The sequence below is a fragment of the Amycolatopsis sp. NPDC004747 genome, from assembly GCF_053601335.1.
The window spans coordinates 220,175-276,307 of the sequence record NZ_JBSGBQ010000003.1 but is presented as its reverse complement, the minus strand read 5'-3'; the positions used below and the strand labels follow the sequence as shown (position 1 = coordinate 276,307).

Sequence of the window (56,133 nt, the reverse complement as noted above, 5' to 3'; positions counted from 1 at the left end):
GGGCCCGCGTCCGCCGGTGCGGCGAACAGGACCGCGGCCGCGAGTGCCGCCAGGAAGAGTCGCACGAAAGAGCTCCTCGGGTAGTTCACCCACTGTCCTACGACTGTAAGACAACTCGGTCAGGATTCAAGGCGGCGAGAGGCTTGTCAAGGCCGCGTCAGTGGCGGAACGCCTCCGCCAGCCACCACGATCCGCCGTCGTCGGCGATCTTGGCGTCGATCACCAAGGGGGCCGACCGGGGGCCGGCGAGCCAGTCGCGCACCGCCGCCAGGTCCGAGGCCGAGCGCACCGTGACACCCGTGCAGCCGAAGCCGCGGGCGATCGACGCCAGGTCGGTGTCGGGGAACCGGACCGTGGTCATGTCCGCGTCGCCGAAGTGGTGGATCTCCGCCCCGTACGCCGCGTCGTTGTAGACGATCACCACCAGGGGCAGGCCCAGCCGGACCGCTGTGTCCAGTTCGGACAGTGCCATGTGGAACCCGCCGTCGCCCGTGCCCAGCACCGGCAGGCGGTCCGGGCGGGCCAGTGCCGCCCCGATCGCCGTGCCCAGGCCCAGGCCGATGCTCTGGAACGCCTGCGTGAAGCAGAACCCCCGCTCGTCGGGCACCGACAGGTACGCGCTCGGGTAGCCCATGAAATTGCCCGAGTCGATCGAGACGATCCGCTCGGACGGCAGCATTTCGTCCAGGAGCCCGCTCAGCGTCCGCGGGTCGATCCGGCCGTTGCCGGACAGGTCCTCGTGCGAGACGTCGTTCCAGCGGCCCGTCGCGATCCGGGCCGCCGTCTCGTCCGTGCGGTAGCCCCGGTGCGACGGCGTCAGCGCGAGCACGTCCGATGCCGTGCACGTGACGTCGCCGACCACGCCCAGGTCGATCGGGCGGTGGGCGCCGAGTGCCGCCTGCTCGACGTCGACCTGGACCAGCTTCGCGTGCGGGCTCAGCAGCCTGCCGTGGCGGGTGGTCCACCTGTTCAGCGCGCAGCCCCAGCCGACGACCAGGTCGGCGCCCACGATGAGCTCGGCCGCCGCCGGCGACGCGAAGCCGCCCGAGATGCCCAGTGCGAACGGGTCGTCGTGGAACAGGCCGTGCGCCACCGCGGACGTCGCCAGCAGCGCGCCGCACCGGGCAGCCAGCTCCCGCAACGGCTCGCGGCTCGAACGGGCGCCGCGGCCGGCGATGAACACCGGCCGCTCGGCCGCCGCCAGGAGGTCCGCCAACGCGGCCACCGAGGCGGCGTCCGGCCGCACCGGTGCGGGTCCGGCGAGCACGGGCAGCGAAGGCGCCTCGGGCGCCGGCTGGGCCTGGACGTCGAGCGGCAGGTTCAGCACCACGGTCCGGCGCTGCTGCAGTGCCGTCCGGAACGCCCGGACCGTGTCGGCGACCGCGCTTCCTGGTGAGTGCACGCGCTCGGGCACCGCGCCGACCGCCGCGGCCAGGCCGTCCTGGTCGATGCGGAAGTTCGACAGCACCGACGCGCCCGCCGAATCGGCCGTCAGCACCAGCATCGGCGTCCGGCTCTTGGCCGCCTCGGTGATCCCGGTGACGGCGTTGGTCAGCCCGCAGCCTTGGTGCAGCGACAGCACCGACACCCGGCCGCTCATCCGGGCGTACGCGTCGGCCATGCTCGCCGCGCCGCCCTCGTGGCGGGCGGCGACGAACCGGACGCCGCCCGCGCGCAGCGCGTTCGTCACCTCGAAGTTGCCGCTGCCCACCACGCCGAACGCGGTGCCCACGCCGAGGCCGGCCAGCGTCCGGCCGACCAGTTCGGCGACGTTCACCGCTCCACCAGGGCCAGCACCCGGGCCGGGCTGCCCGAGCCGCCGACGATCGGCAACGGCGAGACCAGCAGCAGCACGCCGGTGGCCGGCAGCGTCGCGAGGTTCTGCAGCTGCGTCAGGCCGTGCTTGCCGGCACCCAGCAGCAGTTCGTGGCAGGGGAACATCGGCTCGAGGCCGGGTGCCTGGCCCGCGTCGGTGCCGACCGTCTCGACGCCGAGCCCGGTGATCGGCGTTTCCTCGGCGAGCCACCGCGCGCACTCGGGTGAGACGCCCGGGGTGTGCGAGCCGGCTTCGTCGGCGTTGAGGAACTCCTCCTGGTCACCGCTGCGCGTGTCCCAGCCGGTGCGGTAGAGCAGCCAGCCGCCGTCGGGCAGCGGTCCGTGCTCGGCCGTCCAGGCGCGGACGTCGTCGATCGAGAGCAGGAAGTCCGGGTCCTCGGCCGCCCGCGCGGAGAAGTCGAGCACGACCGCGGGCGCCACCAGCGTCTTCAACGGCACCTGCGAAACGTCGTGACCGTCCTTCCCGGACACCCAGTGCACCGGGACGTCCAGGTGGGTGCCGGTGTGCTCGCCGGTGTGGATGTCGTTCCAGTACCACCGCGGGCCACGCTCGTCGTAGCGGCTGATCTCCTCCAGCCGGAACGGGATCGTGTTGGCGAACGGCTCGGGCAGCCGCAGGATCGGCGTGCTCGAGCTCAGGGGAGCGGTCAGGTCGACGATCTCGACCGCCCCGCCCGCGATCGCCTTGCCGAGCTCGTCCAACAACGACATGCCTGCCTCCCGGTGCCGGTGTGCGCGTCCGATCAAGACCCTAAGCCTTGACAGCCGCGCGCCGGGAGGTGTTGTCTTAATGTCGTAAGACAATAGGAGGGGTGGGCAGGGTGATCGAGTTCGTGCTCGACGGCCGTTCCCGGGTCGCCACGTACATGCAGCTCGTCGTCCAGGTGAAGCAGGCGCTGCGGGTCGGCCTGCTGCGGCCCGGCGACCAGCTGCCGAAGGTGCGGGACGTGGCCGAGGCGCTGGCGATCAACCCGAACACCGTGCTCAAGGCCTATCGCGAACTGGTGCTCGAGGGGCTGGCCGAAGGCCGCCCGGGGGTGGGCACGTTCGTCACCGGCAGCCTGGCCGGGCCCTCGCTGGGCCACCAGGCGCAGCTGCGCGACGAGCTGGTGGCCTGGCTGGAGCGCGCCGAAACCGCGGGGATGTCGCCCGACGACATCGCCGCCCTCATCGAAACCACGATCCGCGGCACCCGGGTGCCGCACGACCTGTCGTAGGGAGCCCGGAATGGAACTGGCGGTGGAAGCCGAGGCGCTGGGCAAGCGCTACGGCCGCACCTGGGCGTTGCGCGACTGCGCGCTGGAGGTGCCTGCCGGGCGGATCGCCGCGCTGGTCGGCCCGAACGGCGCGGGCAAGACGACGCTGCTGCACCTGGTCGTCGGCCTGCTGAAACCCGACGCGGGGGAGGTGCGCGTCTTCGGGCGGGCACCGCGCGCCGCACTGGCGGACGTCGGGTTCGTCGCGCAGGACACCCCGCTCTACCGCGACTTCACCGCGGCGGAGCTGGTCACCATGGGCGGCAAGCTCAACCGCCACCACTGGGACGCCGCGCTGGCCCGCGACCGGCTCGCGATGCTCGGCATCCCGCCGGACAGGGCGGTGGGCAAGCTCTCCGGCGGCCAGCGCGCCCAGGTCGCGCTGGCACTGGCGCTGGCGAAGCGGCCTCGCCTGCTGTTGCTCGACGAGCCCATCGCCAGCCTCGACCCGCTCGCGCGCCGCGAGTTCATGCAGACGCTGATGGGTGCGGTGGCCGAGAGCGAGACGACCGTGCTGCTGTCCTCGCACCTGCTCGCCGACCTCGAACGCAGCTGCGACCACCTGATCGTCCTGCAGCGGTCCCAGGTCCGGCTGGCGGGCTCGGTCGACGAGCTGATCGGCACCCACCGCACGCTCACCGGGCCGCGGGCAGGCAGCGAATCCATCGCCGGGGTGGCGGAGGTCGTCCGCGCGAGCCACACCGAACGCCAGTCGACGCTGCTGGTCCGCCGCGGCGACGGCCCGATCGATCCACTGTGGACGGAGCACGGCGTGACCCTGGAAGACGTGGTGCTGGCGCACCTCGCCGAAGCCGAGACCCGCGTCCCGGCGTCCGCGTGGGAGGCGCCGGCATGATCTGGCTGACCTGGCGCCAGCACCGCAAGCAGGCGGTGTTCACGCTCGTGGCCCTCGGCGTGCTGGCCGCGATCATGGTCCCGACTGGCCTGGCGATGCACGCGAAGTACGACAGCCTCGGCCTCGGCGCCTGCAGGGCCTCGCTCGGCAGCGCGTCGATGATCGCGCAAACCGCGGCGGTGGCGCGGTGCGACAGCCTGGGCCACCAGTTCCAGCAGCAGTTCAGCGGCATGGTGTTCGTCGCCGTGCTGTTCGTGGTCCTGCCGGTGCTCGTGGGGGTGTTCTTCGGCGCGCCGCTGGTCGCCCGCGAGGTCGAGCAGGGCACCCACCGGCTGGTGTGGACCCAGGGCGTGAGCCGGCTGCACTGGGCGCTGGTCAAGTTCGGCCTGGTCGGGGCGATCACCGCGGTGCTGGCGGTCGGTTATGCGCTGGGCGTGTCGTGGTGGTTCCGGCCGCTGGTCTCGGCGAGCACCGGCCGGCTGACGTACCTCTCGTTCGACGTCCAGGGCGTCGTCCCGGTCGCGTACACGCTGTTCGCGCTCGCGCTCGGCGTCTTCGCGGGAACGTACTGGCGCAAGGTGTTGCCCGCCATGGGGATCGCCCTCGTCGGGTACGCGGCGGTCCGCGCCGCGATCGAGGTTTTCGCCCGGCCGCGGTACCTGCCGGCGCAGAGCCTCACCTTCGCACCGACGAGCAGCATGACGCCGAACCCGGCCTCGGGCGACTGGGTGATGGCGCAAGGGGTCCGCAACGCGGCGGGGGAGCTGGTGCTGCCCGACGCCCAGATCGGGCCGTGCCCGCCCGGCGGCTGCGGCGACGCCGTGGCCGGCCCCGGCGCGACCAACTGGCTGCAGTACCAGCCGGGGGATCGCTTCTGGCTCTTCCAGTGCATCGAAACCGGCGTTTTCGCGCTGCTGACGGCCGCGCTCGTGTTCTTCGCGATCCGGCGGCTGCGCACGATCGCCTGACCCCGCCCGCCGTTTTCGTGAATTCCCCACGGTGGCGCGGGGTGCAGCGGCCGATCGGGTGATCTGCGGGGGTAAGCGGGCGAACCCGCCCCGGACTGTCGTGGTGGGGTCGTAAGGTCGCACCCGGTGAGGGAGCACAACGGTTCTGCCGAGGGGCGCGCGGGGGATCCGGAACCGTGGCGAGTGTGCTTGGTGCACTCGTCGGGCCGGGCACTGGGCGCCGGGATGCTGCTGGGCGAGTCCACGGTGCTCACCTGTGCGCACGTGGTGCAGGCCGCGGGGGAGGAAGCGCTTTCGGGGGCGCACGTGCTGGTGCGCTTCGTCGGCCTGGACGGCATGCCGGAGACGCTCGCCACCGTGCGGCCCGGCTGCTGGGTGCCGCCGACGGAAGACGGCCGGGGCGACATCGCGCTGCTCGACCTCGCCGAAGCGTTCCCGCACGTGCGCGGCGCCCCCTTGGTGCGGCTCGGCGCGGTCCGCGACCGGGTGGTCCACACCTACGGCTTCCCGGCGCCGCACCGCTACGGCGTCTGGGTGAACAACGCCGAGCTGGCCGGCCCGGCCGGGGCGGCGGGGGAATGGATCCAGCTCAACTCGCCGCTGCCCGGCGAGCGGGTGCGGCGCGGGTTCAGCGGCGCCGGCGTGATCGACAAGGCGACCGGCGCGGTGCTCGGCATGGTGGTCACCGAGTACACCGACGAACGCGCCGGGCTCGCCTACCTGATCCCGGTCGAGGTGATCGTCCGGCACGTGCCGGACGTCGCCCGGTGGGTCGGCGAGCCGCCGCGGCCGTCGGCCGGCCCGCTGATCGTCGTGATCGGCGACCGCGACTCGGCCGTCCGGGACGGTTTCCTGGCGCAGGTGCGGCGCGAACGCCGGGGATCCCGGGTCACCGGCGAGCGGCTCGCCGCGATCGTGGACGCGACCGGCAAGACCACCGGCGAGGTGGCCGAGCACGTCAGCGCCGGCATCAGCACCGGCGAGGTGCTCACCGTGCTGGAGACCAACCCCGAAGACGTCGCCGTGGCGGTGACCGGCGTCGAAGACGCCCGCGCGCCGGAAGAAGTGCTCACCGACGTGGTGCGGCCGCTGGTGGACAAGGGCGCCACCGTGCTGGTCCAGTTCAGCGGGCCCGACTCGCCCGGCGTGCGCCTGGCCCGGCGCTGGGAGAACGAGCGGAACGCGCGGCGCCTGGATCGGCTGGCACTGCTGGTCGAGATGGTGGAGCACGAGGAGGACCGCACGCGGGAGCGGGCCGCGCGGCTCGGTGCGCGCCCGGCCGTGCCCGGCAGCTCCGCGGATCTGCGCCTGCGGCTGGCCGCGCTGCGCTCGGCGGGCGAGCGGATCGAGCCGGGCCGCGTGCGGCGCGCTCTGGCGGCGACCGAGCGGGACGCGGAAGCGGCCCGGTGGGAGCTGGTCCGGCGGTACGCCGAGCTCGACGCGCTGGCCGCCCGCCACGACGAACTGCACGGGCGGCTGCGCGGCTACAACGCGAAAGCCACCGACGCGGGCTTGATGGAGGACGAGGAGCTGGCCGAGCTGTACCGCCCGGCCATGGCGGCGCTGAGCACGCGGCCGGACGAACCGGAGGCCGCGGCCGGGCTGGTCGAACGGTACGTGCGGGCGGTCCGCCGCCGGCTGGAGGGCGCGTGACGACGCAACCGGTGTGGTGCCACGGACAACCGGTCGGGCCGATCGGGTTCTGCCTGGTGTGCGGCCGCCGCCGGACGCCGGCCGAGTCGGCGACCGCGGCCGGGCCCGCCCCCGAAAGCACCCGGCGCAGCGCCGAACTCGGGCGCAGTGTCGAGCTCTGGAGCGGCGAGGCAGATTTCCAGTCGCTGCCCGCGATCGAGGTGCCGGACCCGGAGAAGCTCGTCCTCGCCGACCCCGACTACCCCGAGCAGCACCGGTTCTGCGGCCACTGCGGGGAACCCGTCGGCCGCGCCTACGCCGGCGAACCGGCGTTCGCCGAGGGGTTCTGCGAATACTGCGGTGAGCGCTTTTCCTTCCTGCCCAAGCTGAACCGCGGCGAACGGGTCGGCGACCGCTACGACGTCCTCGGCTGCTTCGCCCGGGGTGGCCTCGGCTGGGTGTACCTGGCCACTGACACCGCGCTCGCCGGCCAGCACGTCGCGCTCAAGGGCGTGATCAACAGCGGCAACGCCGTGCTGCGCGCGATGGCGCGGGTCGAACGGGACGTGCTGGTCCGGCTCGACCACCCGAACATCGTGCGCATCAGCGACTTCGTCGAGCACCCGGCGCCCGGCGGCGGCGAGCCGGACACCTACCTGGTGATGGAGTACGTCGGCGGGCGGTCGCTGCGGGACCTGCTCAAGCAGGGGCCGCCGCCGCGGGTGGAGCACGTGATCGTCTACGGCCGGGCGATCCTGGGCGCGCTGGACTACCTCCACGGCGAAGGCCTGCTCTACTGCGACATGAAGCCGGAGAACGTGATCCACGGCGACAAGCGGGTCAAGGTCATCGACCTCGGCGCGGCCCGCTCGCGCGAGGACCCGGCCGGGCCGAGCGTCGGCACCGAAGGGTTCCAGGCACCGGCGCACGAGCTGGCCCGGTACGGCCTGACCGTGCGCTCGGACCTGCACACCGTCGGCCGGACGCTGCAGGTGCTGCTCGAAGCCGCGGGGGAAGACGCCGACCCCGATCGGGTCGCCGGTGGCCTCGAGTCGCTGCACCGGGTGCTCGAGCGCGCCGTCGCGCCGTTCGAGCGGCGGTTCGCCACGGCGTCCGAAATGGCCGAGCAGCTCGACGGCGTGCGCCGCGAAATCCTTTCCCTGCGCGACGAACGGCCGCGGCCGGTGCCCTCGGCGCTGTTCGAGGACACCGCGGAACTGCTCGACGACGGTCTCGGCGCGGTCCCCGGCCTCGGCCACTGGACCGGCGGCGAACCCACCGGGCCGCTGGACCTCGGGCTGCCGGGTGCCGCCGACGGCGCCGGCCGGCTGCCGATCCCGCGCGTCGCCCCCGAAGACGCCGCGGCCGGGTTCATCGCCGCCGCGGGCGCGCCCGGGCCGCACCGCTGGCTGGGCAAGCTGGCGATGTTCGGCGAGCCCTCGGTCGAGATCGAGTTCGCCCGGACGCGGGCGCGGGTCGCGCTGGGCGAGGCCGAGGCCGCGGCCGCGGCACTGGCGAAGGCCGAAGAACAGCTCGGGACCGAGGCGGCCCGCGACTGGCGGGCGGCGTGGCACCACGGGCTGCTGGCGCTGGCCCGCGACGACGCCGAGCAGGCCGCGGCCGCGTTCGACCGGGTGCACCGCAGCTGGCCCGGCGAGATCGCACCGAAGCTGGCGCTCGGGTTCTGCGCCGAACTGCGCGGGCGGACCGAGCTGGCCGAACGCTGCTACCGCTCGGTGTGGCACCGCGACCACGGCCAGGTCAGCGCCGCCTTCGGCCTGGCCCGCTGCGCGCTGCGGGCAACCGGCCGCGACAGCGCGGTCGCCCTGCTCGACGCCGTGCCGCCCATTTCCCGCCACTACGACGCCGCGCGGATCGCCGCCGTGCGGATCCGGGCCGGGCGGCTGCCGTCCGGGCCGCCGGGCCGGGACGACTTCGCCGACGCCGCCCGGCGGCTGCCCGAGCTGTACCTCGACCCGGAAGCCCGGGACCGGCTGGAGGCGTTGGTCCGCGGGGCCGCGCTGACCGGGCTCGACGGCGGCGAAGGCTGGGACGGCGGCGCGCTCCTCGGCGAGCGCGTCACCGAACGGGGCCTGCGGTCGCTGCTGGAGCAGTCCCTGCGCCGCCTCGCCGAGCGGGCGCGCGACCGGAACGAACACGGCGTGCTGGTCGACCTCGCGAACTCCGTCCGGCCGAAGACGAGAAGGTGATCGGATGCCCGACCCGTCGTTCACCCTCCAGCTGAGCCAGAACAAGTACCTGGCGCCGAGCGACGACCGGATGGACGTCGTTCTCACCGTGCGGGTGGGCGAAGCCGGTGCTCCCGCGGCCGGGCCGCCGCCGACCGCCGAGCTGTTGCTGGTGGACTGCTCCAGCTCGATGGACTGGCCGCCGACGAAGATCGAGGCCGCACGGCACGCCTGCCGGGCGGCCATCGGCTCGCTGCGGGACGGCGTGCTGTTCGGGGTGGTCGAATGCACGAGCCGGGCCCGGCTCGTGTACCCGGCCGAACCGCCGCTGGCGGTGGCCGGCGAGCGCACCCGCCACGAGGCGAAGGCCGCGGCCGCCGGGCTGATCGCCGGGGGCGGGACGGCGATGAGCACGTGGCTGGAGCTGGCCCGCGACCTGTTCGGGAAGACCCCCGCGGCCATCCGGCACGCGGTGCTGCTCACCGACGGCAAGAACGAGTCCGATCGCACGGGGGCGCTGGAAGCCGCGCTCGACCGCTGCCGGGGCCGGTTCGCCTGTGACGCCCGGGGCATCGGCGACGACTGGGAGCCGCGGGACCTGCAGCGCATCGCCTCGGTTCTGCGCGGCAGCGCCGACGCCGTCCTGGAGGACGCCGAGCTCGCCGGGGACTTCCGGCGCCTGGTCGAGCGGGCGATGGGCCGGACCGTGCCGGACGTCCGGCTGCGGATGACCACGATGCCCTACAGCCGGCTGCGGTTCGTCAAGCAGGTCTTCCCGACCGAGGTCGAACTCACCGCACAGTGTCGTGCGCACGAGGGCAACGCGATCGAGCTGCCGACGGGCGCGTGGGGTGACGAACTGCGCGAGTACCACCTCTGCCTCGACGTCGACACCGAGGAGCTGACCCGGTACGAGGACCGGTTGCTGGGCACGGTCACGCTGGTCGCCGGCGAGCCGGTCGCCGAGCCACGGGCCGTGGTCGGCTACCTGACCGACGACCTGGCGCTCTCCAGCGTCCCGGACGACAACGTCGCCCGCGTCACCGGGCAGGCCGAGCTGGGCCGCGCGGTCCGGGCGGGCTGGGACGCCTTCGAGCGCGACGACCGGGTGGCCGCGGCGCGGGACTGGGGCACCGCGGTCCGGCTGGCGACCGAGCTGGGCAACGCGGAGATCCTCAAGCGCCTGGGCCGGTTGATCGACGTCCGCGAAGACGGCTCCGTCACGATCAAGGACGGCGTGCGCCCGCGCGACGGCTTCTCCCTGGTGCTCGGTTCGACCATCTCCGCCTACACCGGTGCGGCGGAACCCGCTCCGGCCGCCGTCCCGCCCGAAGCCGACGGCGCCCCGCGCGAGTGCGTCCACTGTGGACACAAGGCCCGGCCGTCGGCGAAGCGGTGCGGGCGCTGCGGCGAGCCCTTCGAGGCGGGAGCGCCGTCGTGACCGCGACCAGCACCACCCGGCAGACCCTCTGGTGGCTGCGGCTCGGGCTGGTGGCAGGCAGCGTGCTGGTGCTGGGGACCGCGCTGGCGACGTTCCTCGGCGTGCGGGTCAGCATCGCCGAGGTGCGGGAGCGGACCGCGCCCGCGGTGCTCGAGGTGTCGCTGGCCAAGGAGGCGATCGTGGCCGCGCACCGCGCCGCGGTGGCCGCCTTCGAAGGCGGTCAGGCGCGCCTGACCGGCCCCAGCGAGCAGTACGAGGACCAGATCGCCCGGACGAGCCAGCAGCTCGCCGAGGTCGCCGAACACAACGCCGCGGGCGAGGCGGGCAGCCAGACGCTGCGGCTGATCGAAGGGCTGCTGCCGTCGTACAACGGCTTCATCGGGAAGGCCGACGCCCACTTCCGGCAGGACGGGGGCGGGCCGCTCGCCGCGAGCGACCTGCAGTCCGCGTCGGACCTGCTGTCCGCGCCGGTGAACGGGATCCTCGCGCAGCTCGACGCGCTCGAAGCCGCCCAGCGCGCCGCCCTCGACCGGCAGCTGGCGGCGAACTGGCTGGATCCCGCGATCACGGCGCTGTGGGCGGTGCCGCTGGTCCTGCTGGTCGCCACGCTCGTGTGGGCCCAGCGGTTCCTCGCCCGGCGGTTCCGCCGCACGGTGAACACCGCGCTGCTGGCCGCCACGGTGGCCTGCGTGCTGCTGGGCGCGGGAACGGCGTTGCTGCTCGGCATCCAGTCCGACGCGCGGGACGGCGGTGCCGCGCTGGAACGCACCGTCGACGCGCGGTCGGCCGCGACCTCGGCCGCCACCGCCCAGGCCCGGTGGACGCTCGCCCACGTGCTGACCGCCCAGTGCGGGATCGAAGGAGCGGCCGCGTGCGGCCACACGGTGACCGCGTTCGCCGCCGGGACGCCCGTCCCGCCCGCCGTCGCGGACGCACCGCCGGGCGCCGTCGACGAATCGGTGCTGCTGGGCCCGGGCCTCACCGAACCGGGCTGGAACGGTGCCCTCGGGTACGGGATCCCGGTGCTGGCCGCGGGGATCGGCGTCCTCGCGGCCGGTGGCCTGCAACCCCGTCTCGACGAATACCGGTTCCGCGCGAGGAGGGAGCCGTGATGAAGCGCTGTGCCGGTTCGCTGCTGGCCCTCGTGCTCCTGGTCGCCGGGTGTTCCGCCGTGACCGGCGCGGAGCCGGTGACCGTGCTGGGTTCGTGGACCGGCGACGAGCAGACGGCTTTCCTGCGCGTCCTCGACGGGTTCACCCGGGAGACCGGGATTCCCACGCGCTACCAGGGCACGCGCGCGCAGAACCAGGTGCTGCGCGGTGACCTGCAGCAGGGCACGCCGCCCGACGTGGCGGTGCTGTCCAACCCGGCCGAGCTGGCGGGCTACGCGCGTTCCGGGCAGCTGAAACCCCTCGACGACGTCCTCGGCGCGGACGCGACCGCCGCGTACAGCTCGAAGTGGCGGAAACTGCAGCAGCTCGGCGGGAAGACGACTTACACGGTCGTGGTGAAGGCGGATCTGAAGAGCATCGTCTGGTACAACCCGAAGAGCTTCCGGGAGGCCCCGCCGGCCACCTGGGAAGAGCTCGTGGCGACTTCGGGGCGGCTTTCCGCCGCCGGGCAGCAGCCGTGGTGCCTCGGCATGGGGGCGCCGCCGAACTCCGGGTTCCCGGGCACCGACTGGCTCGAGGACATCCTGCTGCACCAGGCTCCGGACGAATACGGCAAGTGGGCGGCGGGCAAGCTGGCCTGGACCGACGAAGTCGTGCGCACCGCGTGGCAGAGCTGGGGCGCGCTGGTCCTCGCGCCGGGCGCGGTCCGCGGCGGCAGCACGGCGGCCCTGCTCACCTCGTTCGCCGACGCCGGCCGGGGCCTGTTCGCCGACCCACCCGGCTGCCTGCTGGAGCACCTCGGCTCCTTCGCGATCGGCGGCTACCTGGCGATCCCGCGGCCGGCCGGGCCGCCCGTGCCCGAGCGGGACTTCCGGTTCTTCCCGTTCCCGGGCACCGGGAAGCCCGCACGCGCGGAAGTCTCGGCCGACCTCGCCGGCATGTTCCACGACACCCCGGCCGCGCGCCGGCTCATGGTCTACCTGGCCGGGGAGCAGGGGCAGCGGATCTGGCCGTCCGGCGGGACGACCTTCTCGGTGCACCAGCGGCTCGTCGACCAGGACGTCTACCGCAGCGACGTGACCCGGCGGATCGCGACGACCCTGGCCAGGGGCACCGAGCTGTGCTTCGACGCGTCCGACCTGATGCCCTCGGCGATGACCAGCGCGTTCTACCAGGCGGTGCTGGAGTACCTGGCCCACCCCGACCGGCTGGACACCGTGCTCGGGCAGCTGGAGCAGGTGCGCCGGGGCATCGGCGGGGAGCAGTGGCTCGACCTGCCGTGCTAGCCCCGACGCAGAAGGCCCTACCGAGGAGGAGATCCGGTGCAGGAGTTCGTGCGTTTCCCGCTGGCCGACGGCGGTTCGGTGGTCGTCGAGGTCGAGGGGGAACCGGGCCTGGAACAGGCGTCGGCGCCGTCGGGGGTGCTCCGCAAGGCGACCACGACCTTCGAGCACGCCCTGAGCGAGGTCCGCGCGGCCGCGTCCGCCGCACTGGCGCAGTTCCGCGACCTCGGGCCGGACGAGGTCGAGCTCAAGTTCGGCGTCAAGCTCGACGCCCAGGCCGGGGCGGTGATCGCGCGCACCGGGCTGCAGGGCCAGTTCGAGGTCAAGCTGAAGTGGCTGCGCGACGGGGTGACCCCGGCCGCCGAGGAAGCGGCCGAAGAGCCCGAGGCGTGAGGCCTTACGGCTTGTAGCCGACGATCCCGGCGACGCACTTGGCCGAGCCGCTCAGCGGGGTGAGCCGGGGGCCGTCCGGCCACCACTCGTCGCAGACCGCCATGCCCGGCTCCGAGGTCGCGTTCGGCTGGATGATCTCGAGGCCGGTCATCATCGCTTCGATCTCCGCACGGGTCCGGAAGCGGCCCGCGCCCAGCGGTCCCTGGACGAGGATCTGCTCGATCCGCTTGGCGATCTCGGTCAGCTCCGGCACCTCGGGGTCGAAGAAGTGCGAAAGCACGACGTACGAGCCGGACGGCAGCGCGTCGATGTACTCGCGCATGATGTCGAAGACTCCGTCGCCCTCGTAGTGGTGCATCGTGCCCACCTGCAGCAACGCGACCGGCTGGGAGAAGTCCACGTGCGCCAGGACTTCCTTGTGGTCCAGGACCTCCCGCGGCCGGAAGATGTCCGCCTCGACCATGTGCGTGAAGTCGTTCTCGACGAGCAGTGCGCGGCCGTGGGCCAGCACCACCGGGTCGTTGTCGACGTAGACGACCGTGTTGTCCTTGTCGATGCGCTGCACGATCTGGTGGGTGTTCTCGGCCGTCGGCAGCCCGGACCCGCAGTCGAGGTACTGGTGGATCTTCGTCTGGCCGGCCAGCATCCGCAGCGCGCGGTTGTGGAAGCCGCGGTTGCCGCGGGCGATGTCGACCGCTTCCGGGACCGCCGTGCGGATCTTCTCCATCACCACGCGGTCGACTTCGTAGAAGTTGTTGCCGCCGAGGAACCCGTCGTAGATCCGCGCGATGCTCGGCCGGGCGGGGTCGACCCCCACCGGCGTCTGGCTCGGGGACAGCGCGGACGGGGTGTCGGACATGGCGACCTCGCAGGACTTCGGCGGGCGGCGTTGGGCCACCGAGCGTAGTAGGTCGCGTCCGCGCGGTGAAGGCGAGGTCGGCTGATCAGCCGCTGGGCCGCAGCCGCTGGTCGGGGATGTCGGCGGCGCGCCGGTCGCGTTCCCGGCGCAACCGGGCGAGGTGCTGGTCGATCCGCCGGTCGAGGTCGCGCGCGGCCTCGGACAGGTCCGTCGGGTCGCGACGGGTCGCCGGGCGCCCGGCGGCGGCCGCGGTGTCCCTTTCGTCTCCTGCCCTGTCCACTTGCCGGCACCTCCCGGATCGGCTCTGGCCCCCTGCTCTTGGCGTTACTGCCCCATCGGGCGCTTGCCAAAACCCCGGCCGGCGTGAGCCGGGGCACGCGGGCCGCCTGCCGCCGTCCGGTTGACCTTCCGGAAAAGCTCTTGGTGACAATTTTGACCAGGTGGTAGAAATTGGGGGAGCCGCGGCGGACGGCCGCCACGGGGAAGTGGAGGAGCCGGTGATGAGCGTGCCTTCCGTTCAGCTGTATTCGGTCCGCGAAGCGTTCGCGGCCGACCCCGCCGACACGCTGCGGCGGCTCGCCGCGATCGGCTTCACCCAGGTCGAGCCGTACGGCGTGCTCGAGAACGCCGAGGCACTGCGGGCCGGGCTGCCCGCCAACGGCCTGACCGCCCCGACCGCGCACGCGCAGCTGCTCGGCGCCGACCAGCACGCCGTCTTGGCCGCCGCGGCCGAGCTGGGCATCGGGCTGGTGATCGACCCGTACGTCCCGCCCGAGCGCTGGCAGGAGCCCGCCGACATCGCGGCCACCGCGGAGGGGCTCAACGCCGCCGCGAAGCTCGCGGCCGAGCACGGCGTCGCCGTCGGCTACCACAACCACTGGTGGGAACTGCAGTCCCGGATCGACGGCCGCAGCGCCTTCGAGGTGTTCGCCGGGCAGCTCGACCCGGCGGTCGCCCTGGAGGTCGACACCTACTGGGCCACCGCGGGCGGCGAAGACGCGCCGGCCCTGCTGCGCCGGCTCGGCGACCGGGTGCGGGCCATCCACGTCAAGGACGGCGGGCTCGCCACCGACGCCACCGGCCAGGTCCCGGCCGGCCAGGGCCGGGTGCCGGTCGCCGAAGTGCTCGCCGCCGCGCCGGACGCGCTGCGCGTGGTCGAGTTCGACGCCTTCGACGGCGACCTCTTCGAGGCCCTCGCCGCCAGCCACGCCTTCCTGACCGGCGCGGACCGGTGACCGGCGGGCCGGTCGGGGTCGGCATCATCGGCACCGGCGTCATCAGCGGCACCTACCTCGAAAACCTCACCGCCTTCCCGGACGTCCGCGTGGTGCGGGTGGCCGACCTCGACACCGCCCGCGCGGCGGCGCGCGCGGCCGAGTACGGCGTGCCCCGCTCGGGCACCGTGGCCGAGCTGCTGGCCGACCCGGACGTCGAGCTGGTGGTCAACCTGACCATCCCGGTCGCGCACGTCGAAGTCGGGCTCGCCGCGCTCGAAGCGGGCAAGCACGTGTGGACGGAGAAGCCGCTGGCGCTGGACCGCCAGACCGGCCGCAAGCTCCTCGACCGCGCGCGGGAGAAGAACCTGCGCGTGGCGAGCGCGCCCGACACCGTGCTCGGCGCCGCGCTGCAGACCGCGCGCCGGGCCGTCGACGCGGGCCGGATCGGCCGTCCCATGACCGCGCTGGCCCTGTTCCAGGTGCCGGGGCCGGAACTGTGGCACCCGGCACCGGAGTTCTACTTCCAGCCCGGCGGCGGCCCGCTGCTCGACATGGGGCCGTACTACCTGACGGCGCTGGTGCACCTGCTCGGCCCGATCCGGCGCGTCACCGGGGCCGGCGGGCGGGCCCGCGACACCCGGGTCGTCGGCTCCGGGCCGCGGGCGGGCACCGAGTTCCCGGTGTCGGTGACGACGACGGTCACCGCGCTCGTCGAGTTCGAGAGCGCTTCCGCGCAGCTGGTCCTGAGCTTCGACTCGGCGCTCAAGCGCCCCGCGCTGGCCGAGCTGACCGGCACGCTCGGCACCGCCGTGCTGCCGGACCCCAACCGCTTCGACGAGCCGACCCGGCTGCACCTGCTCGGCCACGACGAGCCGGAAGTGCTGGCGCCACAGGGACATGCGGCCTCCCGCGGCACCGGTGCGCTGGAGCTGGCGCGGGCGATCCGGGCCGGGGTGCCGGAACGCGCGTCCGGCGAGCTGGCCTACCACGTGCTCGACGCGATGCTGGCCATCGACGAATCCATGACCCGCGGGCAGAGCGTGGAGGTCACGAGCACCATCGACGTCCCCCCGCTGCTCCCGGCGGGCTGGGACCCGTACGCGAAGACCCTCTAGAGCGGGACGGTGAGCAGGTTCTGCAGGTAGAAGCGCAGCGAGCCGACCAGGTCGACGTCGCCGGGAACGGTCAGCCACTGCACCTGCAGGCCGTCCATCAGCGCGATGAACGTCCACGCCGCGAGTGCCGGTTCGACGCCCTCGCGCAGCTCGCCGCGGGCCGCGAGGGCGCGGAACGACTCGTGCACGCCGTCGCGCGCGGCCCGGTAGTGGCGCACGAAGTACTCGTGCGCCGGGTGGTCCGGGGCGACCGCTTCGGCGGCGAGCCGGGAGTAGAGGTCGACGATCCCGGGGTGGCGGACGTTGTGCTCGGCGAGCGCGACGAAGTGGCGGAGGACTTCGAGCCCGGGTGGCACGGTGAGCCGCTCGCGTTCGGAGTCCTCGGCGTCCCGGCGTTCGAGCACCGCGGCGAGCAGGGCTTCCTTGGTGGGGAAGTAGTAGAGGAGGCCGGCGTGGGAAATCCCGACGCGCTTGGCGATCTCGCGCAGCGACGAGCCGTGATAGCCGAGTTCGCCGTACGCCGCGGCCGCCGCCGTGATGATGTCTTCGCGGCGGATCCGGCCCTTCAGGTAGCCCCCGGTCACGGGGCTGCGGTGGTCTCGGCGGCGTGCACGGGCCCATCATGCCGCAATGGTGGTTCGCACATCGAACGTGAGCGAACGAACAAATCGATTGTGCGAGCGTGTCCGGATTGCGAAGCTCACGGGGTGAAGAGCGCGGAGCGGCAACGGGTGATCGTGGAACGGCTGCGCGACGCCGACCAGGTGGGCGTCGCCGAGCTGGCCGAAGCGACCGGCGCGTCGGAGATGACCGTCCGCCGCGACCTCGACCACCTGGCGGCCCGGGGCGTCCTGCGGCGGGTGCACGGTGGCGCGGTCCCGGCCACGCCGTCCGGCGTCGAACCGCCGTTCGAGGCCCGGGCGACGGCCGGGATCACGGCGAAGCGGGCCATCGCCGCCGCGGCGGCCGAACTGATCCGCGACGGCGAGACGGTCGTCCTCGACAGCGGCACCACGGCGCTCGAGCTGGCGCGGCTGCTGCGCGGACGCGCGATCACCGTGATGCCGCTGTCGCTGCACGCGGCCCGTGAGCTGGCCGAGGTGCCCGGCGTCCGGCTGCTGCTGCCCGGCGGCGAAGCGCGGCCGGGGGAGCAGGCCCTGGTCGGCCCGCTGACGCTGGCTTCGCTGCGCGCCCTGCGGTTCGACGTCGCCGTGCTGAGCCCCTGCGCGCTCGGCGTCGATTCCGGGCTCACCGCCTTCGACCTGGCCGACGCCGAGGTCAAGCGGACCGCCCTCGACGTCGCGGCCCGGACGGTCGTGCTGGCCGACGGCGCCAAGTGGGGCCGGTCCGCGCTCGCCTGCATCTGTCCCGCCGACCGCGCCGACGTGGTGATCACCGATCCCGGCGCCCCCGAAGACCAGCGTGCCGCGCTGACCGAGCGCGGCGTGCTCGTGCACGTCGCCGTCCCCGCACTGGAGAGCCGATGACCGTCTCGCCCCGCCCGCGTGCCGCCCGGTTCGCGACCTTCATGTTCTTCGGCCTCAACGGGTTCGCGATGGGGATGTGGGTGGTGCACATCCCGAACGTCGAGCGCGCGACCGGCATCTCGCACAGCACGCTGGGCGCGCTGCTGCTGGTGCTCGGCGGCGCCGCGTTCGCCGGCATGCAGGTGGCCGGGCCACTCGTCGACCGGCTCGGGCACCGGCGGCTGGTGCCGGCCGCCGGGATCCTGATGGGCCTCGCGGTGTGCGCGCCCGGGTTCGCGAACTCGTGGTGGACACTGGGCCTGTCGCTGATCTTCTTCGGCTTCGGCAACGGCGCGATCGACGTCGGGATGAACTCGCACGCGGTCGTCGTGGAGCGGGCCTACCCGCGCCCGATCATGGCGGCCTTCCACGCCATGTGGTCGATCGGCGGCGCGATCGCCGCGGTCATCGGCGCGGCCACGCTCGGCGCGGGCGTGCCCACCGGCGGCACGCTCACCGCCACCGGCCTGTTCTGCGTGCTGCTTTCCCTGGTGTCGGCGCGGTTCCTGATGGAGCCGGCCGACGCACCCGCCGCCTCTGCCGAGGCTCCCGAGCCGGTCGTCGCGCGCCGTCCGCCGGGGCGCACGGTCTGGCTGCTCGGCCTGCTGGCGCTCGCGCTGATGCTGTCGGAGGGCGTCGCGAACGACTGGGCCGCGCTGCACATGGAGAAGGTGCTGGGCACCACGGCGTCGACGGCAGCGCTGGCGTACGGCGCGTTCGCGGTGGCGATGACGACCGGCCGCTTCCTGACCGACCGCGTCGCGGCCTGGGCCGGTCCGGTGGCGATCGTCCGGTACGGCGCGACGCTGGCAGCGGTGGGCCTGACCACGGCCGCGGCGGCGCCGTGGGTGCCGGTGTCACTGGTGGGCTGGGCGCTGTTCGGCCTGGGCCTCTCGGGCGGCGTCCCGCAGCTGTTCACGGCGGCGGGCAACCTGGACACCCGGGCATCGGGTGCGCTGATGGCGCGCGTGGTCGGTCTCGGGTACGTCGGCCTGCTGGCCGGCCCGGCGCTGATCGGCGGGCTGACGCGCTGGATGCCGCTGAACGTCACGTTCGCGGTGCCGGCGCTGCTGTGCGTGCTGGCGGCGGTGTTCGCCGGGGTGCTGAGCCCCGACCCCGAACCGGTGGAGCAGCAGTCCGTCGGCTGACCTGGCCGGCGGCGCTCAGCCGATCGGCTCCTGCAGCTCGGTCACCCAGCCCGCCGGGTCTTCCGGGCAGTCCAGGTAAACCTCCCGCTGCGGCCCGGCCGACCGGTGGCCGTGGTCGTCGATCCAGCGCACCACCGCCTGCCAGCCGGGCAGGACGCCGTCGATCGGGCCGCGGTGGACGAGCGTGGCCGCGCGGGTGGCCGGGAGGTCCGCCACCGTCAGGCCGCCGAGGTCGCCGGTGCCGACCGACGCCGGCAGTGCGGCGTGCACGACGACCTCGTCCTCCGCGCGCTGCTCGTAGTAGCAGGTCAGCCGTCCGGCCGGCGTCACGTCCGCCTGCGGGAGGCGGCGGCCGAGCTCCGCGCACAACGGGTGGACGACCGGTCCGATCGCCTCCGGCGCGAACCCCGCCGCGACGCCGGTCAGCTCCACCACGCGCAGGGCGGGCAGCTCCTTGACGACGACGTCGTGCGCGGGCGACCGGCCTTCCGCTTCGATCGTCCGCAGCCGCGCCTCGACCTGCGCCAGCCGGGCCGCGCCTTCGGCCAGTGCCGCCTCCAGCTCCGCGCGCCGCAGCGCCAGCATGCCGCGCACCTGCTCGACCGTGACCTCGTCCGCCAGCAGCGTGGCCACCTGGTCCAGGGTGAACCCGAGGTCCTTCAGCGCGACGATCCGGTTGAGCCGGGCCAGCTGGCCCGCGGTGTAGCTGCGGTAGCCGGTCGCGGGGTCGACGCGCGCCGGGCGCAGCAGCCCGAGCGCGTCGTAGTGCCGCAGCATCCGCACCGAAACCCGGCCGTGGCGGGCGAAGTCACCGATCGAGAACACGGCCCGATCCTGCCCCAGGCGGGACGAACCCGCCGATGACGTCCGCGGCGAGGTCCGCGAACGTGATCGCCGTGTCGTCCTCGTGCGCGGGCCCGACGACCTGCAGCCCGGCCGGCCCCGCCGGGGCGGTGACCGCCGGCAGCCCGGGCAGCGACGCCTGCGCGATCCAGAACACCTGGTCGTCGTAGCGGTGCCGGTCGTCGTGGGCCGGCGCGGTGGTGAACACCGTGGGGCAGAGGAAGACGTCGGCGTCGGCGAAGTACCGGGCCCAGGCCGATCCCAATGCCGCGCGCCGCCGTTCCTGGCTCGCGGTTCCGGCCGGCTCGCGGCCTTCTCGGCGCGCGAAGAACAGCTCCACCTGGAAGCCGAACGCCTCGGCCTGGGCGACCGGGTCGACGTCCGCCGGCCAGCCCTCGCGGATCCGCACCCCGGCGCGGGCCAGCGCGTCGACGGCGTCCGACAGCGCCGCGCCGACTTCGCCGGTCACCGGGCAGGCCGGATCGTCGAGCACGACGCCGACGCGGAAGTCCTCGAGCCGGGAGCGCCGTGAGGGCCGCAGCGATCCGCTGGTGACCTCCAGCGCGACGCGCAGATCGGCCGCCGACCGGGCCAGCGGACCGGCCGCCGAGGGGAATTCCCGGGCGAGCGGTGCGGGCGGCCCCGGCGGCTGGAACCCGCGCAGCGGCACGGTGCCCGGGGTGGGCTTGAGGCCGTGGACACCGCAGTAGGCGGCCGGGATCCGGATCGACCCGGCCAGGTCGGAGCCGTATTCGAGGTACGTCAGGCCGTCGGCGAGCGCGGCCGCCGCACCGCCGCTCGAGCCACCCGGCGTCCGGCGGTGGTCTCTCGGGTTGAGCGTCCGCCCGTGGAGCGGGTTGTCGGTCCGGCCGAAGTCCGCGAGCAGGTGGTGGACGTTCGACTTGCCCACGACGATCGCCCCCGCGGCCCGCAGCCGTTCGACGACCGCCGCGTCCTCGCCGGCGACGCAGCCGGCGAACGCCGGCTCGCCCCAGGTCGTGGGCAGGCCCCGCACGGCGAAGGCGTCCTTGATCGTCATCGGGACGCCGTGCAGCGGCCCGACGTCCTCGCCGCGGGCCACCGCTCGGTCGGCCTCCGCGGCGGCTTCCAGGGCGGCGTCGGGGCAGGTCGCGATGACGGCGTTGACGGTGGAAGCGCCGATGCGGGCGAAGAGCTCTTCGGTCAGGTCGCGCGCCGAGAGCGTGCCGCGGCGGATCCCGGCGGCCACCTCGGTCGCGGTGCGGAAAGGCGTCATGGGTCCGGGATAGGACCTGACACGGTGTCAGAGTCAACCGCGGCGGGTAACCCGCGAGTGATCGCCACCCGAACCGCGGGTGGCGCAAGCGGTGGAGGGAAGCCCGATGTCGACCGCACCCCCGTTACCGCCCGAACCCGTCGTCCCGGAAGCGGACCCGCCGCCGGACCGGCCGCTCCCGGAGCCCGGCGGGGTCCCCGTGCCGGACCCGGTGCCGCCGGAGCCGGAGCCCGGGCCCGAACGCAAGTAGATACGAAACTCAGAATATATGAGTTTCGTATGACTTCGTGTACCTTCGGGATATGACAACAGCGCAGAGCTACCGCCGGATGGTCAACGCCGGCAACAAGATCGTCGTGGGGCTGCAGCGGCTCGGTGTCGCGTTCGGCCCGATGCAGCTGCTCACCGTGCCCGGGCGGCGCACCGGCGTCCCGCGCACGTTCCCCATCGCCGTCAACCCCATCGACGGGCAGCACTACATCGTCCAGGCCTATCCGACGGCGGCCTGGGTGGCGAACGTGCGGGCCGCGGGCGAGGTGACGCTCACCCGCGGCCGCCGCGCGTCGGCCGCGCGGCTGGCCGAGCTGCCGGTGGAGGCGCGGCGGCCGGTGCTGCGCCGGCTCGTCGAAACGAGCCCGCCGAGCGTGGGCAAGCGGTTCGTGACGACCGGCCTGGCGGACGCGCCGACCCCGGACGCCGTCGCGGCGGCCGCCGAGCGGATCGCGGTCTTCCGCGTCGAACGGTCCTGAGCCGGCGGCGGGGTTTCTCCAGTGCGCAGCACCCGCCGGGCCGCGCGGCCGAGGCCAGTCCGTGGTGAAGCCGGGGTGGTGTGCCGGCAGGCCGCTCAGCGTCGGCGACGGCCGGCGGTCGTCGGCGTCGTCGACTCTGGTGGCAACACGCGGAGGTGTTCTAGCATGTCGTCAAAACGATGACAAGATGAGAGTCGTCGAAAGGATGACGTGATGGACGGAACCGATCCCGCCGGCGCGCTGCGCCGGATCCAGGAGGTGGTCGCGGCCGCCCGGGCCGGGGCGGGCGACCGGGCCGGGGTGCTCGACGCGCTGTCCGGGCTGCGGCTGCTGCGGGAGGAGCTCGCGAGCTGGGAGCCGGAGCTGATCGCCGCGGCCAGGGCGGCCGGCGCGAGCTGGGTGGCGCTCGCCCCCGCGCTGGGCGTCGCGAGCCGCCAGGCCGCGGAACGGCGCTACCTGCGGCTGCAGCCGTCGCTCACCGGCGAAAAGACCGGCGAGGCGCGGGTCGACGCGGAACGCGACCGGCGCGCGGGCGACCGGGCCGTCGCCGACTGGGCCCGTCGCAACTCCGCGATCCTGCGCCAGCTCGCCGGCCGCGTCAGCGCCCTCGACGGGCTCGGGCCCGCGGCGCAGGAGAGCGCCGACCGCCTCGGCGCGGCCCTGGGTGACGACGACCCGGCGACGCTGCTTCCACCGCTGGACGCCGCGCGCCGGCACGTGACCGGCGCGCTGGCCGAGCAGCTCGGCGAGATCTCCGCGCACACCGACCGGCTCCGCCGCGACGCGGCGGGCAACCGCCGCTCCCGCGACTGAAGGCGTTTGCCCGGTCGCGCGCCGGGCACCCGCCACGGGAGCGACGGAAGGACGGTGCCGCCATGACCGCCGAACCCCCGGATCCGGATCCCCGCCGGACCCCGGACCTGGAGCCAGGGGGCGGCGTGCCCCCGGGCAGCACGCCGCCCGACTCCGCCCAGACGTCGGGCCTCTCGCACCCCCAGCCGATGCCGTCCAAGGCGATGCCGGTGCTGTGGCTGGTCTTCACCGGCGTGCTGGTGCTGATGGTGGCCGCGCTGATCCTCTCGCTGGCCGTCGGCTGGTTGCGGGTGTGAGCCACCGGGTACCCGCAAGCCATGGACGACACCCCTGACCGGACCGAAACCCGCGCCGAACTGCTGCCCGAAGAGCAGGCCGTCGACAGCGCGGACCCCGAGGGCCAGGCCCGCGAGGTCCTGCGCGAATCCGACCGCCGCACCGAGCACCCCGAGGCGACCCTGGGGCGCCGCAAGCCCGAGGACACGGTCTAGCGGGGCGGACACCGTCGCCGCGCCTACTCGGCGCGCTGTTCTCGACCTCGACGTTCGACTCCGGCCATCCGTCCAAGGGATGGGATTGCGCCGTAGTTGAACCCAAAGTTCGTCATTCCTAAAATCTGGTTTAGGATATCCGCACGTGCGGCGGCGACGGATGACAGAGGACCCCGATGGTGGACTGGAGCCAGTTCCTTGTGCCGGTGACGAGCGGCATGATCGTCACTGTCATCGTGGCGTTCGTCGGGTTCCTGTGGCGGCGCACCAGGTTGCCGACCGGGCTCTCCCAGCGGATGACCCGGCGGAAATACCTCGCGGAGATGCTCGTCATCTCCAAGAAGGACCACGTCGAGCGCCTCGAGGCGCTGGTCCCGAACCTGACGCCGGCGGAAGGCTCTCCCGTGGTGGCCCAGATTCAGGAATCGTGGTCGCAGATCAACGGCCGCCGCGGGGTCCGGGTGATCACCCGTGCCGAGCGGTCCTCCCTCATCGCCGGAGCGGAGCTGCTCGGGATGGGGATCGAGGTTCGGGTGTCCCGGGCGCTGACCTCGGATCACCTGTCGTACCACGTGTTCTCCGGCGCGGAGCACCACACGGTGCTCAACCAGCGCACCGGCGGGAAGGACCGGCCCGAACGACTGGACGACATCTCGGCCGCCAAGGTGTTCCGCAGCCACTTCGACCAGGTCTGGAGTGAGTCCGAACCCATCGAATCGGTGCTGGCCGGGGAAATCCTGGCCGGGGAAGTCCTGCCCGGTGGCAAGCCGGGCGACGTGGTGTCCCGCCTTGCCGACCCGATCCGGGAACAGCGTGCGGCGTACCAGCTGCCCGCCAAGGCGGAAGACGCGGTCCTGCGGCACCTGGCGTTCCGCCACCGTGCGCCGGTCATCTTCGTCACCGGTCTGCCGGGTGCCGGCAAGTCACTGGTCCGGCGGGCACTCGCCGAGGAGCTCCGGCGGTGGCGGCTGCAGGTCGAGGAACTGAACGACTACGTCTACGCCTTCGAAGAATTCCTCCACGCCTTGATGCTCTTCGGCGATGGCCGAGGTGCGGGCTTCAGCGCCCAGCAGGGCGGCGCGTTCCAGGTGGAGCGGGAGGAGGACCTCAGCCCGGCGCTGCAGCGGCTCGGCCGCCGCGTGTGGGAGAACCGCCGGAGCAACCCGATCACGATCGTCGAGTTCGCCAGGGCCGACACGGTCGGAGCACTCCAGGTGTTCGGCGAAGAGGTCCTGGCGGCGTCGCAGATCGTCCACGTCCGCGCTTCCGACGCGGTGCGTGCCGCCCGGCTGGCCAGGCGGGGCGAGCCACCGAAGATCTCGGTGGCGGGTCAGTCGATCAGCCTCGAGGTCTCCGACGAACACCGGCTGCCCAGCAACGCCGCCGACACCCTCTACAGCAGGGAAGACTTCGCGCTGCTGAAGAACCAGAAGAGCCTCGTCGGCCGGCTGCACCTCGTCGAGAACGACTCCGAGGGGACGGCGCACGTCGACGAGCAAGTCGCGGCGTTCGTCGAAACCGTCGTGCGCCCTTATCGCGCACTCGCGTCGTAGCCGGCGGACACCGGCGCCAACCGCTCCTCGGAGCCGGTCCCGCCGCGCAGCAGCAGGACCGCGACCAGCCCCAGCGCGGCCACGACGGCGAAGAACCAGAAGCCCCACGGGTAGGCGACCCCGGCGGTGACCAGCGCCCCGGTGACGAACGGCCCGAGGATCGAGCCCAGCCGTCCGACCGCCGACGTCAGCCCGAGCGCGGTGCCCCGGGCCGATGCCGGGAACGCCTGGGCGACGTAGCCGTAGATCAGCACCTGCGCCGAGAACACGAAGACGCCGGTCAGCAGCACGACCGCGTTGAGCAGGAACGCATTGCCGATCTTGACGCTCAGCGCCGCCAGCAGCACCGCGCCGGTGCCGAACCAGATCCGCACGATCGGCCGGATGCCGAACCGGTCGGCGATCGTGCCGGCCAGCACCAGCCCGAGCACCGCGCCGATGTTGAGCACCAGCAGCAGCGTGATCGACGTCGAGATCGGGTAGCCCGCCGTGCGCATCAGCTGCGGCAGCCAGGTGTTGAGCCCGTAGACCAGCAGCAGGCCCATGAACGAACCGGTCCACACGGCGATGCTGATCCGCCGGAACCGGGCGCCCAGCAGGTCTTTGAGGCCGACGCGTTCGGACGTTTCGCGCGCCGCGAGGTAGGCCGCGGACTCCGGCAGCTTCCCCCACATCAGCGGCACGACCAGCAGGCCGGCGATCCCGCCGCCGTAGAACAGCACGTGCCAGTCCTCCTTGGCGTACAGCGCGAGGACCGACGTCAGCACCGCGCCGACGTGGTAGCCGGTCATGGTGAACGTGCTCGCGCTGGCGCGCCGCCGGGCGGGCAGGTTCTCCGACATCACCGTCAGCGCCACCGGCATGCACGCGCCGAGGCCCAGCCCGGCGGCGAACCGGAACACCCCGAACGTCGCGACGTTCGGCGCGAGCGGCGTCAGCAGGGTGAACAGCGAGAACAGCAGGACCGAGCCGATGAGCAGCACCCGGCGGCCGAACCGGTCGGTGAGCGGGCCGAGACCGGCGGCGCCGACGGCCACGCCGATCAATGACACCGTCGCGACCGCCGTCGCGCCGGCCGCGGTGAAGCCGAGGTAGCCGCTCTTGAGCAGGGTCGGGATGGTGGCGCCGAGCGCGACCAGGTCGTAGCCCTCGAGCAGGACGGTCAGCCAGCAGAGGACCGCCGTCCACGTGCCACGAGACGTCGTTGTCATCGTCGTCCTCCTCAGAACGGGTACTGCGCGATGTCCGCGCGGACGGTGAGCCACTGGGTCTCGGTGAAGGCCTCGATGTTGGCCTTCGCCCCGCCGAAGCGGGAGCCGTTGCCGGAGTCGCCGACGCCGCCGAAGGGCGCGGTCGGCTCGTCGCCGACGGTCTGCTCGTTGATGTGCACCTTGCCCGAGCGGACCTCCTCGGCCAGCTTCATCGCGGTGCCGACGTCGCCGAGGATGCCGACCGACAGGCCGTACTCGGAGTCGTTGACCAGCCGTGCGGCCTCGTCGAGGTCGCGGTAGGCGCGCACCGGCGCCACCGGGCCGAAGATCTCCTCGCGCCAGGCCGGGCTCGCGTCGTCGAGTCCGAAGAGGACGGTCGGCGGGTAGTACGGCGCGTCCGGCTTGCCGCCGGCGAGCACCCGCGCGCCCGCCGCTACGCTCCGGTCGACGACGTCGGTGACGTGCGCGAGCTGGCGGTCGTCGATGATCGGGCCGAGCGCGACGTCGCCCTCGGCCGGGTTCCCCACCGGAAGCCGCCGTGCCTTCTCGGCGAGGGCTTCGACGTATTCGTCCACCTGGGACTCGTGCACCAGGTGACGGCCGGTGGTCATGCAGATCTGGCCCTGGTGCAGGAACGAGCCGAACGCGCCTGCCGAGGCCGCCTTGGCGACGTCGGCGCCCGGCAGCACCACGAGCGCGTTGTTCCCGCCCAGCTCCAGGTGCACGCGCTTGAGCGAGCGCGCGGCGGCTTCGCCGACCTTCCGCCCGGCCGCGGTCGAGCCGGTGAACGACACCACCGACACCTCGGGCGCGTCGACCACCGCGGCGCCGACTCCCGCGTCCCCGGGCAGCAGGTGCAGCAGGCCTTCGGGCAGCCCGGCTTCCTCGAAGACGCGCAGGATGCTCACCCCGCCGCACACCGCCGTCCGCAGGTCCGGCTTGAGCAGCACGGCGTTGCCGAGCGCGAGCGCCGGCGCGACCGAGCGGATGGCCAGGATCAGCGGGAAGTTGAACGGCGCGATCACTGAAACCACGCCGGCCGGCACCCGCCGGGCCAGCGACCAGCGGGGTTCGCCGGTGCTCAGCACCTCGCCGAGCGGGTGGGTGGGCAGTGCCGCGGCTTCGAAGCAGATCCCCGCCGCCATTTCGGTCTCGATCCCGGCCTTGGGCCGCGTCGACCCGGCCTCGCGGACGATCCACTCCTGCACGTCGGCGGCGTGCGTCTCCCACAGCTCACCGGCGCGGCGCAGCACCGCGGCGCGTTCGGCGGGCGTGCGCCGGGCCCAGTCCCGCTGCGCCTTCGCGGCGGCCGCGGCAGCTTCCGCGACGTCGTCCGGCGTCGCGATGCCCACGCGGCCCAGCACATCCCCGGTCGCCGGCTCGACGACCTGGTGGGTCCCGCCGCTGCCGCCGTCGAATTCCGTTCCGAGCAGGGTCATGATCACTCCGGTGTGGTCGGTTCGGTGTCGACCTGGATCAGCCGCGGGCCGTCCGGGGTCGCCTTGAGCTGGGCGCGCAAGTCGTCTTCGTCGCGGGCGGTGGTGGCTTCGACGCCGTAGCCCGCCGCGATGGCCGTGAAATCGAGCCCGGGGATCTGCGTGCCGGGCACGTCCGGCGTGCCGAGCAGCTCGCCGAACCACCGCAGGGCGCCGTAGACGCCGTTGCGCAGGATCACGAAGGTGACCGGCACGCGGTAGTGCGCGGCGGACCACAACGCCGTGATGCCGTAGTTGGCCGAGCCGTCGCCGATGACGCCGACGACCGGGCGGTCCGGGCTGCCCATCGCGACGCCGACCGCGGCGGGCAGGCCGAACCCGAGCCCGCCGGCGGCCGGGAAGAAGTACGAGCCCTCGTGGCGCAGGTCCATCTGGCGCCACCAGGCCGAGTTCGTCGACGTCGACTCGACGACGTAGCGCGTGCCGCCGGGCTGGGTGTCGCGCAGGGCGGCGAACACCTGCTCCGGGTGCAGCGCCTTCTCGCCGGTCCGGGGCTCCGGGCTTTCGACGTATGCGCTTGCCGTTGGCTTCGCGGGCACCTTGGCCAGCAGCGCTTCGATCACCGGCGCGGGGTCGGCGACGAGCGCCTCGCCCATCGGGGCGCGGGCGGCGGCGCCGAAGTCGTCGGTGACCTGGATCAGCCGGGTGCCCTCGGGCAGGTACGCGCCCGGAACGTGCTGGTGGTAGCGGAAAACCGGCGCGCCGAGCACCAGCACGAGGTCGTGTCCGGTCAGCGCGGCCGAAACCGGCGCGATGCCCGCGGGCAGCACGCCGCGGAAGAGCCGGTGCCGGTTCGGGAAGGGCAGCCGGTGCGGTGACGGCGCCACCCAGGTCGGCAGGCCGAGGTGCTCGGCCAGGGCGACGGCCCGGTCGAAGAGCCCGGTGGCGTCGATGTCCCCGCCGAGGACCAGCGCCGGGTTTTCCGCCGCGGCGAGGCTCGTGGCGAGGGCGTCGAGCTGGGCTTCGCTCGGTGCCATGCCCCGCTGGACCTGCCGGTCGAGCGTCGCGTCCTCGGGCAGCTCGGCGGCCCAGTCGTCGTAGGGCACCGAGAGGTAGGTCGGACGCCGGTGCAGCTCGGCCTCGAACACCGCCTGCGCGAGCGACCGCGGGACGTCCGCGGCGCAGCTCGGCTCGCCGGCCCAGCCGACCAGGGGCCGCATCAGCTGGGTCGCGTCGACGTTGGCGAGCATGGCCTCCAGCCCGATCGCCGTCCGGACCTGCTGGCCCGCGGTGAGCACGAGCGGAGAGCGCGAGTAGACGGCGTTGGTGAGCGCGCCCATCGCGTTGCCCGAGCCGGCGGCGGCGTGCAGGTTGACCAGCACCGGGCGGCCGGTCACCTGGGCGTAGCCGTCGGCCATCCCGACGACGGCGCCTTCGTGCAGGCCGAGGACGTAGCGGAAGTGGGCCGGCAGCTCGGCGAGGAACGGCAGCTCGTTGGACCCGGGGTTGCCGAAGACGGTCGTCAGGCCACGGCGGTCCAGGAACTCGTGGGCGAGCCGGCGGGCGGTGGGCATCGGTGCCTCCTTGAAGTCGGACCGACCCTATGGAGCCGCGCGGATGTGTTCCAATAAATGTTGGCTCGCCGTCTCATCGATGGGATCGATATGCCGGATTTCGACCTGAACCTGGTGCGCACGTTCGTGCTGCTGTACGAGACCCGCAGCGTGACCGCCACGGCCGAGTCGCTGCACGTCACGCAGCCGACGATCAGCTACAGCCTGCAGAAGCTGCGGCGCCGGTTCGCCGACGAGCTGTTCCGCCGCACCGGCGCCGGCCTGGTCCCGACGACGACGGCCCGCGCGCTGTACGAACCCCTGCACAGCGCGCTGTCGGAGATCGAGACGGCGGTGAGCGGGGCGAAGTCGTTCTCGCCGTCGACAGCCCGGGCGGCGTTCACGCTGTCCCTGTCGGACCTGGGGGAGATGTCGCTGCTGCCCCGCCTGATGGCCGCGCTGCCGGCACGGGCGCCGGGGGTGACGCTGACCGTCCGGCCGCTGGACGTCGACCGCGCGGCCGACCAGCTCGGCCGCGGCGAGGTCGACGCGTTCATCGCGTCCTCGCTGATCAGCTCGCAGCGCGTCGCCCGGATCCCGCTGTTCTCCGAGGGCTACCTGGGCATGGTGGCTGCGGACCACCCGCGTCTTCCGGAGGCCGTCTCGGTCGAGCAGCTGGCGGCGGAGCGCCACGTGACGGTGGTCGGCCCGACCGGCCACGACGGCCCGCGCCGCGCGCTGGAGGCGTGCGGCCTGCTCGACCGGGTGGTGCTCGAGGTGACCCGCTTCGCGGCGCTGCCGTACCTGGTGCAGGACGGCGAGCTGGTGGCGATGGTCCCGCGGCTGGTGGCGGAGATGTTCAAGGCCGAGCACCGGGTCCGGCTGTTCGAGCTGCCGCTCGAGGTCGAGCCGGCCCAGGTGTCGGTGTACGCGCGGCACACGCACGCCCGCAGCCCGGCCCAGCACTGGCTGGTGGGCTTCATGCGCGAGGTGCTCGGTTAGCGGGTGTTGCAGGAGGATCCGTTGAGGGTGAACTGGCCGGGCGAGGGGTTCGCCCAGTCGAAGGCGCCGTTGAAGCCGATGTCGACGCTGGCGCCGGGGTTCAGGGTCAGGTTGTAGGAAACCGCTTTCATGGTGACCCGCGAGCCGCTCTGGGAGTAGTCGCCGTTCCAGCTCTGGGTGACCCGCTGCCCACCGCTGAAGGTCCAGCCGGCGGTCCACGGCGAGAGCGTCCGGTTGCTGGTATTGGTGACGGTGACACTGGCGGTGAAGCCGTTGTTCCACTGGTTGGTGACGACGTAGTGCACCGAGCAGGCCGGAGGAGGAGGCGGCGGGGCAGCGGCCGGGGAGGACCGGGTGACGGACGGAGCGGCCGAAGAGACAGGCGCCGACGCGGATCCCGTGCCCGGCGCCGTGCCGGTCCCGGGCGCCGATCCAGGCCCACCCCCCTGCCCGGCCTTGGCGGCCGCCGAGGTCGAGGCCGCCGTAGAGGTCTGCTGCAGAACGGTGGGCATCGGAGCGGCGGCGGTAACGCCGGCGAGCCCGGACGTACGGGTGGCGGGAGCAAGCGGATCGGACCCCAAGGATTCCGTCCGGACGGGCGGGCTTTCCGAGGTCACGGCAATGACGACAAGGCTCCCGAGAACGACAACGCCCCCGCAGAAGGCGGAAACCCACCGAAGCCGCTTCCCGGCCCGCTGCTGAGCGGTGGCGGCGTCCCGGGCGCGTTGTTCGAGCCGTTCCCGGTACCCGTCACCGGTGCCGTCATCCCGCACCCGGGCGGCAGGAGCGGAGGCGTGGAGTGACCGAGGCATGGCCCCGGTTTCCCGCAGGAGCTGATCAACGGAAATCTCATCATCAGGCCGCCAGGCGCGCGCCATGACGGAACCTCCAGATCCTGAGGGCGCTAGATCGCGCTGGCTTGCCCGGCGAATCCTAGGAAGCCCAGACGGTCTTGTAAACCGCCACGAGCAAGCAACTTCCCCAGGTCGGTGACCACTTCACGGCCCCACGCACGGAGAGGTTTCCCGGTGACGTTCCTGCTGCTTGCGGGCACCTGGATCGATGCAGCGGCGGCGAAGCTCTCGATCATGTCAGAGGGGGCGGGGGAGCGGATCGGCACCCCCCTGAACGAGGGGGCCGGGTGGCCGTATACTCTTTCTTCAGCAGGTCCGAGTGGCGGAATGGCAGACGCGCTAGCTTGAGGTGCTAGTGCCCTTAACGGGCGTGGGGGTTCAAGTCCCCCCTCGGACACACGCACTATCTACACCCGGGCTGGTCGTCGCATAGACGGCCAGCTCTTTTGGTTCGTAGCGTAGCTCCAGGTTCAGGGCGCGGTACAGGCGGCTCATGCCTGCCGCGGTCGCGTCAGCCAGCGTCCCGCAGACGTCGCCGAGTGCATCCATCCTCGCGTAGATCTCGGCTCGGCTTACCGTCGAGTCGGCTGGAACGCTCTCGATCTGGGCTTTCGCGGCGGCTCGTTCCGCCTGTGCTTGATTGATCGGGTCGACGAGTGCTTCGGGCTCGACGCCGGCCGCGATGGCGGCCTGATACCGCTGAAGCCTCGCCTCCGCGTCCGCCAGCCGGTTTCTCACCGCGTCCAACGCGCCGCCGCCGGCCTTGTTCCCGTCCGATCCGAGAAGCACGGCCGCCGTCTGGTCGCGGTTGTCCGGGTGGAACAGCTCGTGAAGCCATCCGTTGATCGCCTCGACGACCACGCCTTCGCGCAGGTTGACCGTCTTCGGATGATCCGCCAGCGTCAGTGAGCCGGGCGCCATGGTCCGCGAAGTACAGCGGTAGTAGGCGCCCTTCCGGATCGTGGCGCCTTGCATCTTCCGGCCGCAGATTCCACATCGGACCAGTCCACGGAGGAGGTAGGACCGGGCGGTCTTCCGCGCGCCCCGTTCGGCCTTGCGCGCCGTCTTCAGCCCGCCCGCCGACTTCGACCGGCGCAGTAGTTGAGCCTGAGTGAACGTTTCCACCGACACGATCGCCGGGTGTGCCTGTTCGCGTGACCTGACGATCCGGTCGGGCGCAGCGCGCTTGAATCGCACCACGTGGCCTGCGGCGACATCCTCGGGGTCCAGCAACGTCTCGTGCTTCGTCCAGCGCCCGAAGATGGCGTAGCCGGTGTACCGCGGGTTATCGAGGATCGCTCGTACGGAGCTTCCTTGCCAGCCGTCGGCAAGCCGGTGCCGATTCTGGTCCGGCCGATGCGCGGACGGGCAGGGAATGCCGTCCCGGTTGAGCAGGTTGGCGATCGCTCGATCGCCGTTGCCGTCCAGGTACTCGGCGAAAATCCGGCGCACAACGTCCACCGTCGTCTCGTCGAGCGCCAGCACCCGCAGCTTGAACCCTTCCGCAGCTTTCCGCGGGTTCGGATGCGGACCGCTATCGACGACGACGTACCCGTAGGGCGCCCGGCCGCCCTGATGTCGTCCTTCGTTGATCACCTGCGCGTCCATCGCGGCCCGGACGCGCGCCTGAACGTGCTGCCGCTCGGACTCGCTCATTCCGCCGAGCACGCTCATAAGCATCTTGTGCGACGGGTTCCGCGGGTCGTACTTCCCGCCCAACTCCGGCACCCACAGATCAACCCCGTAGGCGGCGAACTTCGGCGCGATGAGCGAGAACTGGTTACCGAACCAGCACCGCGTGCCCTCACCGACGACGATCGCGTCCCATCCGCGACGCGGATCCTTGAGGGCCGCGAGTAGCCGCGCTCCCTCCGTCCTGCGCTCCCAAGGGACGGACCGTGACTGCCCGACGTCGAAGAACTCCGCCACGATCTGTCCGCCGAGCGGCTCGACGAACTTGCGCGCGTTGCCGAACTGCCAGCCGCGGGAGGTCTCCGGGTCCTGGTTGTCCTCGGTCGAGCACCGGCCGTAGGCCGCCAACGTCCCGATCCCGTCGTCCGCGATGTCGGCGACCTCAAGCCCTAGAAGGTCATCCAGCGTTGCCCACGGGTCTCTGATGATTTCAGCTGTCACCGTTCACCTCCTCCACCGGCACGTCCAGCACCGGCACCTCAGTAACCTCGATCAGAACGGCCAGCAGTGCACGCGCGACCGCAGGCGTCAGCTCAGGCAATCCCGCAGGTAGGATAACCCGGATCTGCGGCTCTTCGGAACGGGCGGCGCTCATGGTCGGCCGTCCTCGTCCGCGATGCTGGCGCCAGCGGTCGCCTGGCTGATCGCGCTTCTGATTTCAGCCGTTCGGTACCCGCGGACCTGCCGCGTCTCGCCGTCCTCGCCGATCACGCGGTCGCGCGTCGGCCGGCACCCCACCTCGGCCATCTGCTGCGCGAACGTCCGGGAGTCGATTTCCAGAACGTCCAGCAGCTCGGCTGTTGGCACGAAGTCCCTACCGTCCGGTCCGAGATCGTCTCTCAAGTACTCAACGAGCGATGCGAGCACCTCGGGCACTTCGCCGGTCGACTGAGCCGCGTGACCTGCACCGATTGCCCTAACCGCGGCGGCGTGGTCGAGCACCGGCATGGTGTCCTGTCCGGCCGCGTGCCCGGTGAGCGTCCCGGCCGCCTCGCGGAGCGTCCGGCCCTGCTCGCAGATGGTCCGCCAGTCCTCGTTCGGCATGTAGTAGGTCCGAACCGTCATAGCCAGCACATCGGCGCCGGCTGACGTGTCGCCGTCCGGTCGGAGGATGCCCACGCCCTTGTGCGAGGGCAGCAGCCGGCTGGAGTCGAACCCACGCGTGTTCATTTGCTCGCCGAGCACGATGTTCGAGTCGCGCCAATCCATCACCCGCAGCGCGAACCGCGACCCAAGCACCGCCCGCAGCCCGGACGGGATCGTCTTCGAGTCCGGTCGCTGAGTGGCGAGCACGAGCACGATCCCGGCGGCCGGTCCCTTCTTCGCCAGCCACGTCAGCAGCTCGCCGACGTACTCGCCCGAGGTGAGCTTCTTCCCTTGCACGTCAACGGGCGTGCGGTCCTCCAGTGGAACCTGTACCTCATCGATGAAAATGGCTGTGATCGGCATGTTCAGCGCCTTGTCGCGAGACATCTCCGGCGTGACCTTCGATTCGGGACACGTCAGGTCGTCCAGGTCACGCATCCGCCGGAACCGCGTCTGAACCTCGCCGACCAGCTCGATCAGCCAGTCCACGAGCGCCAGAACGTGTTCGGGCTCGTCGCCGGACATAAACCGGTGTGCCACCAGGCCGGCCGCGTCCCAGTCCTTCCCGGCCTTGAAGTCCGCGACGTACAGCCGCACCCACGCGTCCAGGATGAGCCCGGCCGCCGCGAGCCGGGCGGCGAAGGTCTTGCCCTGGCGGGGGATGGCGCCGACGAGCAGGGACGTCCACACCAGCGGCAGGTCAATCCGTCGGTCCCGCGCATCCCGTCCGAACGGGATCGGCCGCCACGCATCCCACTGCGCCACGCCGAGCAGAGGCGTCCGCAACGGCGGCGAAGCGTACGGGTCCTCGTCCGCCACCCACATCGACACCCGCCCGGCGTGCCCACCGTTCCCGCGGACCCGTTCGACGATCAGCTGGACCTCATCGACGGCCAGCGCCGACGCGAGCGCGTCCCGGTTCTTAACCACGTCGGCCGCCTTGCGGGTTGCCGGGAGGTCGACGGTGACCGCCCAGCCGTCGCCGACACGCGTCGCGCGCTCGACGAGCCGCAACGCCTCGTCCTTGCCGATCAGCTTCGCGTCCCGGAACGCGTCCACCAGGACCTGCGGATCCATGGTCCAGGTCAGTGTCCGCGGCCCGGCAAGCGCCGGCTTTCGGCCGGGACTGCCGTCCTTCTTGCGCCCGAGGATCGCGAGCGCCAAGGAGACGGCGGCCCCGCCGATCCACAGAGGATCGGTGCCGTACACCAGGTCAACGACGGCCACCCCGACGATCGCGACGACCAGGACGGCACCGGTCACCTTCCAGCGGAACAGGGTGAGCGCCCGAATCTCCGTGAACTTGTCGGCCAGCTTCTCCGACTCCTCGGCAGCCGTCCGGTAGTCCCGGACGGTGACCCACCCGCGCCACCACCGCACCCCGACGACCAGCCCGCGAACAACCGCGCCGACGTACCGCCACGGCGACTTCACCAGCCCAACAACGGCATCCTTGCCCGCCTGGACAGCCTGAGGCTTGCTCTTCAGCCACAACGGCACCCGCGGCGAGTGCCGCCACCACCGGACGAAGCGGTTCGTCTTCGGCTCCCGTCGACGCGGTTGAGGCAACGTGTCGTCGATCAACTCGCCGTCGAGCACGGGATCAGCCTTGACCGGCAATGAGTCAGCCATTGCCCACCTCCGACCGCAGCGTCTGCGCCAGCCGGGGCGACAGGCCACGCGAGCAGCCGGTAGCCCGCCGCACCCACGCCGGCGTGATCTCGATGTCCGGCGTCCAGTTCTCCCGAGCGATAGCGAGGTAATCGGCGAACAGCACCCGTCGGCCACCGGTCTCCTGCTGAACGGGCCGCCGTTCGGCAGCCACCAGCACGGCGTCGGTGAGCTTGTCCCGCAGGTCGGTGATCGCCTCGACGGCGACGAACACAACGAGCGGCGGCACCGAGTGCAGCACGATCGCCGCAGCCTCCCCGGCGGCAAACGACGTCCAGGTGTTCATTACGTAGGTAGCCGCGAGCGTGAACCACTTCGCCCGCCGCACCCACACGCCAGTCCGGACCTGGTACCGCGCGGTGACCTGCTCGGCCCGCAGGATCGCCAGCAGAACGAGGGAGACGGTCGGGTCCAGCACCCACGCGGCCAGCCACGGCAGCGACCCTGGCCGCGTCCCGGCCGACGCGAAACCCTGGACGTTGGTCATTGTGAAGGCCAGCCCGAGCACGATCCCGGACCAGCACATCCAGTCGACCTGCCGCCGCACGCGCTCGATCCGCAGCGCAACGACGTCCGGATCGGTCTGATAGGCGCGCACCTCGGCGGCCTCGGCCGCGTCCTGCGCGAGCCGTTGCGCCCGGTTCATCGCCGACCACCCCGCTTCGACGTGTCGACGGTGGTCATCGTCATGGCACGGGTCAGCGCGTAGGACGCGAACAGCGCCGGCAACCCGAGCACGGCGAACAGCAGCCACGGGCTACCCGGATGAGCGATCACGACCCACTGGACGGCGACGATCAGCCCGGCGTTGAAAAGCACTCGCCCGGCGAGCGACACGAACCGTGCCCCGCTCCGAGCAGCTTCGGCAGCGGCTTTCGCCCGGCGGGAACCGGCCCGCCAGACCCAGAACAGGGTGATCAGCACGCCGACACCGGCGAGGATCTGCGTGGGCGTCACGGTGAGTCCGTTCATCGCGCACCCCGATCGGTTCGCTCGCCACGCCGCAACCAGAGCGGGTACAGCGCGCGCCGGTCGTCGTCGGTCATCCCGCCCCAGACGCCGACCGTGTCGAGGCCGGCCGTCCGCAACTCCAGCTCCAGGCACTCGTCCCGGACAGGGCACCCGCCGCACAGCCGCTCGGCCAGCTCGCCGTCGCTGTCAGCGTCGGGTGGCCCGTCGTCCGGCGGAGGCCACATGCAGACTCCCTCGCTGGTCACGACCTTGGTCAGGACTTCGGTCGGTACCCAGCGCAGCCGGTCCAGCTGCCAGGCGATCCCGATCAGGTGGAGGTCGTCGGCGCTCATGCGGCACCTCCGACCTGGCGCGACCCGAGCAGTCGGGCCAGCTCGGTCGACGACACACGGAGCCCGGAACGGCAGCGGGTGGCGCGCAGCTCGCGTGTCCGGATCGCCCGGCTCACCGCAGCGCGGGAGACGCCGAGCAGCCAGGCCGCTTCTCGAATGGTGTGAAAGGTGATGTGCGAGTTCATGAGAAAGACCAATCTGATGATTTCAAGACTATGTTGTTGATTTCAGCTCTTCGAAGGGTGCGTTTGTCCGACGCGCCGCCGACGAAGTGCTAAGCGACGTGGTGAAAGCGCGAAGAACCGCTAATCTCGGCGCTGAGGCGGAGCGCGGAGGAATACGTGACGGAGGACTGGGCGGCAGTCGCCAAGGCGATCAACATGCGCGTGAACGAACTCGGCTGGCGACAACGCGAGCTGGCCGAGCGTTCGCACGTGTCTCAGGCGATCGTGCGCGAGCTCCAGCACCACACGGTCGAGCGCCGCCGGAGCGCGCGCACGCTCGAAGCGCTGTCGACGACGCTGGGCTGGCACCCGCAGCACCTGTTGGCCGTGCTGCAAAACCGCACTCCGCCGCACCCGGACGAGCCGGCCGACGACGGCCACGAGCTGTGGTCCCGGCTGGACGCGCTGGAACAGCGCCTGGCCGAGATCACCGATCGGCTGGAGGACGTCCAGACGAGCCTCGCGACCGTGGTCGAGCACGTGAAGCCGAAGCGTTAGCGGAGGGCGATTCGGGCTGGTGAACCAGGTGATTTCCATACCTAGAATTCAAGGCCGAAACGACGTTCGATCCCATGCACAATCGGTGCAGAAGCAGTGCGCAACCACTGCATATCCGCTGCACAAGAGGGCTTTGGGGCTGCAATGAGCGGGGTAGGCGGCTGGACCGGGCGATCAGCGTCGGCGCTGCAATCCGCGTTGCGACTAAGCAATGAGAAATTCGCCGAGAAGCTCGGAATCGGCGCGCGCACGGTCGCGTCCTGGCACCAGAAGCCAGACCTGCGCCCGCAGTCCGAGATGCAGCAGGTCCTCGACACCGCGTATGAACGGGCGTCCGACGCCGAGCGAGCCCGCTTCGCCGAGCTGACCGGCGATGGGCCGGCCGCCCAAACCAGGCCGGACACGAAGGAAGCCGACCGACGACTGGCCGCTGACCCCCACGTCGGCGCGGCTCTCGAATGGCTCGACCAGCACGCCTACCGAAGCCCTGGCGCCGCACGCCGCGCTGTCGCCGAGCAGGCCGCGCGCGTCGACGCGCAGGAGGCGTACGCCCGGGCCACTCGCCGCGCATGGGTCGACCAGCGCGCCGTAACCGACGCGCTCGCCGAGTACTACGGCCGGCACCACGGTGACCACGGCTTGTACGCCGGAAGCTGCGGTGACCAAGCCGTGAACACCAGCATTCTGACCTGCGCTGATTGGCTCGATCTGGCGTGCGAACTACGCCCGCCGTACGACGGACTCACGATCGCAAGCGCCCGGCCAGACCCGCGGGAAGTGCTCGACGAGCACGCGACGAATGCAGCGGTTAACCGGCTGGCCGAGACGGTGGCCATGAACACGCGGCTCATGAACGCGCCGCTCTACCGACTGCTGAGCACGGACATCCGTGAACGCCACCTCGGCGGCACGTTCGGCGTGGACCACTTCGTCCACTACGCCCTGACGATGGACCTGCTCGAAGGCGAGCTGCTCGACGCGCTCGCGGCCGGCGACACGACGTCGCTGCCCCTGCGTGATCGCTACCTCCCAGACGTCGACGCGGTCCTGGACGTCGGCGGCCGACTCTGCGCAGGCGGAGCCCTCGCTTTGACGGCCATCGCTCGGCCGGCCGACCCGTACCGCGGCGAAGCGGACTACGTGCTCTTGGTCCAGGAACGCTCCGGCCACGTACTAAACGCCACGCGCCGGCTCGCCGTCATCCCGAAGGGCTTCCACCAGCCGCTCACCGACGTTCGACGAGAAACCCAGATCGGCGCGACGTTGCGCCGAGAGATGGAAGAGGAGCTGTTCGGCCGACCGGACGCTGACAACACCGTCGCCGACACGCTGACTGCGGACCCGATGCACCCGACCAGGCTCACGGAGCCGATGCGCTGGCTCCTCGCCGAGCCCGACCGCCTACGGATGGAGTGCACCGGCTTCGGCCTCAACCTCGTCAGCGGCAACTACGAGTTCGCCAGTCTGATCGTCATCGACGACGAAGAATTCTGGGCACGCTACGGCGGAGTGGTCGAAGCGAACTGGGAATCCGCGACTCTTCGTCAGTATTCGACTACCGATGCGGAACTCGTCACCGAGTTGTTGGGTGATGTAGCGTGGAGCAACGAAGGACTGTTCGCCATGACGCAAGGACTCCGACGTCTTGCGGAAATAGGCGGAGAGCGCGTGAAACTGCCCGCGATCGAATGGGAGATAGACCAGTGAGCGACGGTTGGACCGCCGGCAACGCCAACGAAGACGCGGCCGACACGCGCGGCTGGTTGGTCGGCCACTTCATCGACCCGTCGCAGGGCGTCCGCGCCTCCAAGGACGTCGAAGTCAAGTGGGCCAACCACCCTGCCGGGGATAAGCGTCCCGAGTGGACGTCCGATGACCAGCGGACCACGCTGGTGATGCTGATCTCCGGCGAGTTCCGCGTAGAGGTCACTGGCGGCGGCAAGATTATGAATCGCCAGGGTGACTACGTGATGTGGGGGCCGGGAGTCGACCATTCTTGGGAAGCGTTGGCGGATTCGGTAGTCCTGACCGTGCGCTGGCCCTCAGCAACCTAATTCGACGGCGGGAATCTTCACTCGATCACCGCCGATCTCGGCGAGCCGACGTAACCCCTGGAGAAACGCGAACAGTCCTTCGTTGCTCCAGTTTTCGTCACCGATCAGTTCGGTGACCAAGTCGCCGTCAAGCGTCGAATACTGCTGTAGGCCGGCTGCCTCCCAGTTCGCCTCCACGTCGCCACCGAACCGCGGCCAGAACTCCTCATCCTCGATCACGACCAGGCTGGCGAACTCATAGTTCCCGCTGACCAGGTTGAGCCCGAACCCGGTGCACTCCATCCGCAGCCGGCCGGGCTGCTCGGTCAGCCACCGCATCGGAGCGGACAGCCTGGTCGGATGCATCGGATCGGCCACCCTGCGTTCTCCGGCGGACCGATCGACGTCCGTCCTGCCGAACAGCTCCTCCTCAAGCTCGCGGCGTAGGGTGACGCCGATGCGGGCGTCTGCTCGCCGGTCCGCGAGCGGCCCATGAAAGCTCTTCGGGATCACCGACAGCCGGTCGGCCGTATTCACGACCTGCGCGGACCTTTGCTGAACCAGCAGTACGAAGTCGGCTTCACCACGGAACGGGTCCGCTGGCCGCGCGATCGCTGTCAACGCGAGCACGCCACCCGCGCAGAGCCGCCCGGGCAGGTCGAGTACTGCGGCCACGTCAGGTAGCTGACGATCCCGGAGCGGCATGTGTCCTGGACGCGCGGCACGGCCGCTCGCCAAGTACTCGATCAACTCGCGTTCCAGCAGGTCGACACCAAGCGCGTACTCGACAAACGACGCGATCCCTACCCTCGCCTGCAGCGCGCCGGGCTGCGGGTCGACGTCGAGCAGCCGGTACAGGGGAACGTCGGTGATCCGTGTGTCGGACGCTGCCGCGTCCGCGAGACGCTGTACCGCAGCTCGTTCGTCAACCGCCGCCGGTGGCCGCGCGTCGCCGCCCTCGAAGGTGGTCTGCTCGCCCGTGGCCGTCAGCGAGCAGGCGAGGTCCAGCCACGCCGCCCGGGTAAGGACGCTGGTAGTCATTTCCACCCGCCCACAGCGCGCGGTGTATGGCCGGTGGTCGCTGCTCGGCGGCGCGTAATAGTCCGCTAGGGCATCTGCGATGACGCTTCGCGGCGGATTCGGCCGGTACCGAGTTGGGGTGGCTGCGCTCGCGTACACCTGTTCACGGGCTCGCCCCAGCGGCCACCCGGCGTGCCGATCGAGCCAAGTGAACACCGGCTCGAACGAGTCGTCGGGGTTGAACTCCCGCGTGACGGCGCTCGGACCGATCAGGGCCTGCAGCTCGTCTCGTGAACGACCGAGCACGCTCGCGAGCTTCGGCCAGAGGTAGGGGAGTGGCACGTAGTCGCCGGCCTCCCAGCGCGCAACGGTCGACCGGTCGACGTGCAGCACGTCCGCCAGACCCTCTTGGGTGAAGCCAGCGACCTTGCGAGCTGAGATCAGCCCATCGCGACGTCGCCCTATGGGCATGGCCAACCTCCAACCCTGCGTGACCAGATCAATGTAGCAGCAGTAACTGCAGCTCAGACCGGCGAGTGCACTATGCGCGCCACACAACTGCCGCACTGCTGCGCTGGTCGTCGGATCTGACTCCCGTTTGACTGATTTCATCAGATCAGGAGGTCGAAGGGAGGGGACGTGACAGGCACTAGCTGCAGGTCGTTGCACGCAGGGCTCTACATCAGCTGGTGCCGGTGCGTGCTGGACGGCCTGACGCACGCGGTGACGGACGACGAGTTCCTGCGCGGCTTCCGCCTCCAGCAAGGCCGGTACCACTCTCTCTGCGGCCACGAAGTGCTGATTCACTCCTGCCTGGCACCGGCCGACCGTTCATGTCCGACGTGTCGTGAACTCGTGAACGCCTCCGCGCGCGTCGCTGTGAGACGGCGATGACGCCGATTTCGCCCCCTTCGCGTACGGACCTCGACGCGTTGTTGCTGCAGCCGGTACGCCTGTTCATCGCCTGCCTGCTGGCCGACACCAGCTGGCGTTCGCAATTGGCCCTCCAGCAGGCTCTGGGGATTCCCCCGCCCGAACTGGACCTGCACATCGAGTTCCTGCGCGCGGCTGGCTACCTCCAGTGCGGTGCCGAACCCCGCGAACTCCGCCTGACTGCGCTGGGTCTGAACCGGCTGCTGGAGCATATCGGCGCTCTGAAGACGGTCGCGGCAACAGCCGGCGTTCTGGTCGCAGAGGTGCGAGCTGCGGTTCCCGCCGAGAGCCCGCCCTGACAGCAGGCACCCAACTGCAGTCCTTAATCCGCAGCTCATGTGCGCGTTCCGACACCCACAGCCCTCAGCAAGGACTTGAAGATGCCCAAGCCGATCATCCGCCCGCCCGCGACTGTTGCCGTCAGCAGCAGCCTGCGCGACGCCCGCAAGCGCCGTGGAATCGGCTTGCGGAGGCTGGCCGAGAAGATCGGTGTTCATCCCGCGACGCTCTCGGCGTGGGAGTTGGGCATCAAAGTGGCGCCCGAGACCGCCGTGGCGTGGATCCTCGGATACCTCCGGGTCGAGTCGGCCGAGTACGACCGGGTGATGGCGCTCGCCCCGTGTGCTGGCGACGCGAACCTGGTCGACCAGTCTGACCCGCAGCTAGGGCACCTGCTGTGGACGTACGAGGAGCTTTCCAGACGTGTCGTGGAGTGGGCACCGCCGTGCATTCCCGAGCTACTCCAGACGCGGGAGTATGCCGAACGAGTACTCGACAGAACCGCAATGCAGGACGACCGCAGGGACATGGAGCTGCTGAGTCGGCAAGTCCGACAGCAGGCATTGAACGACGCGAATCGTCGCTACGTGTTCCTGGTCGCTGACCAGGCATTACACGACATAGACGACCTGTACAACGAGCAGATCGAGCACCTCCACGCGGCGGCGCAGCTCAAGCACGTGACTGTCCGGATCGTGCCGTCAACGGAGACCGCCTTGAAGCCGATCGGCGCCTTCACGCTCTTCGAGGACCGATCCGCTCCGATCGCCGTTGCGCTCAGGCACCACCACTGCACCACCTACCTGACCGACCGCAAGATGCTGAGCCGCTACCACGATACGTCGAGGGTCCTGCTGCGGCGCGCGTCCGATGAGCCTGCGAGCACTTCCGCCTTGAGCGCACCTGTGCTAATACGGGCGACACAGTGACTGCGGCGATCTACATCGACCCGCTTGTCATCCAGCCGGTAATCGACGGCGAGTGGCATCGAACTCGCTTGACGGAGATCCCCGCACCTGGACAGGTCATCACGATGCTCTGCGGAGCCTCCGGCGCCGCTGTGTTCGAGCTGTCCCACGAGCGTCGACGGCGCCAGATCCCTCAGCAGTGCGAACGATGCGACGTCGTCTATCGACGTCAGCAGGGGATCCCACTTCGGCAACACCGGACCGGATGACTTGGAGATGTCGGGTAAATGCCACGTTCAGAGCTCGATCAGCTGGTCATGAGTGTTACTGCGTATCAAGCGTCGTAGGTGCAACTCCCGACTCGCTACCGCTAAGCGTGCTGCTGTGACGGTAAGGGGCGACGGGTCCGTGTCGCGGACCCAAACTTGCGCTGCGAAGGTGGCTAGTGACGGCTGTGACTGTTTTTCCGAGGAAGCCGCCACCTCTGCAGGACCGACGTCTCTGCAGGTCAGTAGCTCTCGATGCCGTCACAACAACTGTGACGGCGTGATGTTGGCGGGACAAGCCGTGACAGTGACTCAGGTCGAATTTCGCTGACGTCGCGAGCTGACGCACCAGCAGTGCCGCCGCCGTGCCTGGCTCAACGCTGCTCTCGCCTGTGTCGAGCTGTTCGCCCTTGCGATCGAGTCAGGCGTGTTGCGTCATCAACTGTGGCGCCGGACCATTCAATGATGTCACGGGCTGTTGCTCGTCAAGCAGGCAGTGTTTTTATATTGCATGTGTCGATTGCACCACGAAAAGTGCAGCTGCATCTTGCTTGGAGGTTGAATGCATCTCCGTAGAGGAGAATTCGAAGGTTGTAGTGCAGGTTCAATCATTAACTTGACCAAATCTCTTTTTCAGTTCTCGAACGCGGTCTGCCATGCGCTCGCCTTCTTCTAATGTGGCGTTACTGACTTGTGTGTGCGAGTAAGTGCTCGCCAGAACCAGAAATTCATTAGGGCCCACTATGATAAAACGACACGCCGCGCGCTCCCGTGCTTCGAGTGCAAGTTCGGGACGTGGGCCAAGTGTTCTTCCGTGTGCCCTTCGCCACCAATCGTTTTTGCGGTCGGCAGTGATAAGTAGTAGGTAACTAGGCTTGCGGAGAGAAGCCTCGTTGAGGGTTTGATCCCACTGTAAATAGTCTCCAGGAGGTTCCTCCTTACTTGATCCTAAGTATCCGGGCGGAATGCGCAGTTCAACCCTGCGCATTGCTTCGCTGGCCGCTTCCGCATATTTCTCGGGGGCATACGCCTCGCCGACTCTTCCGGCGAAGATCGAATCAAGTCGATGCAGGATTGGATCCGGTTGCACAGGATCAAATTCTTCCTGGCTGGACTGAATGTCTCTGATCATCTGAGCTGCAGAATCGATATCCGGAGTTAGCAACTTCGCCAGTCGATCTCTCTCGGTGGCTGTCATCCCGAGCCGATTGGAAAATTCATTGACGCGAGACTCCAACTTTTGTGTTTCCTTGCGGTAACCGTCCAAAGCGGCCAGTATGTCACTATAGGATCGGTTTTGTGCATCAATAATCAACGCTCGGTTTTGGTGGAACTCTACCGCAGCTTGATGTGATAGCCAAAGCCTGTCGCGCAGATTGGCGAGTGCGGATATGAAGTGGTCACGTGCGGTTGGGCTATATAGGTAAAGTGCCAGTAGGACGTTGGTGTCAACCGCGATCATTCCCATTGATATGGCATTTTGTTTGTCCTCGGCTGTTGGAGGTATGAGATGGTCGAATTGATCAATCAACCCTTTGCTCACTCCCAACATCTCCTCTCGTGGTGGCCGGTATGGCCAGTTCGGCGGAATCGGCCTGGCTCTAGTCTAGCGGCATCTTCAGTCGCTCGCTGAGGCGGTTGGCTTGTCACGCCTCCTGCTCGCGAGTACGGTGGGCTGGTGGCTAATCTGAGTGACGAGGAACTGCATATCGCGGCGTACAATTTTCTAACCGTCGGTATGCCGGAGGAACTGCGAAGTCAGCTAGTTTCTCCAATTGCCAACATGCCCGAAGTGTGCGTAGAGGCGCAGAATGCCAAGCGGGCGGCAGAGAATGCGTCAGATCATATGCTTGTGCATGCTAATGCGATCGATCGACTACTCAAATTTGGCATGAAAGACTTCGATAGAAAGAACCTTCACCCCGATTCTCGGGACCTCTACCGTGCGGCGATCTTATTTGCTGGGGCTGGCCTCGATCGAGCGGTAAAGGCGTTGGTAGCTGGCGCCCTGCCGGTGCTGGCTACCTTTGATGATGAGGTCCAAACTAAGTTGTCGGCGTTTGCGGAGAGTGCAATTTCGAGCACGGATGGAGTAGGCGTAAGTCCTGGTGCGCTTGTCAAGTTCCTTCTGGGCGCAGGGGCATCTCCTCGTGAAGTATTTGCCGAAAATTGGGTAAAGGCTTTAACTGCGGGTAGCGCGCAATCGACGCAAAGATTAGAAGAAGTCGCGAGTGCTCTTGGCGTGACTGATCCGGAGATAAGGAAAAGGCTAAAATCAACTAAGGGGCGGAACTCTATGCTTGAAAAGGCTTTCATTGCGCGCAATCAGGTGGCGCATGACTTAGATATTGTTAGATCATGGGAACGTAGTGATAGTGACCCATTAAGCAAAATTCAGCGGAGCCGTAATGCTGGCGAGGTTCGAGATTTCGTGATCGAAATGATGGATATTTGTCAACTGCTCATAAATGACGTTGGCGCACGATTGGCGGTCCTCTCAAATGGGTGAAAGTAGAGGATCCTGGCAGCTTGTGCGGAAAAATGACGGATTGTCAAACTTGCAGTCTAGATACAATAATTGAGCACGATTGTTGTGTCGGCGTGCTGAGGGTCTAGCGATGCGCGCCAGTCGTCGTCGCAAGTCGGACTGTGTCGCGGAGCTCCGAAGAGCCTATGGAGCAAAACGGTGAACAGCTAGTTCGCCAGGTGTATGTGAGGCGGAACAAGCTAGGAAACGCCAGGCTCGTTGAGGACGTGTTTCTTCCGAATCATGACGTCCTAGTCGAGGCCGTCGAATCCCGCCCGGCCGGCTCTATCAACCGCACGGCCCCGACCGGGGCGGCCCGAGCTGAGTCCGCGCGGATCGACTGTTCGTCTTCGACAAGTTCGGTTACTGACAGCCGACGCCGCCTGGAACGCGGCTTGGTTCGACTAGAGCATCCGGCAGGCTGTCGGCAAACTATCACAAGCTGCACGGGTCCGGCAGTTCCACGGCTGCTATTCCGTCGACGACGACACCCTCTGGGGCGTGGTTCGCACCAGGAAGTCCGCCGCCAATAACCTGGTCGCGTGCAAGTCCCTCCGTTCCGCGCATTCGCGGCCAGCCGATCCGCAGCTGAGTGGTCGACAACAAGGCCGAGCTGTGCTTCGCGCCCGTCCTACTCGTCCCCGAGCCGACCCGATCGAGGCGCACTCCGGGCCGTTGTGGATGTTCGTCATCGCAGGATCGAACATCCGAACAATCCGCTACTGGCGCGTCGGCTGCACAATACGTGGTTGACTATTGGTGTCGCCCGTTCCTGATCCAGTAACTCATAAGAGCAATCCTTCGTGCTCCTTCTGTTGATGTAACGTGATGTATGCCGCGGGCGTCGAAAGCCACTAGAGTACCTGCTGGGCAAAAGACATTCAAAGCATTTACCCCATGTTCGGACAAAGAAGCAAGGGTAGACTCGCTGACTACGCCATCTCCGGCTGCAGAAGCAGTTGCAGCGTATCCGTCTGCCGCATAGCTGCCTGAGGACACTGATACTTCGATCGACTCATCAACTCTTGTCCGATTCCAAGTAGTACCTCGATGGGACTTGGGGTAATAAACAAGACTTGCATTTTTTTCAGTGACATCTGTGAGGTATAGGAAAACCTTAACTCGCTCGCGCCAACTATCCACATGCGGGCGCTCATCCGGACCATGTATTTCCGAAATCTCCCTGGATTGAACTTGGGCTCTGAAAAGATTAGCTGTACCGTCGAAGCACTCTGAAATGAGATGTTCAATCAGCGAACTTCCAAAAAAGAATCCGAACTGCTCGACCTGGTTGGCATCGTCAACGAATCGAGCTGACCAGCCTTCGCGAGAGATTCTCATTTCGGAATGAGGTGGAATCAGTTTAAGGCATTCCACAATTTTTGCGGGAGAGGCGAAAGCGGGGATCACGATAATTCCGGTGCTGACCAAAGCTGATCCGAGCGTGCTTAATGTCTGCAACTGGCACAATCGCTCAAGTCTTTCGAACGACTCTGCGCGTTCTGTTGCGTAGTCCTTAGATAGCTTCGTAGAAGTCATGATATCCTCCAGATCAGCGCGATGAGCCATGCGGCAAGGAATCCAAACGTCGAATAGATGATAAGACGACTTGTGATAACCACTTCTCGCGTCCATGCCCAGAAATTCTGACGTATTATTGCATGCCCGGTCAGCTTGGGCGACGAGAATGTCCCGAATCCTGGGATAAAAGTTATCCCAGTGCTCTCCAGGAGACAACGCTCCAGGTGTGCGCATTCTGTGCGAAGACCTAAGAAGAAGTACCTCTCTTGTACCAAGAACAGGTAGCCGAGGAGAGACACTACTGTGCCGAGGATATATGTCCCGACTTTGCTCGAAGATATCGCAAGACTGGTAAGTGCGACTTCGAGAGTCACCAAGAAAGCGTAGCGTGTCCACATTCGTGTCGTTTGGTCGCTGTGATAACTCATCCTTGAGCTATATATAGTCCGCAAGGTGGCTAGCTGTTCTGCTGACATCTCGCTTGGAACGGTAAGCTTTGAGTATTCAATTGAATTTAACGATCTTGCCATCTGTCTAACGACAAAGCTTGAATCGTCAGTTGGCATCCGACTCCTCCGTAAATGCGCGTAGAATCCAACTGTTGGCAGTCGCTAATGGCTGCCTTCGAAAGCAAATTGGAAGGCAATCAAATTTGGCTAGTAGTCCGACGGACCCAGTTGTTGCGACGATATCTACGAGCGGTGCGCCAGCGGAGACTGTTTCGCCTACTTCGAAGTGAAGGATAGGAATTCCGTCTATCGGGGAAACTACATCAACTATATGTCCGATTTGGGTTGGAGTTATCTGTTTCTGATGAATGTTGGCTATTATTTCAAGCAAGCGGTCGCGCCAAGTGGTGACGTCAATCAATGATGGTACTGTGTGGCTGGGAAGCTCAATAGTAACAGATCTTCTACCCTGAGATCTATGCCAATCCTCGAAAGAATTCGGAGTACCTGCTGCGATGATGTGAGGAAGGTCCGAGAGTGAGTCAAAAGTTGACGCGCTGGAGCCGACATATACATGTGGCAGGCCAAATTCTGGCGTATGCACGTCCACAATTGATCCGAAATCTTCCGAAACCTTCATGAGCTCGGACGCAAGAATTGATTCTCTGGAAGTTTCCTCGGCATCCCCGCCGAATATTCGATTCCAATTCCGTCCAGACGACGACGAAATTCGCCCGTTTAGGCCCCGGCACAGTTCGTCGAAAGCCCATGGGTTGCATCGTGGTACGATGCGTACGGGAATGCAGGGAATGTTTGTTCTCAGGAATTCGATGAGACTGAGTAATACAGGGGTAGAAAATGTTTCGTTGCCATGAAGTGCCCCCTGCATGTATATGCCGTCTGCTCGATCGCCGGCGCCGACATCGAAGTATGACAACATTCGATCATCTATCGACGTGTGGCGCCAGATGCCTTGACCAAGGTTCACCCGTTCTACGCTACGCCCGTCGGGTCGGATGGCAAAACTTGATCATCTTTCGAGTGTTGAGGAGGTTGGCGGCACCGTTCGCGGCGCTCGTCGACCTTGCAACGGCTTCACTTTCTGAGACATTGCTCTGACGTGCCTTAGGGCATCCGAGTGTCGTTCGGTTGTTTGCGCATTGCACTGCGTAGACAAACGTGGGTCGTCAGAACGTGCAAGTGTACTTTTGGGCGACGTTGAGACGAAGTTCGATCGTCGCAGTCGCGATAGGGCTGCACGTCTACAGCGTGCCTGAGGTCTTGGCGGATGCCTGTGCGGCTCCGACGGTGCGTTGCCCCGCCAGCATCACGTCTTACGCACTGCACTGGTGAGGTCGGCGACGAAGAGGATGACGAACGCCGAGGCGAGAAGCCGAAGTACCCCAGTCGCTAACGGATTGCTACTTTAAGTCACAGTGGACTACAGAAGGTAGTCGATGTGCTGCAGGGTAGACCCAACCACACCGCTCAACACGGTGTCGACTGTGGAACGTGAGTCGTGCGCTTTCCGTGAACAGCAGCACCCCGCCAGTTATTTTTAAGGCCGCCCGGGCAATTGCATTCGTGTAGATAGTGAGCAAGATCGTCCTCGGACACAGTATTACCCCACGGATCGCGAAACGCGATCATGAAACACGGTCGATCGTAGCTCAGCTCGAATCGATCTCCTCCAGTCGCCATCCTGCGCTGTCGCAGACGACGTACCGGCCCGAATCGCGCAGTGCCATCGCGACGCGGCTGCTTCGTGTCCGAGCAGACTCCAGCGTGGCGTGGCCGTCACTGTCTTGAACGCCGAGCCGGACGTGGATCTCGTCGACGAGGTGATCTTCGCGAATGTAGAGCGTCTTCGGCCGCGGTTGGCCCGCGCGTTGGCTGCTGGTGTGGCCATGTCGGCAGCGGTAGGTCGGTCGCCCGTGGTTCCAGTGGGAGTCCAGTCGCCGGTTGCAAACGCCGCAGTGGATGAGCCCGGCGAGGGTGAATCGGCGAGTCTGGCCGTCATCGGCGGGGCGCGCTGCCCGGATTTGCTGCGCGGCGACGAAGTCCTGCTCCGTGATGAGCGCCGGATGGGCAGCCTTCGCCGACAGCGCCGGCGTTGAGGCTGGGCCTTCGGTGCCGGTGGCGCGGCGGTTCCAGGCCTGGCGACCGGTGTAGCGCGGATTCGCCAGGATCACGGCGACCGTGCGCAGCGTCCAGGCCTCGCAGGTTCGATGCCGGTTGCGGCCCGGGTCGGCGCTGGACGGGCAGGGGACACCACGCTCGTTGAGGTGCCGGGCGATACTGGCGACGCTGTGCCCGGCGAGACGCTGGCGGAACATCCAGGCGACGTGTGGCGCGGTTCGGGAATCGGGGGCGAGCCGCTGGAGCCGTCGGCCCCAGCGGGCGTCTGCCGGGTTGGGGTGCGGGCCTGCGTCGACGAGCTGATAGCCGTAGGGTGGTCGGCCGCCGAGGTAGCGGCCTTGCTGGGTGGCCTGGTTGTGCATCGCCGCCAGTACCCGGTGGCGGGCACGGAGCACCTCGCGCTGTGACTGGGTGGCCAGCAGCGACAGCAGCGCTCGGTGATCGCGGTTGGCGAGGTCGACCGGGCCTCCGGTTTCGGGTAGCCACAGCTGGATGCCGTGCCGGGTGCACCAGGTGTAGAGGGTGGTGAACTGGGTGTCGGTGAAGGCTCGCTCGTACTCGCCGACCACGATCGCATCGATCACGGATCCTGGACCCGAGACTGCGGCCATGAGCTGGGCAGCCTGCGGTCGCTGTCGCCACGGGATGCGGCGTGAGGTGCCGGCGTCGAAGTAGGTGGCGACGACCTGGCCGTGGCCCGCGACCAATTCATCGGCCATGTCGCGTTGCCAGCCCTGCGACGACACACGATCTTGATGTCGGACGGTCGAGGTGCGGCCGTAGAAGGCGAACCGCAAGCCACTGCCGTGGTCGGGGCGGGTAGAGGTGGTGGTTGCCGGCTTCTTGCCGTTCATCCACTGCGACAGCGGGTCGGCCGTGCCGGCAAGTGGTGCGGCCACCTGAGGCGAGGGCGGGTGCGGTGGGATCACGCTGGACGGATGTCGCGGCCGTCGGGTTATGACGGCGCGCTCCGAGCGGTTCATCCGATCAGCGCAGTCAACGCGTCATCTAGGCGCCTCAAGCGTCGTCTCCGCCTGGGATCGGGCCGAATCGCTCTGCGAGCGGCGCAGCGAGGCACGTCTTCGTCTCACCCGCGTCCACTGGCCGACGCGCTTAACTCGCATGGCGGCGGAAGTCGAAGGGGCTGTGAGAGGGTTTTTACGTCAATAAACGACGGCAGCTGCAAGACTGGGTCGATTACTTGACGAACTGCATCTTGGGGCAGCCTTGGAATGTGACGCTGCCGTCGCCTCTTCCGACAGTGACGATCAAGGTGGTCGCATGGGTCACGAACTTATTGTCGATGATGTCGCCTGCCGCGCTGGTGCGTTCCCAGTAGCAGTCGCTGGCGGCCCGGGCTGCCTTCCACTTGCCAGGTGCGATCTTTCCGGGGCCTCGCCCGACTTCGTAGGTGGCGTTCGACTTCGTCGCGAGGCCCGTGAGGGCCGCGTCGATGTCCTTGGCGAACGTGGGGCAGAGGATGGGAATCCCGACCTGGTAGACGCGTGCGCCGTTGGCGTCACTGGTCGCGTTTCCGTCGAGCCATTCACTCGGATCCACGCCGCCATCCGTCGCCTTGCTCAGAGAGGGAAAGGTATCGCAGGCAGCCTTTACGAACAGGTGCGCGTACGGGTATTCACTGACGGTCAACCCTGCGGCCTTGACCTTTGCGTCGACTTCCCGCTCTTGGGGCGTCGCCTCGTCACTTTGCGCAGTAGGCTCGGTGCTGGGGGATGGCGTGTAAGCGGGGGCGTAGATAGTCGAGGTCGTCGGTAGCGCTGTCGTGACGCTCGAGGTCAACTTCTGCGGTGCAGTGCTTGCCGCACACGAAGTTAGTACGACAGCAGCAACCGCGATCGTTACCGTCACTGCTGCCTTCTTCATTGGTTCGTCCTTCGTCGAGTTGATCGGTCGCGGGGTACTGATCGCGCGACGGTGACGCACTGTTACAAGCGGACCAGTCAAGCGGCTGGACTGTTGTCAGCCCCATGCATGGATCTTTTTGACGGCCTGCTTTAGACGGGCGCGGCGGATAGCCAACGGAGTTCCCGGCGCTCCGCGTTTTCGCAGCCAGGAGGTGAGGGTAGGTCGTCGTCTCGCAGGCTTGTCGCCGGCCACCCAGCCAGTACTCACGTCGCAAATCAGCTCTGGGTGACGTCGTTCCACGTCTCCACGCTCTGCTCCGAACGAGTGAACTTGAAGTTTCAATGTCTTACCGTAGGTAACGGTGGTAAGTCAGTCGCTTACGGGGGCCACCAGCGGAAATGATCGTGAATGGTGTCGCTTGAGTCCGTTCCGTGACCTTAAGCGGCTTTCGCGTCCTGTTACGCACGCGGCCCGGGAGGCGACGGATGGCGCAGAGCGTGACGCGTTCGGTTGCGTCGCCGCTGGACTGAAAGAGGCAGCCCCGTGTCTTACGCCCCCATGCCACCGTCGGCGCCGATGCCGGTGCCGAACCAGTACAAGAACGGCCTCGGCACCGCCGGGTTCGTGCTTGGCCTGGTCGGTCTGATCTTCGCGTTCATCCCGATCATCGGTGTCATCGCATGGCCGCTGGTGATCCTCGGGCTGATCTTCGGCATCGTCGGGACGCTGCGCGCCAACCGGGGCCAGGCGAGCAACAAGGGGCTGGCCATCACCGCCGTCGTGCTGTCGGCGATCGGGCTGGTCATCTGCGTGCTCTGGACCGCGGCCTTCGGCAAGGCCGTCAACGACGCCGCGAACGGCCTGCCGACGGCGGCCGCGCCGGCTGCCGTCGCGGATGCCGGATCTCAGCCCGCCGCGGCAGCCCCGACCGCGGCCGCGGCGGCCAAGCACACCGTCGTCCTCGAGGTCACGACGGCGGCGAAGTCCAATCTGCAGTGGGGGAGCGGCTTCACCGAGAACTCCCAGGAGGTCCTGGAGAAGGGCAAGACCTGGAGCCAGACCCTGACGATGGACGATCTCGTGTTCACTTCGGTCAGCGCCACCCCGGTCGAGTTCAAGATGGGCAGCAAGGACAACACCTGCAAGATCACTGTCGACGGCAAGGTCGTCGTCGAACAGCACAACAGCATCGGCGCCATCTGCACTTACCAGCCCTGAGCCTCAAGTTGCACACCGCTGTGCGGCCGACCAGCGCTCGGCACAAGACTTCACCGAGTAGATGATGACCGACATGCATCACGGCGGGGAGCTAGCTCGGCTCCTTCCGCTGGTCGGATACAGCTTCATGCCGGGCAATCGGTCACCAGCATGGACTAAAGGATGGGCATGGCCGGAGACCTCGAATTCGCCGAACCCGTACGCCGTTGGCTGCGTGTCCGCAGCGGAGAGGACCAGGACGACCCGCCGTTCGAGCTGGACGATGAAGGGTTCCTGCCGGATCCCACCGCCGATGCGTCGCTGCAGGCGGGGCCGGGCATGGTGCGCCCCGAGGACGCCGTCGTCGAACAGGGCGCGCTGGTCCTCCTCGGGGAACCTGGAGCCGGCAAGACGACCACCTTCGCCCGGTTGACCGAGGCCGACCGCAGCGCCGGGGAGCCCGAACCGGGATCTCCCGGCACGGTATGGATCACCGGTTCGGAACTCGGCGATACCAGCTCCTTCAACGAGGTCCTGGGCGAACACCTCGCGGCGCTGCCGCCAGCCGGAACCGCGGAGCCGCCGACCGCGATGTTGACGATCATCCTCGATCAACTCGATGAAGCGGCGAACTTGTTCCGGTTGCCAGCGCGATTGAAACGCGCACTCAATGACAAGGACACTCGTGCACTGCGGTTCCTGATCGCTTGCCGGACCGCGGACTATCCCGAAGGCCTGACTCGAGTGCTGGAGCAAGCACTCGGCGCGTGCGTCGTCGCTGATCTGGCGCCGCTCACTCGCGACGATGTCGCCACGCTTGCCGCCAGCACTGATGTGGACGCTACAGCGTTTGTCGACGCCGTGGTGCGGGCTGGCGTCGGAACGCTTGCCAACACGCCCTTGACTCTGAAGGTCTTGCTCGCGGCGTTCCGGCAGGAGGCGGACGCGCTGAGCGGGACACCTCGAGAGCTGTTCGAAACGGGAGTCACGCACCTGGCCGACGAGCACGACCGCGGACGGGCCGTCAAATCATGCACCAACACCACAGTCGAAGAGCGGTTGGTGATCGCAGGACGGATCGCCACTCGCATGCTGCTGTGTGGCCAGCGCACAATCTGGTGTGGCGAAGCCGCTCAAGCCGGCCCAGACGACATCACCGAAGGGATGCTGGCACGGGGACGCGAGACTGCGGCCGGCTCCTTCGAGGTGTCACCGGCAGCAGTGGGGGAAACGCTTAGAACAGCGTTGTTCTCTCGGAGCGGCACGAATCGCGTCGCCTTCGCCCACTCGTCGTTCGCCGCGTTTCTCGCTGCCCGATATCTAACTGCCCGCTCCAGCGGCGACGCCGACGCACAGCGGGGGATAGCCGGCGTCTTCCTCGTCGCAGCACCCGATGAGGAAACCGCAAGTATTCCGATTCACCTGCGGGAGACTGCGGCGTGGATGCTCGCTCACGCCCCCGGAGCACATCGCTGGCTGGCTGCAGCCGATCCTGAAGGTCTGATCGCACACGGTGCGTACATCACGGACTTCGGGGCACGCGCTGCGATGGTGGACGGGCTCCTGCGCCGCGCCGGGGAAGTCGAGCTCAGCGAGGGGGCATGGCACCGGACCTGGTGGAGACTGACGCACCCAGGACTGGCAGGTCAGCTGAAGGCAGTGCTGTCCAGCATACTGACCACAGGGTCCGAGGAATGGCAGGACTTTGCTGCCGCGGGTTTGGCGATCCGCTTCGCCCTCGACGGCGACGTTGCAGAGGTCACAGAGCTGCTCATCAAGGTCGCCGAGGCACCGAAACTCACTCCGGCACTGAGGAATCGCGCGATCAAGGCGTCGATGGCGACCAATCCGACGATGGCGGCTCCGCGGCTACGGAACCTTCTGGCCTCGCTCGCTGCCGAAACCGACGCCGACAACGACAGTGAAGAACTCGTCGGGACAATCCTCTCGGAACTGTGGCCCGATCATCTCGACCTTGCTGACGTGCTGCCGCATCTTCGCCCTGTGCGCGCCAATTCGGCGACCGGCATGTATCGATGGCATCTGCGGCGCCTTCCCGGAGACGTCGCCGAACCTGACATTCCGGCCTTGCTGACACATGGCACCCACCTTGTTGACCAACTTCTGGCGCCCCCTGCTGGTTCCGACACGCCAGAGCCGACCAACTTCAGTCCAGACCTCTCGCGCAGTCCGACGTTGGACGATGTGATCGCGCCAATCTTCGACCGCATCACGGTGTCACCGAACGTCGAGGAATACCTGCCGGCACTCGCGCGGCAGGTTTCTCGGATGCTTCTGGCGTCGGCCACAGTGCCGGTACCTCTGGGCGCCGACCTTGTCGATGAGAGCGGGGAGCCCACGACGTCCAGCACCGCCGTCAGGCGTTCATTCGCCGAGGCTGTGATCCTGGCGCTCGCTGCCGAGGTTGAAGAATTTGATCGATACCACGCGCACCTGGCCCTATGGGAATGGAAGTCCGCCCGCCGTGGATCGGCTGCTCCGCAAGTGCTTCGACGCGGCGATCGGACACATTTGCTCGACGACAGTGACTTCGCCTGGCTGCTCGGGCGAGTTGACGACCTGCGCGGCAGCGGCGAGAACAAGCAGGCAGACGCCATGGGGCTGGTCGCAGCCAGCGTTGCAGACCTCTACAACCCGTCAACGTTCGAGCTTGCCTACGCTCGGCGCGGCACACCGGAAGGTGAACACTTCGCTTGGGCGTTCGACGGCGTCGCTCTCGACAGCACGCTCGCAGAAGCTATGCGTCGAAACACTCCGAAGGAGAAACCGTGGGAGCACGCGGACGCGTTCGCCAGCCAACAGCGCGACCGACTGCAGTCGGCCGTAGCCGGTGACGCCAATGCCTTCTGGCGGCTCACGCGTGATCTGCGAGCCGATGTCGCAACGGGACAGTTCCAAGCCTTAGACTCCGATGATCCACGAGTCCTGCCCGGTGCTTCCCTGTGGGCACCCGAAGACTTCATCGCGGCGTTCAGCGTCGCCGCAACCCGAAGGCCAACGCGAGAAAGCTTGTCGGCCCTGAGCCCTTGTTGGAGGCCCTGCTCAGTCAGGCAGACGAGATCTTCGAGGAGTCTGGGCGACGAACCCTGCCGTGTGTCCTGACGATCACGAGAGCAGCCCCAAGCTGACGTGGAGCGACATGGACAGGTAACGTCCGGCATCGCGTCGAGGGCGGGTTACGTGAGAAGTGCGGCTTGGAGCAGCTGCTCGTTGATTCGGGCTGTCTCGGTGAGTGCTCGGACTGCCGCCGGGATCGGGCTGAGTGGACATGTCTTGCCACCGGAGGGCAGCCCTTCAACGCCGGTGAGCAGAGAGAAGGGTGTGCTCATCGGAGACAGCGTGTAGACACGCCAGCGCGGGGCGGTCGACTCGGCGATCGCGAGCGTTCGGCCGTCGCGCAGGACGATGGTTGTCTTTGATGCGTTTCGTGCGACGACCGCGGAGGGGGACGTGACGAGAGTCGCGACGCGGGCGGCCATGCGACGCGGGTTGCGGAATTCTCCGTCGATGACCCACACGCCGTCGATCATGCGGGCGGGCAGGCCCTCGTTTTCGAGTGCTGCGCGGTCTACGGCGTGGAGGTCGTCGGCTGCGGTGGCGGCGAGGTCGATGACCGTTTCGACCTCGCTCCAGGTGGGCACGCGCGCGTATGGCTTGTCGGGAACGTGGAGGTATTCTTCGGCGAGTTTCGGGTCGGCGTAGGCGGCGAGTTCGGCGGCGTCGGTCCAGGCTTCTCTGGCGATGATGTCGTGTTCCCGACCGCCGTGGAGGGTGGCGTCCTGCAGCAGCAGAGCGAGACAGACGGCGATCAGCGAGCTGACGAAGTCGAGCGCTTGACCAGGCACGTCCTCCTGCTCGGCGGCATCCGGCACCAGGGTGCGCGTCAAGTCGCCGAGGTCGGAGCGCCA

54 protein-coding genes and 1 tRNA gene (2 of these 55 only partly in view) are annotated in these 56,133 nt (G+C 68.9%); 28 read left to right on the top strand and 27 right to left on the bottom strand.

The features are described from left to right. The 3 genes from ACWEGE_RS06195 to ACWEGE_RS06185 form a co-directional block, all read right to left on the bottom strand. Positions 1-65: the beginning of a hypothetical protein gene (locus ACWEGE_RS06195; protein WP_449659346.1), read on the bottom strand. Its footprint begins 919 nt before the window's first position; only the first 65 of its 984 coding nucleotides appear in the window; it begins with the start codon at positions 63-65; its stop codon lies beyond the left edge, outside the window. Positions 66-157: 92 nt separating this feature from the next. Then, positions 158-1,777, bottom strand: a complete 1,620-nt coding sequence (locus ACWEGE_RS06190) for a thiamine pyrophosphate-binding protein (protein WP_449659345.1) — start codon at positions 1,775-1,777, stop codon at positions 158-160. After that, positions 1,774-2,547 (bottom strand): cyclase family protein, encoded by a 774-nt coding sequence (locus tag ACWEGE_RS06185; RefSeq protein WP_449659344.1) that lies wholly within the window; start codon positions 2,545-2,547, stop codon positions 1,774-1,776. Before ACWEGE_RS06185 ends, ACWEGE_RS06190 begins: the two co-directional genes overlap by 4 nt. A 110-nt stretch (positions 2,548-2,657) precedes the next feature. Between ACWEGE_RS06185 and ACWEGE_RS06180 the strand changes: the two genes are divergently transcribed. The 9 genes from ACWEGE_RS06180 (at position 2,658) to ACWEGE_RS06140 (ending at position 12,966) form a co-directional block, all read left to right on the top strand. Further along, positions 2,658-3,053 carry a GntR family transcriptional regulator gene (locus ACWEGE_RS06180; protein ID WP_449659505.1) on the top strand — a complete coding sequence of 132 codons (396 nt, stop codon included), beginning with the start codon at positions 2,658-2,660 and terminating at the stop codon, positions 3,051-3,053. A 10-nt stretch (positions 3,054-3,063) separates the two neighbouring features. Further along, entirely contained in the window at positions 3,064-3,948 is an 885-nt protein-coding gene (locus tag ACWEGE_RS06175) for an ABC transporter ATP-binding protein (RefSeq protein WP_449659343.1), read from the top strand. After that, entirely contained in the window at positions 3,945-4,916 is a 972-nt protein-coding gene (locus ACWEGE_RS06170) for an ABC transporter permease (RefSeq protein WP_449659342.1), read from the top strand. The genes ACWEGE_RS06175 and ACWEGE_RS06170 overlap by 4 nt, the downstream gene beginning before the upstream one ends. Positions 4,917-5,108: 192 nt before the next feature. Next, positions 5,109-6,569 (top strand): trypsin-like peptidase domain-containing protein, encoded by a 1,461-nt coding sequence (locus tag ACWEGE_RS06165; RefSeq protein ID WP_449659504.1) that lies wholly within the window; start codon positions 5,109-5,111, stop codon positions 6,567-6,569. Beyond that, complete coding sequence (locus ACWEGE_RS06160) at positions 6,566-8,758, top strand: tetratricopeptide repeat protein (RefSeq protein ID WP_449659341.1); 2,193 nt, start codon at positions 6,566-6,568, stop codon at positions 8,756-8,758. The genes ACWEGE_RS06165 and ACWEGE_RS06160 overlap by 4 nt, the downstream gene beginning before the upstream one ends. Before the next feature lie 4 nt (positions 8,759-8,762). Then, positions 8,763-10,178 carry a VWA domain-containing protein gene (locus ACWEGE_RS06155; RefSeq protein WP_449659340.1) on the top strand — a complete coding sequence of 472 codons (1,416 nt, stop codon included), beginning with the start codon at positions 8,763-8,765 and terminating at the stop codon, positions 10,176-10,178. After that, complete coding sequence (locus tag ACWEGE_RS06150) at positions 10,175-11,290, top strand: hypothetical protein (RefSeq protein ID WP_449659339.1); 1,116 nt, start codon at positions 10,175-10,177, stop codon at positions 11,288-11,290. The genes ACWEGE_RS06155 and ACWEGE_RS06150 overlap by 4 nt, the downstream gene beginning before the upstream one ends. Then, on the top strand, positions 11,290-12,576 hold the full coding sequence (locus ACWEGE_RS06145) for an ABC transporter substrate-binding protein (protein WP_449659338.1): 1,287 nt from the start codon (positions 11,290-11,292) through the stop codon (positions 12,574-12,576). The genes ACWEGE_RS06150 and ACWEGE_RS06145 overlap by 1 nt, the downstream gene beginning before the upstream one ends. Positions 12,577-12,612: 36 nt before the next feature. Next, positions 12,613-12,966 (top strand): CU044_2847 family protein, encoded by a 354-nt coding sequence (locus ACWEGE_RS06140; RefSeq protein WP_449659337.1) that lies wholly within the window; start codon positions 12,613-12,615, stop codon positions 12,964-12,966. Between the two features lie 4 nt (positions 12,967-12,970). On the opposite strand, the gene ACWEGE_RS06135 is transcribed toward ACWEGE_RS06140, so the two are convergent. Next, the gene (locus ACWEGE_RS06135) at positions 12,971-13,825 is read right to left on the bottom strand and encodes an SAM-dependent methyltransferase (RefSeq protein ID WP_449659336.1); all 855 of its coding nucleotides are present in this window, start codon (positions 13,823-13,825) and stop codon (positions 12,971-12,973) included. Between the two features lie 85 nt (positions 13,826-13,910). Beyond that, positions 13,911-14,105, bottom strand: coding sequence for a hypothetical protein (locus ACWEGE_RS06130; protein ID WP_449659335.1), 195 nt, complete (start codon positions 14,103-14,105; stop codon positions 13,911-13,913). 220 nt (positions 14,106-14,325) lie between these two features. On the opposite strand from ACWEGE_RS06130, the gene ACWEGE_RS06125 reads away from it, so the two are divergent. Together ACWEGE_RS06125 and ACWEGE_RS06120 are read left to right on the top strand one after the other, a co-directional pair. Continuing rightward, positions 14,326-15,060: a sugar phosphate isomerase/epimerase family protein gene (locus tag ACWEGE_RS06125; RefSeq protein ID WP_449659334.1), complete on the top strand. Its 735-nt coding sequence runs from the start codon at positions 14,326-14,328 to the stop codon at positions 15,058-15,060. Next, complete coding sequence (locus ACWEGE_RS06120; RefSeq protein WP_449659333.1) at positions 15,057-16,157, top strand: Gfo/Idh/MocA family protein; 1,101 nt, start codon at positions 15,057-15,059, stop codon at positions 16,155-16,157. The genes ACWEGE_RS06125 and ACWEGE_RS06120 overlap by 4 nt, the downstream gene beginning before the upstream one ends. Here ACWEGE_RS06120 and ACWEGE_RS06115 read toward each other — a convergent pair. Next, positions 16,154-16,741 (bottom strand): TetR/AcrR family transcriptional regulator, encoded by a 588-nt coding sequence (locus ACWEGE_RS06115; RefSeq protein WP_449659332.1) that lies wholly within the window; start codon positions 16,739-16,741, stop codon positions 16,154-16,156. The two genes, ACWEGE_RS06120 and ACWEGE_RS06115, sit on opposite strands and share 4 nt — an antisense overlap. Positions 16,742-16,864: 123 nt before the next feature. Here ACWEGE_RS06115 and ACWEGE_RS06110 point away from each other — a divergent pair, with 123 nt between their 5' ends. Together ACWEGE_RS06110 and ACWEGE_RS06105 are read left to right on the top strand one after the other, a co-directional pair. After that, positions 16,865-17,644, top strand: a complete 780-nt coding sequence (locus ACWEGE_RS06110; protein ID WP_449659331.1) for a DeoR/GlpR family DNA-binding transcription regulator — start codon at positions 16,865-16,867, stop codon at positions 17,642-17,644. Beyond that, on the top strand, positions 17,641-18,831 hold the full coding sequence (locus tag ACWEGE_RS06105; RefSeq protein WP_449659330.1) for an MFS transporter: 1,191 nt from the start codon (positions 17,641-17,643) through the stop codon (positions 18,829-18,831). Before ACWEGE_RS06110 ends, ACWEGE_RS06105 begins: the two co-directional genes overlap by 4 nt. Positions 18,832-18,846: 15 nt before the next feature. On the opposite strand, the gene ACWEGE_RS06100 is transcribed toward ACWEGE_RS06105, so the two are convergent. Next, the gene (locus ACWEGE_RS06100) at positions 18,847-19,656 is read right to left on the bottom strand and encodes a MerR family transcriptional regulator (RefSeq protein ID WP_449659329.1); all 810 of its coding nucleotides are present in this window, start codon (positions 19,654-19,656) and stop codon (positions 18,847-18,849) included. Further along, complete coding sequence (locus ACWEGE_RS06095; protein ID WP_449659328.1) at positions 19,640-20,929, bottom strand: amidase family protein; 1,290 nt, start codon at positions 20,927-20,929, stop codon at positions 19,640-19,642. Before ACWEGE_RS06095 ends, ACWEGE_RS06100 begins: the two co-directional genes overlap by 17 nt. Before the next feature lie 302 nt (positions 20,930-21,231). On the opposite strand from ACWEGE_RS06095, the gene ACWEGE_RS06090 reads away from it, so the two are divergent. The 5 genes from ACWEGE_RS06090 (at position 21,232) to ACWEGE_RS06070 (ending at position 24,535) form a co-directional block, all read left to right on the top strand. Beyond that, positions 21,232-21,678, top strand: coding sequence for a nitroreductase family deazaflavin-dependent oxidoreductase (locus tag ACWEGE_RS06090; protein ID WP_449659327.1), 447 nt, complete (start codon positions 21,232-21,234; stop codon positions 21,676-21,678). Positions 21,679-21,891: 213 nt separating this feature from the next. Beyond that, the gene (locus tag ACWEGE_RS06085; RefSeq protein ID WP_449659326.1) at positions 21,892-22,491 is read left to right on the top strand and encodes an HSP18 transcriptional regulator; all 600 of its coding nucleotides are present in this window, start codon (positions 21,892-21,894) and stop codon (positions 22,489-22,491) included. Between the two features lie 62 nt (positions 22,492-22,553). Next, complete coding sequence (locus ACWEGE_RS06080) at positions 22,554-22,787, top strand: DUF6480 family protein (RefSeq protein WP_449659325.1); 234 nt, start codon at positions 22,554-22,556, stop codon at positions 22,785-22,787. Positions 22,788-22,808: 21 nt separating this feature from the next. After that, positions 22,809-22,982 carry a hypothetical protein gene (locus tag ACWEGE_RS06075; protein WP_003058648.1) on the top strand — a complete coding sequence of 58 codons (174 nt, stop codon included), beginning with the start codon at positions 22,809-22,811 and terminating at the stop codon, positions 22,980-22,982. A gap of 218 nt (positions 22,983-23,200) precedes the next feature. Further along, entirely contained in the window at positions 23,201-24,535 is a 1,335-nt protein-coding gene (locus tag ACWEGE_RS06070) for an AAA family ATPase (RefSeq protein ID WP_449659324.1), read from the top strand. Here ACWEGE_RS06070 and ACWEGE_RS06065 read toward each other — a convergent pair. Genes ACWEGE_RS06065 through mdlC form a run of 3 tightly spaced genes read right to left on the bottom strand, consistent with a single transcriptional unit; the run spans position 24,514 to position 28,756 of the window. Beyond that, positions 24,514-25,746: an MFS transporter gene (locus ACWEGE_RS06065; protein WP_449659323.1), complete on the bottom strand. Its 1,233-nt coding sequence runs from the start codon at positions 25,744-25,746 to the stop codon at positions 24,514-24,516. The two genes, ACWEGE_RS06070 and ACWEGE_RS06065, sit on opposite strands and share 22 nt — an antisense overlap. Before the next feature lie 11 nt (positions 25,747-25,757). After that, positions 25,758-27,185 (bottom strand): benzaldehyde dehydrogenase, encoded by a 1,428-nt coding sequence (locus ACWEGE_RS06060; RefSeq protein WP_449659322.1) that lies wholly within the window; start codon positions 27,183-27,185, stop codon positions 25,758-25,760. A 2-nt stretch (positions 27,186-27,187) separates the two neighbouring features. Next, positions 27,188-28,756: a benzoylformate decarboxylase gene (gene mdlC, locus ACWEGE_RS06055; RefSeq protein ID WP_449659321.1), complete on the bottom strand. Its 1,569-nt coding sequence runs from the start codon at positions 28,754-28,756 to the stop codon at positions 27,188-27,190. Between the two features lie 90 nt (positions 28,757-28,846). Here mdlC and ACWEGE_RS06050 point away from each other — a divergent pair, with 90 nt between their 5' ends. Continuing rightward, complete coding sequence (locus ACWEGE_RS06050) at positions 28,847-29,737, top strand: LysR family transcriptional regulator (protein ID WP_449659320.1); 891 nt, start codon at positions 28,847-28,849, stop codon at positions 29,735-29,737. Here the strand turns inward: ACWEGE_RS06050 and ACWEGE_RS06045 are convergent. Next, positions 29,734-30,615, bottom strand: a complete 882-nt coding sequence (locus tag ACWEGE_RS06045; RefSeq protein ID WP_449659319.1) for a cellulose binding domain-containing protein — start codon at positions 30,613-30,615, stop codon at positions 29,734-29,736. The genes ACWEGE_RS06050 and ACWEGE_RS06045 overlap by 4 nt on opposite strands. A gap of 289 nt (positions 30,616-30,904) precedes the next feature. Between ACWEGE_RS06045 and ACWEGE_RS06040 the strand changes: the two genes are divergently transcribed. Beyond that, a tRNA-Leu gene (locus ACWEGE_RS06040) sits at positions 30,905-30,988 on the top strand. Here the strand turns inward: ACWEGE_RS06040 and ACWEGE_RS06035 are convergent. Genes ACWEGE_RS06035 through ACWEGE_RS06005 form a run of 7 tightly spaced genes read right to left on the bottom strand, consistent with a single transcriptional unit; the run spans position 30,970 to position 36,529 of the window. Next, complete coding sequence (locus ACWEGE_RS06035; RefSeq protein WP_449659318.1) at positions 30,970-32,724, bottom strand: recombinase family protein; 1,755 nt, start codon at positions 32,722-32,724, stop codon at positions 30,970-30,972. The genes ACWEGE_RS06040 and ACWEGE_RS06035 overlap by 19 nt on opposite strands. Then, positions 32,714-32,878 (bottom strand): hypothetical protein, encoded by a 165-nt coding sequence (locus tag ACWEGE_RS06030; RefSeq protein ID WP_449659317.1) that lies wholly within the window; start codon positions 32,876-32,878, stop codon positions 32,714-32,716. Before ACWEGE_RS06030 ends, ACWEGE_RS06035 begins: the two co-directional genes overlap by 11 nt. Beyond that, positions 32,875-35,001: a cell division protein FtsK gene (locus tag ACWEGE_RS06025; RefSeq protein WP_449659316.1), complete on the bottom strand. Its 2,127-nt coding sequence runs from the start codon at positions 34,999-35,001 to the stop codon at positions 32,875-32,877. The genes ACWEGE_RS06030 and ACWEGE_RS06025 overlap by 4 nt, the downstream gene beginning before the upstream one ends. Beyond that, positions 34,994-35,686 (bottom strand): hypothetical protein, encoded by a 693-nt coding sequence (locus ACWEGE_RS06020; RefSeq protein ID WP_449659315.1) that lies wholly within the window; start codon positions 35,684-35,686, stop codon positions 34,994-34,996. Before ACWEGE_RS06020 ends, ACWEGE_RS06025 begins: the two co-directional genes overlap by 8 nt. Then, complete coding sequence (locus tag ACWEGE_RS06015; RefSeq protein WP_449659314.1) at positions 35,683-36,012, bottom strand: hypothetical protein; 330 nt, start codon at positions 36,010-36,012, stop codon at positions 35,683-35,685. The genes ACWEGE_RS06020 and ACWEGE_RS06015 overlap by 4 nt, the downstream gene beginning before the upstream one ends. Further along, positions 36,009-36,344: a WhiB family transcriptional regulator gene (locus tag ACWEGE_RS06010; protein ID WP_449659313.1), complete on the bottom strand. Its 336-nt coding sequence runs from the start codon at positions 36,342-36,344 to the stop codon at positions 36,009-36,011. The genes ACWEGE_RS06015 and ACWEGE_RS06010 overlap by 4 nt, the downstream gene beginning before the upstream one ends. Next, positions 36,341-36,529: a helix-turn-helix domain-containing protein gene (locus tag ACWEGE_RS06005; RefSeq protein WP_449659312.1), complete on the bottom strand. Its 189-nt coding sequence runs from the start codon at positions 36,527-36,529 to the stop codon at positions 36,341-36,343. Before ACWEGE_RS06005 ends, ACWEGE_RS06010 begins: the two co-directional genes overlap by 4 nt. Positions 36,530-36,685: 156 nt before the next feature. On the opposite strand from ACWEGE_RS06005, the gene ACWEGE_RS06000 reads away from it, so the two are divergent. From ACWEGE_RS06000 to ACWEGE_RS05990, 3 genes are all read left to right on the top strand, one after another. Then, complete coding sequence (locus tag ACWEGE_RS06000; protein WP_020640049.1) at positions 36,686-37,066, top strand: helix-turn-helix domain-containing protein; 381 nt, start codon at positions 36,686-36,688, stop codon at positions 37,064-37,066. A gap of 144 nt (positions 37,067-37,210) precedes the next feature. Next, complete coding sequence (locus ACWEGE_RS05995; RefSeq protein ID WP_449659311.1) at positions 37,211-38,773, top strand: transcriptional regulator; 1,563 nt, start codon at positions 37,211-37,213, stop codon at positions 38,771-38,773. Then, the gene (locus ACWEGE_RS05990; protein ID WP_449659310.1) at positions 38,770-39,120 is read left to right on the top strand and encodes a signal peptidase I; all 351 of its coding nucleotides are present in this window, start codon (positions 38,770-38,772) and stop codon (positions 39,118-39,120) included. The genes ACWEGE_RS05995 and ACWEGE_RS05990 overlap by 4 nt, the downstream gene beginning before the upstream one ends. On the opposite strand, the gene ACWEGE_RS05985 is transcribed toward ACWEGE_RS05990, so the two are convergent. Then, the gene (locus ACWEGE_RS05985) at positions 39,109-40,590 is read right to left on the bottom strand and encodes a helix-turn-helix transcriptional regulator (protein WP_449659503.1); all 1,482 of its coding nucleotides are present in this window, start codon (positions 40,588-40,590) and stop codon (positions 39,109-39,111) included. The genes ACWEGE_RS05990 and ACWEGE_RS05985 overlap by 12 nt on opposite strands. A gap of 419 nt (positions 40,591-41,009) precedes the next feature. Between ACWEGE_RS05985 and ACWEGE_RS05980 the strand changes: the two genes are divergently transcribed. Further along, entirely contained in the window at positions 41,010-41,351 is a 342-nt protein-coding gene (locus tag ACWEGE_RS05980; RefSeq protein WP_449659309.1) for a MarR family transcriptional regulator, read from the top strand. 81 nt (positions 41,352-41,432) lie between these two features. Beyond that, on the top strand, positions 41,433-42,260 hold the full coding sequence (locus tag ACWEGE_RS05975; RefSeq protein ID WP_449659308.1) for a Scr1 family TA system antitoxin-like transcriptional regulator: 828 nt from the start codon (positions 41,433-41,435) through the stop codon (positions 42,258-42,260). 849 nt (positions 42,261-43,109) lie between these two features. Here ACWEGE_RS05975 and ACWEGE_RS05970 read toward each other — a convergent pair. Then, positions 43,110-44,048: a PIN-like domain-containing protein gene (locus ACWEGE_RS05970; protein WP_449659307.1), complete on the bottom strand. Its 939-nt coding sequence runs from the start codon at positions 44,046-44,048 to the stop codon at positions 43,110-43,112. 135 nt (positions 44,049-44,183) lie between these two features. Between ACWEGE_RS05970 and ACWEGE_RS05965 the strand changes: the two genes are divergently transcribed. Then, the gene (locus ACWEGE_RS05965; protein WP_449659306.1) at positions 44,184-45,014 is read left to right on the top strand and encodes a hypothetical protein; all 831 of its coding nucleotides are present in this window, start codon (positions 44,184-44,186) and stop codon (positions 45,012-45,014) included. 771 nt (positions 45,015-45,785) lie between these two features. On the opposite strand, the gene ACWEGE_RS05960 is transcribed toward ACWEGE_RS05965, so the two are convergent. From ACWEGE_RS05960 to ACWEGE_RS05940, 5 genes are all read right to left on the bottom strand, one after another. Then, the gene (locus ACWEGE_RS05960) at positions 45,786-46,571 is read right to left on the bottom strand and encodes a hypothetical protein (protein ID WP_449659305.1); all 786 of its coding nucleotides are present in this window, start codon (positions 46,569-46,571) and stop codon (positions 45,786-45,788) included. Next, positions 46,568-46,927, bottom strand: a complete 360-nt coding sequence (locus tag ACWEGE_RS05955) for a hypothetical protein (RefSeq protein ID WP_449659304.1) — start codon at positions 46,925-46,927, stop codon at positions 46,568-46,570. The genes ACWEGE_RS05960 and ACWEGE_RS05955 overlap by 4 nt, the downstream gene beginning before the upstream one ends. Before the next feature lie 181 nt (positions 46,928-47,108). Continuing rightward, a complete protein-coding gene (locus tag ACWEGE_RS05950; protein WP_449659502.1) occupies positions 47,109-47,891 on the bottom strand; it encodes a succinylglutamate desuccinylase/aspartoacylase family protein in 783 nt (260 codons plus the stop codon). A gap of 781 nt (positions 47,892-48,672) precedes the next feature. Next, on the bottom strand, positions 48,673-50,124 hold the full coding sequence (locus ACWEGE_RS05945; protein WP_449659303.1) for a recombinase family protein: 1,452 nt from the start codon (positions 50,122-50,124) through the stop codon (positions 48,673-48,675). Between the two features lie 214 nt (positions 50,125-50,338). Next, positions 50,339-51,025, bottom strand: coding sequence for a hypothetical protein (locus ACWEGE_RS05940; protein ID WP_449659302.1), 687 nt, complete (start codon positions 51,023-51,025; stop codon positions 50,339-50,341). 525 nt (positions 51,026-51,550) lie between these two features. Between ACWEGE_RS05940 and ACWEGE_RS05935 the strand changes: the two genes are divergently transcribed. Together ACWEGE_RS05935 and ACWEGE_RS05930 are read left to right on the top strand one after the other, a co-directional pair. Then, complete coding sequence (locus tag ACWEGE_RS05935) at positions 51,551-52,225, top strand: DUF4190 domain-containing protein (protein ID WP_449659301.1); 675 nt, start codon at positions 51,551-51,553, stop codon at positions 52,223-52,225. 168 nt (positions 52,226-52,393) lie between these two features. Then, complete coding sequence (locus ACWEGE_RS05930) at positions 52,394-55,327, top strand: NACHT domain-containing protein (RefSeq protein ID WP_449659300.1); 2,934 nt, start codon at positions 52,394-52,396, stop codon at positions 55,325-55,327. A gap of 74 nt (positions 55,328-55,401) precedes the next feature. Here the strand turns inward: ACWEGE_RS05930 and ACWEGE_RS05925 are convergent, their stop codons facing one another. Further along, on the bottom strand, positions 55,402-56,133 hold the end of the coding sequence (locus ACWEGE_RS05925; RefSeq protein WP_449659299.1) for a hypothetical protein. Its footprint extends 1,884 nt past the window's final position; the window shows 732 of its 2,616 coding nt (coding positions 1,885-2,616); its start codon lies beyond the right edge, outside the window — the gene reads right to left on this strand; it ends in the stop codon at positions 55,402-55,404.

Coding starts and splice junctions, on each gene's coding strand:
- ACWEGE_RS05995 (WP_449659311.1), top strand. CDS start 37,211: ATGAGCGGGGTAGGCGGCTGGACCGGGCGATCAGCGTCGGCGCTGCAA.
- ACWEGE_RS06095 (WP_449659328.1), bottom strand. CDS start 20,929: ATGACGCCTTTCCGCACCGCGACCGAGGTGGCCGCCGGGATCCGCCGC.
- ACWEGE_RS05960 (WP_449659305.1), bottom strand. CDS start 46,571: ATGACTTCTACGAAGCTATCTAAGGACTACGCAACAGAACGCGCAGAG.
- ACWEGE_RS06080 (WP_449659325.1), top strand. CDS start 22,554: ATGACCGCCGAACCCCCGGATCCGGATCCCCGCCGGACCCCGGACCTG.
- ACWEGE_RS05940 (WP_449659302.1), bottom strand. CDS start 51,025: ATGAAGAAGGCAGCAGTGACGGTAACGATCGCGGTTGCTGCTGTCGTA.
- ACWEGE_RS06185 (WP_449659344.1), bottom strand. CDS start 2,547: ATGTCGTTGTTGGACGAGCTCGGCAAGGCGATCGCGGGCGGGGCGGTC.
- ACWEGE_RS05975 (WP_449659308.1), top strand. CDS start 41,433: ATGCCCAAGCCGATCATCCGCCCGCCCGCGACTGTTGCCGTCAGCAGC.
- ACWEGE_RS05950 (WP_449659502.1), bottom strand. CDS start 47,891: ATGCAGGGGGCACTTCATGGCAACGAAACATTTTCTACCCCTGTATTA.
- ACWEGE_RS06065 (WP_449659323.1), bottom strand. CDS start 25,746: ATGACAACGACGTCTCGTGGCACGTGGACGGCGGTCCTCTGCTGGCTG.
- ACWEGE_RS06020 (WP_449659315.1), bottom strand. CDS start 35,686: ATGAACCGGGCGCAACGGCTCGCGCAGGACGCGGCCGAGGCCGCCGAG.
- ACWEGE_RS06105 (WP_449659330.1), top strand. CDS start 17,641: ATGACCGTCTCGCCCCGCCCGCGTGCCGCCCGGTTCGCGACCTTCATG.
- ACWEGE_RS05985 (WP_449659503.1), bottom strand. CDS start 40,590: ATGCCCATAGGGCGACGTCGCGATGGGCTGATCTCAGCTCGCAAGGTC.
- ACWEGE_RS06090 (WP_449659327.1), top strand. CDS start 21,232: ATGACAACAGCGCAGAGCTACCGCCGGATGGTCAACGCCGGCAACAAG.
- ACWEGE_RS06025 (WP_449659316.1), bottom strand. CDS start 35,001: ATGGCTGACTCATTGCCGGTCAAGGCTGATCCCGTGCTCGACGGCGAG.
- ACWEGE_RS06145 (WP_449659338.1), top strand. CDS start 11,290: ATGAAGCGCTGTGCCGGTTCGCTGCTGGCCCTCGTGCTCCTGGTCGCC.
- mdlC (WP_449659321.1), bottom strand. CDS start 28,756: ATGCCCACCGCCCGCCGGCTCGCCCACGAGTTCCTGGACCGCCGTGGC.
- ACWEGE_RS06135 (WP_449659336.1), bottom strand. CDS start 13,825: ATGTCCGACACCCCGTCCGCGCTGTCCCCGAGCCAGACGCCGGTGGGG.
- ACWEGE_RS06175 (WP_449659343.1), top strand. CDS start 3,064: ATGGAACTGGCGGTGGAAGCCGAGGCGCTGGGCAAGCGCTACGGCCGC.
- ACWEGE_RS06170 (WP_449659342.1), top strand. CDS start 3,945: ATGATCTGGCTGACCTGGCGCCAGCACCGCAAGCAGGCGGTGTTCACG.
- ACWEGE_RS06010 (WP_449659313.1), bottom strand. CDS start 36,344: ATGAGCGCCGACGACCTCCACCTGATCGGGATCGCCTGGCAGCTGGAC.
- ACWEGE_RS06050 (WP_449659320.1), top strand. CDS start 28,847: ATGCCGGATTTCGACCTGAACCTGGTGCGCACGTTCGTGCTGCTGTAC.
- ACWEGE_RS06030 (WP_449659317.1), bottom strand. CDS start 32,878: ATGAGCGCCGCCCGTTCCGAAGAGCCGCAGATCCGGGTTATCCTACCT.
- ACWEGE_RS06155 (WP_449659340.1), top strand. CDS start 8,763: ATGCCCGACCCGTCGTTCACCCTCCAGCTGAGCCAGAACAAGTACCTG.
- ACWEGE_RS06085 (WP_449659326.1), top strand. CDS start 21,892: ATGGACGGAACCGATCCCGCCGGCGCGCTGCGCCGGATCCAGGAGGTG.
- ACWEGE_RS06005 (WP_449659312.1), bottom strand. CDS start 36,529: ATGAACTCGCACATCACCTTTCACACCATTCGAGAAGCGGCCTGGCTG.
- ACWEGE_RS06125 (WP_449659334.1), top strand. CDS start 14,326: ATGAGCGTGCCTTCCGTTCAGCTGTATTCGGTCCGCGAAGCGTTCGCG.
- ACWEGE_RS06060 (WP_449659322.1), bottom strand. CDS start 27,185: ATGACCCTGCTCGGAACGGAATTCGACGGCGGCAGCGGCGGGACCCAC.
- ACWEGE_RS06075 (WP_003058648.1), top strand. CDS start 22,809: ATGGACGACACCCCTGACCGGACCGAAACCCGCGCCGAACTGCTGCCC.
- ACWEGE_RS05930 (WP_449659300.1), top strand. CDS start 52,394: ATGGCCGGAGACCTCGAATTCGCCGAACCCGTACGCCGTTGGCTGCGT.
- ACWEGE_RS06070 (WP_449659324.1), top strand. CDS start 23,201: ATGATCGTCACTGTCATCGTGGCGTTCGTCGGGTTCCTGTGGCGGCGC.
- ACWEGE_RS06045 (WP_449659319.1), bottom strand. CDS start 30,615: ATGGCGCGCGCCTGGCGGCCTGATGATGAGATTTCCGTTGATCAGCTC.
- ACWEGE_RS06015 (WP_449659314.1), bottom strand. CDS start 36,012: ATGAACGGACTCACCGTGACGCCCACGCAGATCCTCGCCGGTGTCGGC.
- ACWEGE_RS05980 (WP_449659309.1), top strand. CDS start 41,010: ATGACGCCGATTTCGCCCCCTTCGCGTACGGACCTCGACGCGTTGTTG.
- ACWEGE_RS05945 (WP_449659303.1), bottom strand. CDS start 50,124: ATGAACCGCTCGGAGCGCGCCGTCATAACCCGACGGCCGCGACATCCG.